25 protein-coding genes are annotated in these 55,253 nt (G+C 69.6%); 5 read left to right on the forward strand and 20 right to left on the reverse strand.

All coding sequences use genetic code 11. The features are described from left to right. Positions 1 to 8: 8 nt before the first annotated feature. Genes rpsQ through rpsJ form a run of 11 tightly spaced genes read right to left on the reverse strand, consistent with a single transcriptional unit; the run spans position 9 to position 5,250 of the window. A complete protein-coding gene (gene rpsQ / locus ACFQ9R_RS25430; protein ID WP_056818470.1) occupies positions 9 to 278 on the reverse strand; it encodes a 30S ribosomal protein S17 in 270 nt (89 codons plus the stop codon). Continuing rightward, positions 275 to 514, reverse strand: coding sequence for a 50S ribosomal protein L29 (rpmC, locus tag ACFQ9R_RS25435; RefSeq protein ID WP_056818473.1), 240 nt, complete (start codon positions 512 to 514; stop codon positions 275 to 277). The genes rpsQ and rpmC overlap by 4 nt, the downstream gene beginning before the upstream one ends. Next, a complete protein-coding gene (gene rplP / locus ACFQ9R_RS25440; protein ID WP_266296839.1) occupies positions 514 to 930 on the reverse strand; it encodes a 50S ribosomal protein L16 in 417 nt (138 codons plus the stop codon). The genes rpmC and rplP overlap by 1 nt, the downstream gene beginning before the upstream one ends. Positions 931 to 933: 3 nt before the next feature. Then, complete coding sequence (gene rpsC / locus ACFQ9R_RS25445; protein WP_266296840.1) at positions 934 to 1,728, reverse strand: 30S ribosomal protein S3; 795 nt, start codon at positions 1,726 to 1,728, stop codon at positions 934 to 936. Then, positions 1,729 to 2,130: a 50S ribosomal protein L22 gene (gene rplV / locus ACFQ9R_RS25450; RefSeq protein ID WP_067448312.1), complete on the reverse strand. Its 402-nt coding sequence runs from the start codon at positions 2,128 to 2,130 to the stop codon at positions 1,729 to 1,731. Next, positions 2,127 to 2,408 carry a 30S ribosomal protein S19 gene (gene rpsS, locus ACFQ9R_RS25455; RefSeq protein WP_056818481.1) on the reverse strand — a complete coding sequence of 94 codons (282 nt, stop codon included), beginning with the start codon at positions 2,406 to 2,408 and terminating at the stop codon, positions 2,127 to 2,129. The genes rplV and rpsS overlap by 4 nt, the downstream gene beginning before the upstream one ends. A gap of 14 nt (positions 2,409 to 2,422) precedes the next feature. After that, positions 2,423 to 3,259: a 50S ribosomal protein L2 gene (gene rplB, locus ACFQ9R_RS25460; protein ID WP_056818484.1), complete on the reverse strand. Its 837-nt coding sequence runs from the start codon at positions 3,257 to 3,259 to the stop codon at positions 2,423 to 2,425. Between the two features lie 32 nt (positions 3,260 to 3,291). Then, positions 3,292 to 3,597 carry a 50S ribosomal protein L23 gene (gene rplW / locus ACFQ9R_RS25465; RefSeq protein ID WP_067448314.1) on the reverse strand — a complete coding sequence of 102 codons (306 nt, stop codon included), beginning with the start codon at positions 3,595 to 3,597 and terminating at the stop codon, positions 3,292 to 3,294. After that, entirely contained in the window at positions 3,594 to 4,268 is a 675-nt protein-coding gene (gene rplD / locus ACFQ9R_RS25470; protein WP_378993692.1) for a 50S ribosomal protein L4, read from the reverse strand. The genes rplW and rplD overlap by 4 nt, the downstream gene beginning before the upstream one ends. Further along, a complete protein-coding gene (gene rplC / locus ACFQ9R_RS25475) occupies positions 4,265 to 4,930 on the reverse strand; it encodes a 50S ribosomal protein L3 (protein WP_071926407.1) in 666 nt (221 codons plus the stop codon). The genes rplD and rplC overlap by 4 nt, the downstream gene beginning before the upstream one ends. 14 nt (positions 4,931 to 4,944) lie before the next feature. Next, positions 4,945 to 5,250: a 30S ribosomal protein S10 gene (gene rpsJ, locus ACFQ9R_RS25480; protein ID WP_040804197.1), complete on the reverse strand. Its 306-nt coding sequence runs from the start codon at positions 5,248 to 5,250 to the stop codon at positions 4,945 to 4,947. Positions 5,251 to 5,809: 559 nt separating this feature from the next. On the opposite strand from rpsJ, the gene ACFQ9R_RS25485 reads away from it, so the two are divergent. The 4 genes from ACFQ9R_RS25485 (at position 5,810) to ACFQ9R_RS25500 (ending at position 9,731) form a co-directional block, all read left to right on the forward strand. Then, on the forward strand, positions 5,810 to 6,286 hold the full coding sequence (locus ACFQ9R_RS25485) for a hotdog fold domain-containing protein (protein WP_378993695.1): 477 nt from the start codon (positions 5,810 to 5,812) through the stop codon (positions 6,284 to 6,286). 65 nt (positions 6,287 to 6,351) lie between these two features. Next, positions 6,352 to 7,230, forward strand: a complete 879-nt coding sequence (locus ACFQ9R_RS25490; protein WP_378993697.1) for an ABC transporter ATP-binding protein — start codon at positions 6,352 to 6,354, stop codon at positions 7,228 to 7,230. 52 nt (positions 7,231 to 7,282) lie between these two features. Then, complete coding sequence (locus tag ACFQ9R_RS25495; RefSeq protein WP_378993699.1) at positions 7,283 to 8,467, forward strand: ABC transporter permease; 1,185 nt, start codon at positions 7,283 to 7,285, stop codon at positions 8,465 to 8,467. A gap of 79 nt (positions 8,468 to 8,546) precedes the next feature. Next, positions 8,547 to 9,731, forward strand: a complete 1,185-nt coding sequence (locus ACFQ9R_RS25500) for a lycopene cyclase family protein (protein ID WP_378993701.1) — start codon at positions 8,547 to 8,549, stop codon at positions 9,729 to 9,731. Between the two features lie 57 nt (positions 9,732 to 9,788). Here ACFQ9R_RS25500 and ACFQ9R_RS25505 read toward each other — a convergent pair whose 3' ends face one another. Genes ACFQ9R_RS25505 through ACFQ9R_RS25515 form a run of 3 tightly spaced genes read right to left on the reverse strand, consistent with a single transcriptional unit; the run spans position 9,789 to position 12,441 of the window. Next, the gene (locus ACFQ9R_RS25505; protein WP_378993703.1) at positions 9,789 to 10,634 is read right to left on the reverse strand and encodes an ABC transporter permease; all 846 of its coding nucleotides are present in this window, start codon (positions 10,632 to 10,634) and stop codon (positions 9,789 to 9,791) included. Further along, positions 10,631 to 11,434, reverse strand: coding sequence for an ABC transporter permease (locus tag ACFQ9R_RS25510; protein ID WP_378993705.1), 804 nt, complete (start codon positions 11,432 to 11,434; stop codon positions 10,631 to 10,633). Before ACFQ9R_RS25510 ends, ACFQ9R_RS25505 begins: the two co-directional genes overlap by 4 nt. Positions 11,435 to 11,439: 5 nt before the next feature. Beyond that, on the reverse strand, positions 11,440 to 12,441 hold the full coding sequence (locus ACFQ9R_RS25515) for an ATP-binding cassette domain-containing protein (RefSeq protein ID WP_378993707.1): 1,002 nt from the start codon (positions 12,439 to 12,441) through the stop codon (positions 11,440 to 11,442). A gap of 311 nt (positions 12,442 to 12,752) precedes the next feature. On the opposite strand from ACFQ9R_RS25515, the gene ACFQ9R_RS25520 reads away from it, so the two are divergent. After that, positions 12,753 to 14,264: an aldehyde dehydrogenase family protein gene (locus tag ACFQ9R_RS25520; protein ID WP_378993723.1), complete on the forward strand. Its 1,512-nt coding sequence runs from the start codon at positions 12,753 to 12,755 to the stop codon at positions 14,262 to 14,264. Between the two features lie 4 nt (positions 14,265 to 14,268). Here the strand turns inward: ACFQ9R_RS25520 and ACFQ9R_RS25525 are convergent, their stop codons facing one another. The 6 genes from ACFQ9R_RS25525 to ACFQ9R_RS25550 all read right to left on the reverse strand — a co-directional run bounded on the left by ACFQ9R_RS25525 (position 14,269) and on the right by ACFQ9R_RS25550 (position 54,923). Beyond that, complete coding sequence (locus ACFQ9R_RS25525; RefSeq protein ID WP_378993709.1) at positions 14,269 to 15,507, reverse strand: TetR/AcrR family transcriptional regulator; 1,239 nt, start codon at positions 15,505 to 15,507, stop codon at positions 14,269 to 14,271. A 146-nt stretch (positions 15,508 to 15,653) separates the two neighbouring features. Continuing rightward, positions 15,654 to 16,676: an alpha/beta hydrolase gene (locus ACFQ9R_RS25530; protein WP_378993725.1), complete on the reverse strand. Its 1,023-nt coding sequence runs from the start codon at positions 16,674 to 16,676 to the stop codon at positions 15,654 to 15,656. A gap of 246 nt (positions 16,677 to 16,922) precedes the next feature. Continuing rightward, entirely contained in the window at positions 16,923 to 33,869 is a 16,947-nt protein-coding gene (locus ACFQ9R_RS25535) for an amino acid adenylation domain-containing protein (protein ID WP_378993711.1), read from the reverse strand. 122 nt (positions 33,870 to 33,991) lie between these two features. After that, a complete protein-coding gene (locus tag ACFQ9R_RS25540) occupies positions 33,992 to 41,515 on the reverse strand; it encodes an amino acid adenylation domain-containing protein (RefSeq protein WP_378993713.1) in 7,524 nt (2,507 codons plus the stop codon). A gap of 141 nt (positions 41,516 to 41,656) precedes the next feature. Then, positions 41,657 to 47,560 (reverse strand): amino acid adenylation domain-containing protein, encoded by a 5,904-nt coding sequence (locus ACFQ9R_RS25545; protein ID WP_378993715.1) that lies wholly within the window; start codon positions 47,558 to 47,560, stop codon positions 41,657 to 41,659. 70 nt (positions 47,561 to 47,630) lie between these two features. Further along, positions 47,631 to 54,923: an amino acid adenylation domain-containing protein gene (locus tag ACFQ9R_RS25550; protein ID WP_378993717.1), complete on the reverse strand. Its 7,293-nt coding sequence runs from the start codon at positions 54,921 to 54,923 to the stop codon at positions 47,631 to 47,633. Positions 54,924 to 55,253: the final 330 nt, after the last annotated feature.

Below are 55,253 nucleotides of genomic sequence, written 5' to 3' on the forward strand. Positions count from 1 at the left end.
GAGGGACCTTACTTGGCCTTCTCCAGGACCTCGACCAGACGCCAGCGCTTGGTGGCCGACAGCGGACGGGTCTCCATCAGCTGAACGTGGTCGCCGACGTGGGCGATCTCGTTCTCGTCATGCGCCTTCACCTTGGAGGTGGTGCGAATGATCTTGCCGTAGAGCTTGTGCCGGTGACGGTCTTCCAGCTCGACGACGATCGTCTTGTTCATCTTGTCGGAGACAACGTAGCCGCTGCGTACCTTGCGGCTGTTGCGCTCTTCGGTGTTCTCGCTCATGCCGCATCTCCCTTGCCAGCGGGCGCCGTGGCCAGGCCGAGCTCGCGCTCACGCATGACCGTGTAAATGCGCGCGATCTCGTGGCGGACGACGCGCAGTCGACGGTTGTTGTCGAGCTGACCCGTCGCCATCTGGAAGCGCAGGTTGAACAGCTCTTCCTTCGACTCGCGCAGGCGTGCCACGAGCTCTTCTTCGTTGAGCTCACGGAGCTCTGCGGCCGGTGTTTCGGTAGCCATCAGAACTGCTCCTCCCTGGTCACGATCCTGCATTTCATCGGGAGCTTGTGCATCGCGCGGCGCAGGGCCTCACGAGCGGTCTCCTCGTTGGGGTAAGACATCTCGAACATGACCCGACCGGGCTTCACGTTCGCGACCCACCACTCCGGCGAACCCTTACCGGAACCCATGCGGGTTTCGGCCGGCTTCTTCGTGAGCGGGCGGTCGGGGTAGATGTTGATCCAGATCTTGCCGCCACGCTTGATGTGGCGGGTCATTGCGATACGCGCCGACTCGATCTGACGGTTGGTGACGTAGGCGGGCTCGAGAGCCTGGATGCCGTACTCACCGAAGGCCACCGCGGTGCCGCCCTTGGACATGCCCGAGCGACCGGGGTGGTGCTGCTTGCGGTGCTTGACGCGACGGGGCATCAGCATGCGTCAGCCCTCCTTGTTCTCTGCCGGAGCCTCCGCCACTGCAGTGGCGGCGCGACCGACCTCGGTGCTGGTCGCGGTGGTGCCAGTGGCGCCGGACCGACGAGGGCGGCTCGGACGCTCGCGACGCGGGCGCTCCGGAGCAGCGGCGGCGGCGGTCAGTTCACGACGACCACCGACGATGTCACCCTTGTAGATCCAGACCTTCACACCGATGCGACCGAAGGTGGTCTTGGCCTCGTAGAGGCCGTAGTCGATGTCCGCACGCAGCGTGTGCAGCGGAACACGACCTTCACGGTAGAACTCCGAGCGCGACATTTCGGCGCCACCGAGGCGGCCCGAGCACTGCACACGGATGCCCTTGACGTTCGGCGAACGCATGGCCGACTGAATGGCCTTACGCATCGCACGACGGAACGCCACACGGTTGGACAGCTGCTCGGCCACACCCTGAGCAACCAGCTGCGCATCCGACTCGGGGTTCTTGACCTCGAGGATGTTCAGCTGAACCTGCTTCTTGGTGAGCTTCTCCAGCTCGGCGCGGATGCGGTCGGCTTCCGCGCCACGACGACCGATCACGATGCCGGGACGCGCGGTGTGGATATCCACACGGACGCGATCACGGGTGCGCTCGATCTCGACCTTCGAGATGCCTGCCCGCTCCATGCCAGTGGCGAGGAGCTTGCGGATCTGAACGTCTTCCTTCACGTATTCCGCGTACTGCTTGTCCGCGTACCAACGCGACTTCCAGTCGGTGGTGATACCGAGGCGGAAGCCATGGGGGTTAATTTTCTGTCCCATTTACTTTGCCCCTCCCTTCCGGCGGCTACGAGTGGCAGCGCCGGTGGTGGGCACGCTCTCGACCTCGATGGTGATGTGGCTGGTGCGCTTACGAATCCGGAACGCACGGCCCTGGGCCCGCGGCTGGAAACGCTTCATGGTGGCGCCCTCGTCGACAAAAGCAGTCGAGATGACCAGGGTGGCCGGGTTGAGGCCGAGGTTGTTCTCGGCGTTCGCCGCGGCCGAAGCCACGACCTTGGCCACGGGCTCGCTGGCAGCCTGCGGTGCGAACCGCAGGATCGCCAGCGCGTCCTCGACGCTCTTGCCGCGGACCAGGTCCACGACTCGACGGGCCTTCATCGGGGTGACCCGAACGTGCTTGGCGGTTGCGCGTGCAGTCGGGTTCTGAATGGTTTCAGTCATCGCCGCTTGCTCTTCCGGTCGTCCTTGACGTGGCTCTTGAACGTCCTGGTCGGCGCGAACTCACCGAGCTTGTGGCCGACCATGTTGTCCGAGATGAACACCGGGACATGCTTGCGACCGTCGTGGACGGCGAAAGTGTGCCCGATGAAATCGGGGATGATGGTCGAGCGACGCGACCAGGTCTTGATGACCTGCTTCGTGCCCTTTTCGTTCTGCACGTCCACCTTCGCGAGGAGGTGGTCGTCGACGAACGGGCCCTTCTTGAGGCTGCGTGGCATTTCTTACCTCCTCCTTAGCGCTTCTTGCCGGTCTTACGACGGCGAACGATGAGCTTGTCGCTCGGGCGGTTGGGCTTGCGGGTACGGCCCTCAGGCTGACCCCACGGGGAGACCGGGTGGCGACCACCGGAGGTCTTACCCTCACCACCACCGTGCGGGTGGTCGACCGGGTTCATCACGACACCACGGACGGTAGGACGACGGCCCTTCCAGCGCATACGGCCGGCCTTGCCCCAGTTGATGTTCGACTGCTCGGCGTTGCCGACCTCGCCGACGGTGGCGCGGCAGCGCACGTCGACACGGCGGATTTCACCCGAAGGCATACGAAGGGTCGCGTACGGCCCTTCCTTGCCCAGCAGCTGAATGCTCATTCCGGCGGAACGAGCCATCTTGGCGCCGCCGCCCGGACGCAGCTCCACGTTGTGAATCGTGGTACCGGTCGGGATGTTGCGCAGCGGCAGGTTGTTACCCGGCTTGATGTCGGCCGTGGGGCCGGACTCGATCGGGCTGCCCTGCTTGATGCCCTTCGGCGCGATGATGTAGCGCTTCTCGCCGTCGGCAAAGTGCAGCAGTGCGATGTTGGCGGTGCGGTTGGGGTCGTACTCGATGTGAGCGACCTTGGCCGGGATGCCGTCCTTGTCCAGTCGACGGAAGTCGATCAGACGGTAGGCACGCTTGTGACCGCCACCGCGGTGACGCGTGGTGATGCGACCGTGCGCGTTACGACCACCGGACTTGGTGAGCGGGCGCAGCAGCGACTTCTCCGGCGTCGACCGGGTGATCTCGGCGAAGTCCGAGACGCTGGAGCCACGACGGCCCGGCGTAGTCGGCTTGTATTTACGGATTGCCATGAGTTCTTCTCGCTTTCTGGAGTCCCAGGCGCTTACGCGACCGGTCCTCCGAAGATCTCGATGGGCTTGCTATCGGCCGAGAGGGTCACGAGTGCGCGCTTGGTGTCCTTGCGCTTTCCGTAACCGAATTTGGTCCGCTTGCGCTTGCCCTGACGGTTGGCGGTATTGACGCTGGTGACCTTGACGCCGAAAACCTTCTCAACGGCGATCTTGATCTGCGTCTTGTTCGAATCCGGGTGCACCAGGAAGGTGTAGGTGCCTTCCTCGATCAGCCCATAGGACTTCTCCGAGATGACCGGTGCGAGCAGGATGTCGCGGGGGTCGGCGATGGTGCTCACTTGCTCTCCTCCTGGGCCGCCTCGGCGGGACCGTGAACGAAAGCGTTCAGGGCCTCGACGCTGAACACCACGTCGTCGCTGTTGAGCACGTCGTAGGTGTTGAGCTGATCCGGGGCGATCGGCAGCACGTTCTGCAGGTTCGCCACGCTCTTCCACGCGGCGACGTCCTCGCGGCCGACGACGACCAGGAACTTCTTGCGGCCCGAGAGCTCGGCCAGGAAGTCCTTGGCGGTCTTGGTCGACGGGTTCTGACCCGCGACCAGTTCGGTGATCACGTGGATGCGCTCGTTGCGGGCCCGGTCGGAGAGGGCACCGCGCAGGGCGGCGGCCTTCATCTTCTTGGGGGTCCGCTGGCTGTAGTCACGCGGCTGCGGGCCGTGGACGGTGCCACCGCCGGCGAACTGCGGCGCACGGGTCGAGCCCTGACGGGCGCGGCCGGTGCCCTTCTGGCGGTACGGCTTCTTGCCACCACCGGAGACCTCGCCACGAGTCTTCGTGGAGTGGGTGCCCTGGCGAGCGGCGGCCAGCTGAGCGATGACGACCTGGTGCATCAGCGCGACGTTGGCGGTCACGTCGAAGATCTCCGAGGGGAGCTCGACGGTGCCTTCGGTCTTGCCGCCTGCGGCCTTAACGGTCAGCGTCAGGTTGGCCTTCTTGTCGAGGCTGGTCATGCGTGCGCACCACCCTTCACGGCGCTCTTGACGATCACGACGTTGCCCTTGCGGCCAGGGATAGCACCCTTGACCAGGAGCAGGCCGTTCTCGGCGTCGACCTTGTGAACCGAGAGGTTCTGCGTGGTGACGCGGTCGTTACCCATACGACCCGACATGCGCATGCCCTTGAACACGCGGCCGGGAGTGGCACAGCCACCGATGGAACCCGGGCGACGGTGCACAGCCTGCGCACCGTGCGAGGCGCCCTGGCCCTTGAAGCCGTGACGCTTCATGGTGCCGGCGAAGCCCTTGCCCTTGCTGATTCCGGTCACGTCGACGTAGGTGCCCTCTTCGAAGACATCAGCCGAGAGTTCCTGGCCGATCTCGAAGGTGGAGGCATCCGCGACGCGGATCTCGGTGACGTGGCGACGCGGGGTGACACCGGCCTTGGCGAACTGGCCGGAAGTCGGCTTGTTCACCTTGCGCGGGTCGATGGCGCCGAAAGCGATCTGCACGGCCGAATAGCCGTCGCGCTCCACGGTACGAATCTGGGTGACCACGTTCGGGCCCGCCTTGATGACGGTGACCGGGACGACGCGGTTCTTCTCGTCGAAGACCTGGGTCATGCCGAGCTTGGTGCCCAGGATGCCGGCTGCGGGCCGGTTCTTGTTGTCAGTCATGTCTCGAGTCCCCGTCACTGAATGTTGACGTCGACGCTGGCCGGGAGGTCGATGCGCATGAGCGCGTCCACCGTCTTCGGCGTCGGGTCGAGGATGTCGATGAGGCGTTTGTGCGTGCGCATCTCGAAGTGTTCGCGCGAGTCCTTGTACTTGTGCGGCGAACGGATGACGCAGTAGATGTTCTTCTCGGTCGGCAACGGCACAGGCCCGACCACACGGGCGCCGGTGCGGGTCACCGTTTCCACGATCTTGCGCGCTGACGCGTCGATCGCCTCGTGGTCATAGGCCTTGAGCCTGATGCGGATCTTTTGTCCCGCCACGCTAAGTGTCCTTTTCTCCGCTTTCCTTCGTGGTCACAGGAGCTGAACTCCCGCACCACCCTCAATTTGCACAGCCCGAACACAAGAAAGACGCCTCAGCGTGGTTTCCCACTGAAAGACCCGCAACCAGGGCGCACCAAAAGGCACTACCTAGTCCTCGCCGCTGTTCATCTGTCATGGTTCTCCGGCCCACGCGGTCGGGCGTGTCGCCCTAACGCTTATTCTCCGACCCCGGTCATCTGCTCACCATCGGTCGGAAGTGCGTGGTACCGAACGTATCCACACCGGTGAACCGGCGAGATACAAACTACTGCTCCCCCTGCCCGGACCATCCGCTCCGAGGAGTCGGTCGATCCTGCGCAAGGCAACCCGAACAGTATGCACCATGCCGACGACGTCCTTCAAATCGGGGGTCATGAGGTATCGATCACGCCCACAGGGGGCTTCCACCTCGACCGCACCGCCGGCTGGGCTGTACCGATGAATGGTAGCTGGCTTGTCGCCCCGCCTGACCACCGGAGGGTTACCACAGAACTTACTTTTGAGTAAGATAGTGCTCATGACACAGGAAACCGCGACCTACCGCGGCTGGAAGAAGCTGCCCGACAATCGCATCGGGCACGCGCTGTTCTCGCTCGGCATGGTCGCCCGGGTCCCCTACTTCGGCACCGTGCTCCCCCAGGTGATCCGCCTCGAGCCCGGCGTCTGCGAGGTGACCTCCCCGAAGTGGTTCGGCATCCACAACCACCTCGGCACCTTCCACGCGATCGCGGCCTGCAATCTCGCCGAGGTGGCGATGGGCATGCTCAGCGAGGCCACCGTCCCCACCACCCACCGCTGGATCCCCAAGTCGATGAACGTCCAGTACCTGGCCAAGGCGGAATCCGGGCTGCGTGCCGTGGCGAAGCTCGACGAGATCCCCGACTTCGCCGCGATCACCAAGGGCCAGGAACTGACGGTCCCCGTCTCGATCTACGACAAGGACGGCATCGAGGTCGTGCACGCCGACATCACCACCTGGGTGTCGCCACGCTGATCACGGCCACGTGAACCGCGGCACCGGTACGGTTGTGGGCCAGGCAACAAAGGACGGGGAGTTCGATGTTGGAAGTCGCCCATGTGACGCGGCGGTTCGGGGAGAACGTGGCGGTCGACGACGTGTCGTTCGCCGTCCTGCCCGGTGCGCTGACCGGGTTCGTCGGGGGTAACGGGGCGGGCAAGACCACCACCATGCGAATGATCATGGGCGTCTTGGCCGTTCAGTCCGGCGAGATGCGGTGGGACGGACGGCCGGTGACCGAGCTGGACCGGCGCTCGTTCGGCTATATGCCCGAGGAGCGGGGGCTCTATCCCAAGCAGCCGGTGCTCGACCAGCTCGTGTACCTGGCGCGCCTGCGTGGGCTGCCCGCCGACAAGGCCAAGGCGCGTACCGAAAGCCTGCTGGAGCGGTTCGATCTGGGCACGCGCGGCAAGGACAAACTCGAATCGTTGTCGCTGGGCAATCAGCAGCGCGTCCAGATCGCGGCGGCGGTGATCGCGCAGCCGTCGGCGCTGATCCTGGACGAACCGTTCTCCGGGCTCGACCCCATGGCCGTGGATTCGATGGTGGAGTTACTGCGCGAGTACGCCGATCAGGGCGTGCCGGTGCTGTTCTCCTCACATCAGCTGGATCTGGTGGAGCGGCTGTGCGATCAGCTGGTCGTGCTCGCCGCGGGCCGGGTGGTCGGGCAGGGCTCGGTCGAGGAGCTGCGGTCCACCGGTGGCTCGCGGTATCGGCTGGTGCTCGAAGACGATGCGGGGTGGTTGCGGGGGTATCCGGGGGTTCGGGTGGTCGAGAGTACCGGGCGGGGCGTGTTGTTCGAGGTCGACGGCGGCGGCACCGACGGGGTGCTGAAGGAGGCGCTGTCGCGGGGTTCGGTGCGCGAGTTCGCCGAGGTGCGGCCGACGGTCGCCGAGATCTACCGGGAGGTGACGGCATGAGAGTTCAGCGCCTGGCGGCGGTAGCTCAGGTGACCACGGAGGGCGCCCGATCATGCCGAGCGGACGCGTGAACGGCGTGTGGCGGATCGTCGCCGCGCGGGAGATCGCGGTGAAACTGCGTGACCGCAACTTCGTCATCTCGACGGTGGTGACGCTCGTGGTAATCGTCGCGTCGCTGATTCTCACCGGGTTCCTCAGCAGCAGACCCGACAAGATCGATGTGGCGATCGCCGGTTCGGACACCTCTGTCGTGCTCGAAACGGCGAACGCCCTGGCCTCCGGCGCGGGTACCGACACCAGCTTCACCGCACGGCCCGTCGCCGACCGGGCCGCGGTCGAGCAGCTGGTGCGCGAGGACGCGGTCGACGTGGGCCTGGTCCCCGCCGAACCCAGCGGGTGGCAGCTGATCGGCAAGACCGCCGAGGACGACGCCGCGACCACCTACATCACCGCCGCCGCCCAGCAGCTCGCGTTGCAGCGCAATGCCGCCGCCGCGGGCGTTTCGCTCGACGAATTGGGGCGCGGTGCCACCGTGACCTACGGCTTGCTCGAGCAGGGCGCGATCGATCCCGGGCTCGCCAAGAGCATCTCGTTCGTCTTCGCGTTCCTCTTCTACATGGCGTCGGTGTTGTTCGGCATGTCCATCGCGCAGAGCGTGGTCGAGGAGAAGCAGAACCGGATCGTGGAGATCCTGGCGAGTGCGATTCCGTTGCGGCAGTTGCTGATCGGCAAGGTCGTGGGCAACGCGGCGCTGGCCTTCGCGCAGTTGGCCGTGTTCGTCGGTGCCGGGCTGATCGGGTTGGCCGTCACCGGCAAGGGTGCTCAGCTGGGCCAGATCGCCGGGGCCGCGGGCTGGTTCATCGTCTTCTTCCTCGTCGGCTTCCTCGCCTTGGCGAGCCTGTGGGCTGTCGCGGGCGCGCTCGCCACTCGCAGCGAAGACCTCCAGTCCACCTCGACTCCGCTCGGGTTGCTCATCATGATCGTGCTGTTCGCGGGCATCTTCCTCACCGGCACCGCCCGTGTCATCGGCTCCTATGTCCCGATCATGTCCATCGTCGCCATGCCCGCCCGCCTGGCCGACGGCACCGCCGCCTGGTGGGAACCCTTCATCGCCCTCGCCCTGATGGCGATCGCCACCTACGGAATCGTCGTCATCGCCGAGAAGATCTACCGCCGCTCGCTGATGCAGACCCAAGCTCGCCTGACCATGCGCCAGGCCCTGGCCTTGGAGGACTAGGAATCGCGGCGTCGAGGCGGTGTGACGACCGGGTCACTGATGCTTGCGTGGCGATGGGTGGGGCCGATTGAATGCGGACGTGAGTGTTGTGCGGGAATTCGATATCTGTGTGGTCGGGCTGGGGCCGGCCGGGCGGGGGTTGGCGCATCGGGCCGCGGTGGCCGGGTTGCGGGTGGCCGCGGTGGATCCGCGGCCGGAGCGGCTGTTTCCGCCGACCTTCTCCTGCTGGATCGACGAACTGCCGCAGTGGCTGCCCGCGAGTGCGATCGCGCAGCGCATCGCGGCGCCGACAGTGTGGACCACAGGCAAGCATCGGATCGAGCGGCCGTATTGCGTGCTCTCCAAGGCTGGGCTGCACGCCGCGTTGGCCCTGGACGACGCGACCGTCTTCGCGGATCGGGCGCGGCGGGTGGACGCGCACGAGGTGGAACTCGCGGACGGCACGGTGATCTCGGCGGGGGCGGTGTTCGATACGCGGGGGCTGCCGACGTTGGGCCGGCGCAGGGCCGCCTCGGCGCACGGGATCTTCGTGGACGCGCAGACCGCGGCACCGATGGTCGCCGAAGGTGAAGGGCTGCTGCTGGACTGGCGGCCGGAGAACGGGGCGGGCCCGGACGAGCCGCCGTCGTTCCTCTACGCGGTACCGCTCGGGGACGGGTCGGTGATCTTCGAGGAGACGAGCCTCGGGCTACGCGGCGGGATGCCGCAGCACGAGTTACGCAAGCGCACGCTGAACAGACTCGCGGCACACGGTATCCAGCTCACCGGCGACGAACCGCACGAAGCCGCCCACTATCCCCTGGATCAGCGGCCCCCGAAGAAGGGCACGGCGATCGCGGTGCCGTTCGGCTCGCGCGGCGGGATGATGCACCCGTGCACCGGCTACAGCGTGGCCGACTCCCTCGCGCTGGCCGACACCGCCGTCGCCGCGGTGCAGCGAGGCGAGGACCCGATCGGAGCCCTCTGGCCGTGGCAGGCCAGGGCCGTCTACTGGATGCGCATGCGTGGTCTGTGGGGTCTCGGCCGGCTCACCACCGATCAGTCGATCGCCATGTTCGACGCCTTCTTCACCGAATCCGAACGAGGTCAGCGGGCCCTGCTCTCGGCCCACGACGACTACACCGCCCTCGGCGCCGTGCTGTTCAACACCGTGGCCCACACCTGGCCGTTCCGCTGGCGCTACGACCTCGTCGGCTGGACCAACCGCGACCGCTGGCTCGACTACCCCTTCGCTCCCGCCGGCGCGGACTACCCCAGCCGATAACGCACTGATCGCCGCCACGACGTTCGCGGCGGCGATCAGGAGCGAGGCGGTCCGGGCTCAGGACGACTCGGCGGCCTTCTTGTAGCCGACGATCGCCGGGTAGGCGAAGACCGCGACCATGCCGACCGTCCAGGCGACGGTCTTCAGCAGCGGTTCAGCGACCGGCCCACCGTAGGACAGACCCTTCATCGCATCGATGGCACAGCTCATCGGCTGATTGGCGACCACATCCTGCAACCAGGTCGGGTAGGCGAAGACGGGAACGAAGCCGGTGTTGAAGAACATCAGCAGCGTGTTGAGGATGCCGATGAGGCTGATCAGCATCACGCCCTCGGTGATCGTGGCCAGCGCGGTCACCATCACCGCGAACCCGATGCCGAACAGCACCGGAACCAGGACCAGCGCGATATTGGCGAACGGGTCCTCCATGAACAGGAACCCGAGCGGCACCGCGACGAGCAGCACGATCAGCGTGGTGAGCAGGATGCGCAGCATCTCGGCCAGCAGTCGGCCGGTCAGCAGCGAGGCCTTGTTGAGCGGCATCGTGTAGAACCGGCTGAGCAGCCCCGAAGCCTTCTCGCGCTTGAACCCGAGGGCACTCACCACCGCGCCGGTCATGGCCGCGACCAGGGTGAGCAGCGCGGCCTGGCCGTAGATGCTGGGGGCACCGGTGGCCGCGGTGATCGAGTCGCCGAGCACGATCCGGAACATCAGCAGGGTCACCGCCGGGTAGGCGATGGTCTGGATGGTCGTCGACGGGTCGCGCAACCACACCATCAGCAGACGCTTGGTCTGGATCAGGCTGTGGGTGAACCACACCGACACCGAACCTTCCGGCTTGGTGTGCACCACCGGAAGGTCGGCCGCGGCCTCCTCGACCGAGGTCTTCTCGATTGTTGTCATGATCGCCTCACACTCGCCCACACAGCCAGTGGGAGGAAGAAAACTGCCAGTCCGCCGAGCCATACCAGCGACACCCACGTGCCCGCCCAGCTCAGATGACCCGCGGCCATGTCGCTGAGGGTCTGGGCGAACTGCGAGATCGGCTGGTTGCGCGCGAACGGCCGCACCCACGACGGGAAGCTGGCCTCGGGCACGAACCCGGTCGACATCATGCCGAAGATCAGAATCGGCAGCGTGAGGGCCTGACTGAGCGCCTCCGGGTTCTTGGTGAGGCTGCCGAGCGCGTCGGCGCCGAGCGTGAGCACCACGCCGACGGTCAGCGCGAATCCGCAGAACGCGAGCGCCTGCAACCAGCCGCCGGTGAACCGGAACCCGATCACGTAGCCGTACCCGACCGTCGCGATCAGGGAGACGACCGACCGCACCAGACCCGCGCAGATGCGCGACATCAGCGGCACCAGCGAACCGATCGGCATGGTCTGTAACCGAGTGCTCAACCCGGTGAGCGCTTCGAACGCCGCGAGCTGCGCGTTCGACATCATCGTCATGGCCATCGTCTGCAGCACGACGATCGGCATCACGTACTGCGCGTAGTCGATGCCCTGGACCTTCATCACGTACCGCAACGGCAGATAGAAGGCCACGGTCACCACGAGCGGAGTGAGCACCGCGACGATCAGCTCGCCCTTGGTGGCCATGGTGTGCACGATGCGCCCGGTCAGCGCGCGCCACTGCGCGAAACTGCTCGGGCGCACAGCGGGAAGCTCGGCGAACAAGCTGTTCGCCGCGGGGGTGGACACGCTCACTAGTGGCCGCCCGAATGGCCGGTGATCGACAGGAACACGTCGTCGAGCGAGGGCCTGCGCAGCGCGATGTCGGCCAGGTCGATGCCCGCGGCGTCGAGCCTGCGCAGGGCCTCGGCGAGGGTGGCGGCGCCGTCGGGGGCCGGGATGGACACCTTGTCGGCACCGTCGGTCTCGGCGGCGACGGCGGCCGGGACCAGGTCGCCGAGGGCCTTGACGGTCTGCGGGACGCGGCTCGGGTCGAGCGGCACGATCTCGCAGAAGCTGCCGCCGGTCTTGGCTTTGAGCTCGTCGGCGGTGCCCTCGGCGATGACGGTGCCCTTGTCGATGACGATGATGTTGTCGCTGAGCACGTCGGCCTCTTCGAGGTACTGCGTGGTCAGCAGCACCGTGATGCCCTGGTTCTTGAGCGCGGTCACCAGATCCCACACGCCCTGGCGGCTGCGCGGGTCGAGGCCGGTGGTCGGCTCGTCGAGGAACACCACCTCGGGCCGCACCACCAGCCCGCAGGCGATGTCGACGCGACGGCGCATGCCGCCGGAGTAGTTGCGCACGGCCCGCTTACCCGCGCTCACCAAGTCGAATTCCTCGAGCAGCACTTCGGCGCGCTTGCGAGCGGCCGACTTGGTCAGGCCCATCAGGCGACCGAACAGCTCGAGGTTCTCCCGGCCGGTCAGATTCTCGTCGAGCGCGGCGTACTGGCCGGTCATCATGATCGAGCGGCGCACGCCCGCGGCATCGGTGAGCACGTCGTGCCCCGCGACGACGGCGGTGCCGGAGTCGGGACGGAGCAGGGTCGACAGGACCTTGACCATGGTGGTCTTGCCCGCGCCGTTGGGGCCGAGAATACCCAGCACACTGGCCTTGTCGGCCTGGAAACTGATGCCCTGCAAAGCGTGCACATCGCCGAACGACTTGCGCACGTCGGACACCAGCACCGCGGGTTCACTGTCGCTCGACGCGACGCCACCTGCGGGCGAATCCACTGAGATCGAACTCGGCATCAACTCTCCACCATCGGCCGGTGCGCACGGCCCTGGAAGAGACGAGCGCACGCGGAATAAATTCTTCCCGGTAAGTGATCCATACCGTTCGGCGCGATGTTACCGGTCCGGCGGTTTTCCGGGCCCGGTCTGCGTTGATGCGCCCGGTTTGCCGGGCGCTGCCTGCGACGCGCTGTGGTGTTGCTCACCTGGGCAGTGCAAGGGCAGTGCGCGAACCTTGTCGGCCGGGCCGCGCGCCCATACGCTGACAGCGGGGAAACACTCGTCTCACCGGCCCGCGCGCGGGCGTGTTCGATCTTGGGGAGGTGACCATGGTCGAGTCGGCTCCTACCGCCGCCGCGCCCGCCGGTCGATCCGATGTGCTCACGGCTTTCGATCCGCGCACCGGTGAACAGCTCGCGCAGTATCCCGTGCAGGGCACGGCCGAGGTCACCCGCGCTGTGCGCACCGCGCGCGCCACCCAGAACTGGTGGGGGGAACTCGCGTTCAGCGAGCGTAAGCACCTGCTCCTCGACTGGCGTCGCGAGATCGCCAGGAACGCAGGCGAGTTGGTGGAGCTGCTGCGCAGCGAGACCGGCAAACCGGAGGCCGACGCCACTCTCGAAGTGATGCTGGCGGTGGAGAATCTGGACTGGGCCGCCCGCAACGCCGAGCGCACGCTGGGCCGAAAGCGCCTGTCCACCGGCTGGTTCACCCGCAATCAGCACGCCTCCGTCGGCTACCTCCCGCTGGGCGTGATCGGCGTACTCGGCGCGTGGAACAACCCGGTCTTCACGCCGATGGGTTCGATCGCCTATGCCATGGCCGCGGGCAACACCGTGGTGTTCAATCCGCACGAACTCAGTACCGGTGTCGGCACCTGGCTGGCCGACAGCTGGGCCGCGGTATCGCCCGAACAACCCGTGCTGCAAGCGGTTACCGGAAATTCGCGGACCGCTACCGCCCTGTGCAAGGCCGAGGTGGACAAGATCGCCTACGCCGGGCCCGAAGCGCGCGGACGCGAGGTGATCGCGCTGTGCGCCCAGACGCTGACGCCGGTGGTGGTGGAGAACAGCGGCAAGGGCAGCATGATCGTGCACGTCGACGCGGTGCTCGACGCGGCCGCGGAGGCGGCGGTGTTCGGGGCGATGGCCAATGCCGGACAGAACTCCTCGGGCATCCAGCGCTGTTATGTCGCCGATTCGGTGTTCGACGACTTCCTGGCCAGGGTGGCCGAGCGGGCGGCGAAACTGCGTCCCGGTGCCGACAACCGCGCCTCCTACGGGCCGATGATCAATGCCACCCAGGTCGACGTGGTGCGCAGACAGGTCCGTGATGCGCTCGCCCACGGCGGGCACGCGGTGCTCGGCGGGCTCGATTCGTTCCGCGACCCGTACGTGGAGCCGATCGTGCTGGCCGAGGTGCCGGAGGAGAGCATCGCGATCACCGGCGAAGGGCTCGGCCCGGTGCTCGTGGTGAACCGGGTCGCCGACCTGGCCGATGCGGTCACCCGGGTGAACGCGGCGGGCAACGGCATCGCCGTCACCATCTTCACCCTCGACATCCCCAGTGCGGAGCTCATCGCCGAACAGCTGAAAGTGGGTGTGGTGACGGTGAATTCGTCGACCGCGTTCACCGGCATCCCGGCCCTGCCGTTCGGCGGTGTCGGCGAATACGGCCAGGGACACAGCCACGGTCAGCACGGGCTGTACGAATACAGCCGCACGATGTCGATCGCGCGCAGGCGCTACCGGGCCCCGATCCGGCTGTCGACCTTCGACCGCCGACCAGGGCACTTGCAGACGGCGAAGGCCCTGTTCCGTTTACGCCACGGCCGCGGCTGAGCGGCTAGTTCCCGTCCGCCGAGCCGCTGCCGAGCAGCACCGCGCCGGTCAGCGCGGCGAGGCGGGCGAGCTGTTCGGGGCGCGAGTCGAAGCGCAACAGCCGGCCGACATCGATGATCTGGCCGACCGCGGCGTGCACCCGGAAGCGGGCTTCGATCGGGTCGCCGTCGAGCAGGTTGGCCCATTCCAGGATGTTCTGCCGCTGGATGGCGCGCAGGCGGTGCTGTTCGGCCTGCGGGAGGTTGCTGAACTCCGCGTAGTAGACGGGCGCGATCTCGGGCGTCGCGAAGGTGAGGCGCGCGTGCTGGTCGGCGATGCGGCGGGCGGCGTCGGCCCGGTTCTCGCTCTCGGCCAGCGCCTCGCCGATCGCGACCGCGAGCCGGTCGGCGGTGCGATGAAAGGCGGCCGCGAGCAGGTCGGCCTTGCTGTCGAAGTGGCGGTACACGCTGGAGGCGTTGATGCCGACGGCGGCGCCGATCTCCTCGATGCCGGATTCGTGATACCCGTTGCGGCCGAAGATCCGGATCGCCTCGGTGAGCAGCTGTTCACGTTTCGAAGTGACCGGAAGGCCACGGGGCTGCTTGTCGGGCTCGGCCGCGGCGGGGGTCGGCGGCAGCTCGGCGCGCACGATCGCCCAGGCCATCTCGCGCTGCACCGCGAGCATGCGGCCGTGCGAGAGGGTGGTGCGGTGGGCGGCGATGCTGGCCAGCGAACTCAGCGCGCCGACGGCGAGCAGGATGCGGTCGTCGGCGCTCGCCTCCGGCCGGACGTCGGCGATCCGCGCGGCGACGTTCGCCTCGAGTTCGCGATAGAACGCGCGAATGCGCACCCGGTCGTCGGGCTCGAGGTAGCGGCGTTCCCAGCGGTAGAGCCCGGCCTCGCGCCGGATGTCGATATTGCGTTCGGCGACGGCGGTGAGCACCGCGTCGAGCCTGGCTTCCGGGCTCAGCGACGGGTCGTCGGCCGCCGCGGCGACATCGCGCAAACCCCGAGCGCCCTCCTCGGCGGCGGCGACGAGCAGCGCGTACTTGTTGGCGAAGTGGCGGTACAGCGCGGGTCCGGAGATGCCGACCTCGGCGGCGATCTCGTCCACGCCGACCGGGTAGTAGCCGCGCGCGCTGAACGCACGGGCGGCGGCCCGCATGATCTGCATCTTGCGGTCCTTCGGCCTGCGGCGCACGACACGGGCAGGTGCGGCCGTCGGCTCGCGGGCCTGTTCGGCCTCACTGCGATCGGCGACCATGCACTCACTTTCCGTTGCGCGAACCGGGTTGGTCCAAGTCAACCTAAGTTAACCACAATTCGCAAACGTCGAGGGCAGGTCGAGGAAATGGGACCGCCCCGGCAGCGACGTGCTCGCTATCGGGGCGGTTCGGGATAAACCAGCGCTTACAGGCCGAGCCCGCGGGCCAGGGTCGGCCACGACAGCTTCAGCTCGTCCTTCCAGTAGCCCCACGAGTGGGTGCCGCTGGGGCGGAAGTTGAAGGTCGCCGGGATACCCAGCTCGTTGAGCCGGTTGGCCAGGTTGTGCGTGCAGTAGTTGGTACCCGCCTCGATGACGCCACCGATGACGATCTGGTTGGCCAGGCCGTAGGCGCCGGGCAGCGCGTACGGACCGTCGAGGGTGTCGTACGGGCCGGGCAGGCCGTTGCCGGTGGAGATGTAGAGATCGAGGCCGCGCAAACCTTCGGCATTCACGTACGGGTCGTTCGCGACCCAATCCTGCGAGCCCTGCGGACCCCACATGTTCATGGTGTCGCCGCCACCCCAGGTCTCGACCGTGACCTTCACGAACTCCGAACCGACCGGGTCGGAGGTCTGCGCGCAACCGCTGTACGCCGCGGCCGCCTTGTACAGGCCGGGCTTGGCGATCGGCAGCGCGAGCACGGTGGTGCCGGAGGTGGACAGACCCGCGATGGCGTTCACACCGTTGGTACCGAGCGCGCCGTCGACCAGCGGGGGCAGTTCCTCGGTGAAGAAGGTCTTCCACTTGTTGCGGCCGAGGACCGGGTCGTCGTGGATCCAGTCGGTGTAGTAGCTCCAGGCGCCACCGATCGGCTGGATGACGTTGACGTTCTTGTCGCCGAGGAATTCGAGCGCGTCGGTCTTGGCCACCCACGACGCCGAATCCTCGCCGCCGCCCGCACCGTTGAGCAGGTACAGGGTGGGGCGCGGGACCGAGGCGTCGGCGGGGCGCTGCACGTCGACGATGATGTTCTGGTCCATGGCCGCGGAGTACACGTGCAGTCGCAGACTGCGCGAGTCCTTCACTTCGGCCTTGACGATCTTGGAGCCGTCCTCGGAGACCGGGTTGGCGAGCAGGCTCTTGGAATCGATGATCGGGTCAGCTGACGCCGGGCTCGTACCGATGCCGGACATCAGTCCCGCCGCCACTGCCGTTGCCGCGATCATCGCCGCGGCCCGGGAGCCACGACGCCGGGTGTGCCGACGCATCAATTTCGCACCTTCGCTTCGTCTCGAATTCCGATTCGGTCCGTGCTCCGACAGGGCACGAAGTTGCAACCAGCCAGACCCTACGGGTTATCCGGTGGTTACAACAGGGGTAATCGTTACAACAGCGCGGTCACATCATGCCTCACCGGCACCGCTGATGTCATTGCGCCCCAGCGTTCATGTCGCCGCGCACCAGCGTTGGTGTCACCGTGCCCCCGCCGCGCGGTCACCGGCGTCGAGCAGCTCCGCCAATCGCGGACCGATCTCCGCCAGCGCCTGCGGCGAGGTCATCTGATCATGCACCACCGCGACCGGCCGATCACGCACCGCGCCGTCGACATACGGGGCCCAATTGGCCGCCGCCGCCTCATGTCCGAGCGCGCTGAAGTATTCCAGCCTGCCGCGGAACACCGCGGGCCGGTGTTCGGCGATCAGCTCCGCCGAGCGCACCGCGCTGCGATAGATCCGGCGCACCCGTTCGGGGGTGAGTACGGCCATGTTGGCCGGGATGATCGCGTGCAGCGCGGCCAGTGCGTCCTCGCTGAGCTCGCGTACCCCCGCGGCGGGCAGCGCCGCGCTGATATCGACGCCGAGTTCGGCGAGCGCGTCGCGGACCGCCGTGTGGAAATCGGGGACATCGATATCGGGATGCGAATCCAGCATCGCCAGCAACGACACCTGCTCCCCAGCCGCCTGGAGTTCGGTGGCTACGGCGTGGGCGAGCACACCGCCCAGCGACCAGCCCATCAGCCGGTACGGGCCGTGCGGCTGCTGGGTCCTGATCTCGGCGGCGTAGCGGCGCGCCATCTCGGCGAGCGTGCCCGGCAGGTAGCCCGCCTCGCTCAGCGCGGGCGACTGGAGCCCGAAGATCGGCCGCCGCGCCGGAATGTACTGTGCCAGCCCGGCGTAGCACCAGGACAGCCCGTACATCGGGTGGATGCAGAACAGCGCTCCGCCGGCTTCCGTGCCGTGCGGCACCCGGTTGCGGATGGCCAGCAGGACGCCGAGGGCGTCGTCGGATTCGAGGTCGGAGGTGAGGTCGCGATCGCCGCCGGCGGACTGGGTGGCGTCGATCCGCTCGGCCAGCGCGGCGACAGTGGCGTCGGTGAAGAACCATTGCACCCGCACCTCGGCGCCGACCCTGGTACGCAGGCGGCTGATCGCCTTGGTGGCGATCAGGGAGTTGCCGCCGAGTTCGAAGAAGTCGTCGTCGAGGCCGACCTTGCCCGCGCCGAGCACCTCCGCGTAGACCTCGGCGACGGCACGCTGCAACGGCGTGGTCGGCGGGCGGTAGGCGCGGGTGGTGAAGGCGGGGACGGGCAGGGCCTTGCGGTCGAGCTTGCCGCTGGCGTTGAGCGGCAGCGAGCTCAGGATCACCACGGTCGCCGGAACCATGTACGACGGGAGCGCTGCCCTGGCGTGGGTGAGCAAGGCGACTTGATCGAAACCAGTGGTAGTGGCGCCGCTTTCGATCGAATAGCCCTCCGGTCGGGCCGACGCGGGGGCTTCCTCGACCGGCGGTTCGACCGGCACCACGTAGCCGACCAGCCGGTCTCCCGTCGGGCCGTGGACGAGCGCGACGGCAGCATGCCGGACACTGTGATGATCGCGCAGGACCGCCTCGACCTCACCGAGCTCGATGCGCTGACCGCGCAGCTTCACCTGGAAGTCACTGCGGCCCAGGTACTCCAGGCTCTCGTCGGTAGTCCAGCGCACGACGTCGCCGGTGCGGTAGAGCCTGCCGCCGCCGGGATGGGCGACGAAGCGTTCGGCCGTGAGGGTGGGCGCGCCGAGGTAGCCGCGGGCCAGCTGCACCCCTTCCAGGTACAGCTCCCCCGCGGTACCGGGCGGGACGGGTCGCAGTTGCCGGTCGAGCACGTGGACGCGCGTGTTGGCGACCGGTATGCCGATCGAGATACCCACGGCGGGACCGGCTTCTACCTGCGCCGCGGTCACCACGGTGGCTTCGGCGGGGCCGTACCAGTTGACCAGCGCCGCCGCGGGCAGCACCTGGCCGAACCGGCGCGCGGTCGAGGACGTCAGCGCCTCGCCCGCCGCGAACACCCGCCGCAGCGAGGGGAATTCGCCCGTGTCACGGTCGGCGAGGAAGGCGTCCAGCATCGACGGCACGAAATGCACGGTGGTGACGGCGCGTTCGGTGATCACCTCGGCCAGGTAGGCCGGGTCACGGTGACCGTCGGGGGCGGCGATCACCACCGTGGCGCCGGTCTGCAACGGCCACAGCAACTCCCAGGTGGAGATGTCGAAGGTGACCGGGGTCTTGTGCAGGACCACGTCGCCGGGGCCGTGCGGGTAGGTGCGCTGCGCCCAGCGGAACTGGTTGACCAGCTGCCGGTGCGTCAGCATGACGCCCTTGGGCGTGCCGGTGGACCCGGAGGTGTGGATGACGTAGGCGAGATTGTCGGCCTTCGGCAGCTCCAGCTCCGCCGCTTCGCCACTGACGGCGGCTAGCTCGAGGACGGGAATGCCGGAGTCGGTGGTGAAACCGGCGGTGGCGAGCACACAGATCGGCGCGGCCGAAGCCAGCACCCGGTCGGTCCGTTCGGCGGGGTGGTCCGGGTCGACCGGTACGTACGCCGCACCGGTCCGCAGCACCGCGTAGATCGCGGTCACCAGGTCGATGCCGCGCCGCATCGCGACCGCGACGAGCGTCTCCGGCCGGGCGCCCCGTGTACGGAGGGAACCGGCGAGCTCGCGCACGCGTTCGTCGAATTCCGCGTAGGTGTAGGTGGTTTCACCGTCGACCAGTGCGGTGGCCTGGGGCGTGCGCCGGACCTGCGCGTCGAACAGCGACAGCAGCGTCGCCTCGTCGAGCAGTTCGGGCGCGTCGGTGGCGTTGACCGCCGCCAGGGTCGCGCGTTCCTCCGCGAGCAGCACATCGATCTCGGCGATCCTGGCCTGCGGACTCGCGACGAACCTCGCCAGCAGCATCGAAAAGCGTTGCGCCAGCGCGGTGGCGGTGTCCTCGCCGAACACATCGCGCAGGTACTTCACCGAGACCCGGAGCTGCCCGTCGGCGACCACCTGCACGGTGAGCGGGTAGTGGGTGCCGTTGGCCGCGTCCATCCCGGTGACGGCGGCCGATCCGGACGCGGCCTGTGCCAGTCCTTCGCGGTCGACCGGGAACGACTCGAAGACGACGAGCGAGTCGAACAGCGCGTCGATGCCCGCGATCTCCTGGATCTCACCGAGCCCCAGATAGTGGTGATCGAGCAGCGCGGCTTGATCGTCCTGCAGCGTGCGCAGCAGCTCGGCGACGGTATCGCCGGGACGCAACCGCACGCGAACGGGAATCGCGTTGAGGAACAGCCCGACCATTCGTTCCACGCCGTCGAGCTCGGCCGGCCTGCCCGAGACGGTGGCGCCGAACACCACGTCGTCGCGATCCACCAGCCGTGCGATGAGCAGGCCCCAGGCCGCCTGGACCACGGTGTTCACCGTGACGCCGAGGCTCGCGGCGAGTTCGCTCAGCGCGGCGGTGTCCGCCGGGGCGAGCACGAACCCGGTTTCGCCGGTGCCCGTGGCGATCTCGCGGCCCTGATCGACGGGCGCGAGCGGAGTGGGTTCGGCCAGGCCGGTGAGCGCGGTGCGCCATGCGGTCCTGGCGGCTTCGAGATCCTGGCCGACGAGCCAGGCCAGGTAATCGCGGTAGGGCGCGACCTTGGGCAGGCGCCTGCTCCGACCGCCGACCACGTACGCGGTGAGCAGTTCCTGTAGCAGCAGCGGGGTCGACCAGCCGTCGATCAGGATGTGGTGGCTGGTGACGAGCAGGTGCGCGGTCTCGGCGGTGCGCACCAGCGTGAACCGCAGCAGCGGCGCGGCGGCCATGTCGAAGTGCGCGGCCAGATCGGCGGCGCGAATGCGCTGGTAGGCGGCGTCGTCCGCGCCCCGACCGGCGGGCCCGGAGGCGGCAGCGGAGCGTGACCACGCAGGGCCCTCGGGAGGGGCGCCATCGAGCACTGTGTCGATGACCCGCCACGGCACGTCGATGTCGTCGAGCACCACTTGCAGGGGGGTGCCCGCGGCGTCGGTGGCGAACGCGACGCGCAGGTTGTCGTGCCGGTCGAGCACGGCCTGTGCCGCCTCGTGCAGTTTCTCGTCGTCCACGGACAGATCGAGGTCGAGCACGAACTGGGTGATGTAGGGGTCGACCGAGTTCTCCGCGAGCAGCGCGTGGAACAGCATGCCCGATTGCAGCGGCGTCACCGGCCACACGTCGCTGAGCAGCGGGTAGCGGCGGACCAGACGCGTCAGCTCGGTTTGGCCGAGTCGCACCAGCGGGAAGTCCGACGGCGTGAATCCGCCCGCGCCGGGCTGCAATCCGTGTTCGGCGAGTCCGCCGAGCGCGCGGATCCAGTGTTCGGCGAAGGTCTTGACCGCGTCCGCGGTGAGTACGGCGGTGGCGTAGTCGAATCGGGCGACCAAGCCGTCATCGGTCGCGTCGACTGTGAGCACCAGGGCGAGGTCGTCGGCGGCCACATCGGTGTGCACGCGCGCGGGGCGCAGGTCGCGCAGACGGACGGCGAATCGGCCGCGATCCAATGTGCGGACGCTGTCGGCGGTCTCGGTGTCGAGGTAGCGGAGCAGACCGAAGCCGGCGCCGTGGGCGGGAACCGCGCGGCGCAGTTCCTTGATCTGGGCCAGGGCCGTTCCCGCGGCGGGACCGCCGACGAGCGCGTCGGCGACGTCGATGCCGTCCAGGCGCAGCGCGAGCGGGTAGTCGGTGGTGAACCCGCCGACGACGTTCTCCGCATCGGGTCGGCCGAGCAGGCGCTGGTCGGCGCGCAGCCGCACCACCGTGCCGATCGCCCGTGCCGCGGCGGTGTCGGCGGCCGTGTGCAGGGCCAGCGCGGCGGCGGTGAGCAGTACCTCGTCGACAGTGGCGCGGTAGGCATCGGCGACGGTGCGCACCGCGGTGGTGCCCTCGCCGGTGATGCTCAGCGAGACCCGGTTGCGCAGGTGCAGATCGCCGGATTCGCCTGCCCTGGATCGGATCGCGCGATGCCAGTAGGCGCGTTCGGCCCGTGCGGCGGCGGTGGACGGGTACGCAGCGAGGTGGCGTACCAGGTCGCCGAGTCCGGCATCGGGTGCGGCGGGTGCGGCGTGGCGGCCGCGGCTCCAGGCCGTGGTCAGCTGGTCGACCACCGCGCGCCACGAATTCTCGTCCAGGACGAGGGCATTGGCGACGACGACCAGGGTGGCCGAGCTACCGGCGTCGCCGGTGAGGACGAAGTGGATGTTGCGGCCCTCGTCCGGGTCTAGCGCCGCCGAGGCCGCGGCCACGATGTCGTCGACGGGCAGCGAGGACTCACCGTCTTCGTTGTCGAGCCTGCGGAAGGCGTCGCCGATGCGTTCGTCGGGCGGCGGGATGCGCAGCACCGGCGTGTCGCCGGTGCGGTCGAGCAACGCCCACAGCATCGGATGCTGGTTCATCACCGCGGCTGCGGCGGCCGCGACGGCCTCGTCCGGGCAGTCTGCCGGTACTTCGAGCAGTACCGCGCGGGGTTCGACCGCGGCCTCGCCCGCTTCGGCGAGCTGGGCGGCGGTGGCGGTGAGCGGGAGCGTGGCCGACGGCGCACTCGGTGCGACGGCGACTTCGGCGCGTCCGGCGAGCGCGGCGACGGTGCGCGCGTCGAACAGGTCGCGCGGTCGCAGGACCACTCCGGCGGCCGAGGCCCGCGACACGACCTGGATGGCGGTGATGCTGTCGCCGCCGAGAGCGAAGAAGTCGTCGTCGAGACCGACCCGGTCGTGGCCGAGGACATCGGCGACGACCCGGGCGATGGTCTTCTCGGCGGCGGTACGGGGCGGGCGGTATTCGCCGCGAGCGGCGAGCGGGTCCGGCAGCGCGCGCCGATCCAGCTTGCCCACGGGGGTCAGCGGAATCTCGTCGAGGACGATGATCGCGGCGGGCACCATGTAGTCGGGCAGCACCTGCGCGGCGAGCGCGGTGAGTTCGGCGGTATCGAGCGCTCGGCCCTCGTCGGCCAGGACGTAGGACACCAGCATCGTCGAGCCGGCGCCGTTGTCGCGGCCGAGCGTGGCGACCCAGGAGACTCCGGGTGCGGCGGCCAGCACGGCGTCGATCTCACCGAGCTCGATGCGCAGCCCACGGATCTTGACCTGGAAGTCGTTGCGGCCCTGGAACTCCAGGACATCGCCACGTCGGCGAACGAGGTCGCCGGTGCGGTAGAGGCGGGCGCCCTCGGGACCGAACGGGTCGGCGATGAAGCGCGCTGCGGTGAGAGCGGGGCGCTGGTGGTAGCCGCGGGCGAGTTGGATGCCGCCGAGGTAGAGCTCGCCGGTGACACCGCCGGGGACCGGACGAAGGCGTTCGTCGAGGATCAGGGCACGGATGCCGCGGATCGGGCCGCCCATGTGCACGGCATCGCCCGGCCGCAGCGGGTCGCTGATGGCGGTCATGACGGTGGTCTCGGTGGGACCGTACCCGTTGTGGAAGTGCCGCTGGGGCAGCGTGTTCCAGCGCGCGGCGAGGTCGGCGGGTACGTGTTCGCCACCGACGATCAGGACGCGCAGACCGGGAACGCCGTCGGGGTCGAGGGTGGCCAGCACCGAGGGGGTCAGGAAGGTGTGGGTGACGCCCTCCGTACGGATCAGCTCGGCGAGCTCGGTGCCGCCGACGGATCCGGCCGGAGCGACCACCAGGGTGCCCGCGCCACCGATGGCGAGCAGCAGTTCCAGCACCGACGCGTCGAACGACGGGGAGGCGAAAGCCAGTGCGCGCGTCGCGGAGTCGAGGCGGTAGCGCTGTTTCTGCTCGGCGCAGAAGTTGGCAAGCCCGGCATGGGTGACAACGACGCCCTTGGGCAGTCCGGTCGAACCGGAGGTGTAGATCATGTACGCGGCATTGGCGGTGCTCGGCGGGGTGAGCAGTTCGATCTCGCGCAGGCCCACGGTGGCACAGCCGGCGATCTCGGCGGTGAACGCCCGATCGTCGAGCGCCACCCAGCCGCCGGCGCCGGACAGCGTGGGCAATCCGGCGAGTTCGGCGGCGAGGGTGATACCGAAGACGGCGCCCGAGTCGGTGACCATGTGGCTGATCCGCTCGGCCGGATAGCCGGGGTCGATCGGCACGATCACCGCGCCGGTGCGCGCGATCGCCCAGACCGCGAGCACCGATTCGACCGAGCGCCGAATCGCCACGGCGACAGCGACTTCCGGGCCTGCACCACGGGCAATCAGGCCACGGGCCAGCTGGTTGGCGGCGGCATCGAGCTCGGTGTAGGTGAAGCCGCGCCCGTCACCGCGCAGGGCGATGCCGGTCGGATCGGCGCGCACCGCCTCGTCCATCAGCTGGGCGAGGGTGCGCTCCGGCTCGGCCGCCGGGCCCGCGAAGGTGATGTTCGCGAGGAATTCGGCGGGGTCGAGCAGGTCGATATCGCCCACGGCGAGATCGGGGTCGGCGGCTACGGCGGCGAGCAGCCGGACGAAGCGCGCACCGAAACTCCGCACCGTCTCGGCATCGAACAGGTCTGTCGCGTAGCCGAATTCGGCGTGCATGCCGCCGTTGTCCTGCTGCTCACGCATGGTGAGCAACAGGTCGAACTTGGCCTCGGCAGTGCGGGCGTCGAGCGCGCCCACCGTGATTCCCGGCAGTTCGAAGGCGACCGGGGCGAGGTTCTCGAACGACAGCGCCACCTGGAACAGCGGGTGTCGGCCCGCCGATCGCGCGGGTTGGAGCGCATCGACCACCCGCTCGAACGGGACGTCGGCGTGGGCGAAGGCGCGCAGATCGGTGTCGCGAGTCTGGGTGAGCAGCGCGGTGAACGGATCGCTCTCGGCGATCCGGCTGCGCAGCACCAGGGTGTTGACGAACATGCCGACCAGATCGTCGAGCTCACGGGCGCCACGGCCGGCGATCGGAGTCCCGATGGCGACGTCGTCGGTGCCGCTGAGCCGGGCGAGCAGCACCGCGAGCGCGGCCTGGACGACCATGAACACCGTAACGCCCTGCGCGCGGGCCAGGCCGGCGAGCTCGGCGTGCAGTGCGGCGTCGATCTCGAAGGTGCTGGTGGCGCCCGCGAAGGACTGCACCGCAGGGCGCGGACGGTCGGCGGGGAGGGCGATCTCCTCGGGCAGGCCGGCGAGCTCGTCGTGCCAGTAGGCCAGCTGGGCGGCGGCCGTGGAGGCGGGGTCGGCTTCGTCGCCGAGTGAGTCGCGTTGCCACACCGCGTAATCGGCGTATTGCAGCGGCAGCGGCGACCACGCGGGCGGCGAGCCGGCCGTGCGCGCGGTGTAGGCGAGGACGAGGTCGCGGGTGAGCGGCCCCATGGAGAATCCGTCGGCGCTGATGTGGTGGGCGACGAACACCAGGACGTGATCGTCGGCGCCCAGGCGCAGCAGCCGCACGCGGACCGGCGGCTCGACGGTGACGTCGAACCCGGTGGCGACGATCCGGCGCACCTCGTCGGTGAGGTGGTCGGGGGCGACCTCGACCGGGGTCAGGTCGACGCGCACCGCGTCGGGCGCGAGCACATCCTGGATCGCCGCATCCCCGCGCGCCGGGTAGCGGGTGCGCAGCACCTCGTGCCGGGCGAACAGGTCGGCGACACCGAGCCCGAGGGCTGTCAGGTCGAGGGCGCCGGTGAGGCGGATCGCGGCCGGGATGTTGTAGACGGTCGCGTCGGGGTCGAGCCGGTTGAGCAGCCACATCCGCTGCTGTGCCAGTGACAACGGCACCCGCTGCGGGCGCGGTCCGGCGAGCAGCCGTGGTGCGGTGGCCTCGTCCGATCGGTGCACGCGCAGAGCGAGATCGACCACCGTCGGCGCTTCGAACAGCAATCGGACGCCGACCGCGCGATCGAGCGCTGTCCCGATCCGGGCCGCCGCCCTGGTGGCGAGCAGCGAGTTGCCGCCGAGGGCGAAGAAGTCGTCGTCGGCGCCGACGGAGGCGACACCGAGGATCTCGCCGTACACCTCCGCGACCACCTGTTCGGTAGGGGTCGCCGGGGCGCGGAAGGTGGCGGCCTCGAAGACCGGCGCGGGCAACGCCTTTCGATCCAGCTTGCCGTTGACGGTGTAGGGCAGTTCCCCGAGGACAACGAACGCGTCGGGCACCAGATAGGTCGGCAGCTTGTCCCCCAGCGCGGACTTCAGCTGTGCGACATCGAGATCCGCGCCGACCACATAGGCGACCAGTCGATCACCGAAATGGGCGTCGGTCCGGGCGAGCACCGCGGCCTGGGTCACCGCGGGCAGCCCGAGCAGCACGGCTTCCACCTCACCGGGCTCCACCCGGAACCCGCGGATCTTCACCTGGAAGTCGCTGCGGCCCAGGTAGATCAGCTCGCCGCCCGCTGTGGCGCGACCGGCTGGGAGCAGGCTGTCCGGTACCTCGGTCAGCGGTGTGCGCGCGACCAGGTCACCGGTGCGGTACATGCGAGCGCCGGGCTCGAAGGGATCGGCGACGAAACGATCAGCGGTCTGGGCCGCTTTGCGCAGGTAACCGCGAGCCAACTGGACGCCGCCGAGATACAGCTCGCCTCTGATGCCGGGGGCCACGGGCCGCAACCGCTCGTCGAGAACGTAGACGCGACTGTTCCATGCGGGCGCGCCGATCGGCACGGTCAGCACGTCGGCGGTGCCGACACGGTGATCGGTGATCGACACAGCGGCCTCGGTGGGTCCGTACAGGTTGTCGATCCTGGTGCCGGGCAACGTCTTCAGCAGACGCTGGGCCAGCGCGGCGGGCAGGGATTCGCCGATCGCGAGGATGCGGGTCAACGGCACGACCCGGCTCGGGACGCCGCTCTCGTCGTGCGCGGACGACTCCCAGTACCCGGACAGCGCGTCGAGCAGCGACGGCACCGCTGTCAGGGTGGTGACGCCCGCGTCGGTGATCAGGGCGTCCAGGTAGGCGGGGTCGCGGTGCCCGTCGGGGGCGGCGATCACCAGGCGGCCACCGCAGACGGCGGCGGACCAGAATTCCCAGACGGACAGGTCGAACGTGGCGGGGGTCTTCAGCAGGAACACATCGGCGGCGTCCGTGCCGAATTCACCGCGTAGCCACTGCAACTGGTTGATCACCGCAGCGTGCGGCACCGCCACGCCTTTGGGGCGACCGGTGGAGCCGGAGGTGAAGATGACGTAGGCGGTGTTGTCCGGGCGCAGCGGCGCGCGGCGGTCGGCGTCGGTGATCGGGCTGGGATCAGCGGAGGCGATCACCGGGTGGTCGACGCGCACCACCGGCGCGGCGTCGGTACGGAAACCGTTGGTGAGCACGCAGATCGGGGCGGCGGTGTGCAGGATGTAGTCGGTGCGATCGGCGGGCTGATCGGGGTCGATCGGCACGTAGGCGCCGCCCGACCTGGTCACCGCGTACATGGCGACGACGAGATCGATCGACCGTGGCAGGGCGAGCGCGACCAGCGACTCGGGACCGACGCCGATCGAGATCAGATGCCGCGCGAGCCTGTTGACCCGTGATTCGAACTCGGCGTAGGTGAGCTCGAGGCGACCCTCGGGCAGGTCGGCCACGAGTGCGACAGCTTCGGGCCTGGCGACCGACGGCAGGTCGGCGAGCGTGCCACCGGGCACAGCGAGATCAGCGGCACCACTGACGATTTCGGTCGCGCGCTCCTCGGCGGACCGCAGGTCGACATCACCGACCACCACGGCGGGCTCGCGAATCACCGCGTCGAGCAGCAACGTCAGCCGGTCGGCGAAGGCCGCCACCGTCGCGGCGTCGAAGAGATCGGTGGCGTAGGTGAAGAAGCCCTCGATGCCGGTGGGCGCCCCGTCGGCGTCGTAACCGTCGCCGACGATCAGATGCAGATCGAATTGCGACACAGCGAGTTCCGCCGATACCGGCGCGATCCGCAGGCCGGGCAGTTCCAGTGCGGCGCGGTCGATGTTCTGGAAGGACAGACCGACTTGGAACAGCGGGTGACGTGCCGTGGAGCGCGGCGGATCGAGCACCTCGACCAGTCGCTCGAACGGAACATCGGCCGCGGCGAAGGCGGCCAGGTCGCTCGTGCGCTGGGCGGCGAGCAGCTCGGCGAACGTGGCGCCACCGTCGTAGCGGGTGCGCAGAACGACCGTGTTGACGAACATGCCGATCAGATCGTCGAGTTCGCGCTCTCCGCGTCCGGCGACGGGAGTGCCCACCGCCACGTCCGCGGCACCGGACAGCCGGGCCAGCAGGACGGCGAAAGCGGTGTGCAACACCATGAACACCGTGGCGCCGCGGTCGCGCGCGAGCGCCGCGAGCGCGGCGTGCGTCTCGGCGTCGATGCGCACCGGCACCCGTCCACCCGCGAGGGAGGCGACGGCGGGACGCGGGTAGTCGGCGGGCAGTTCGAGCAGATCCGGCAGGTCGGCGAGTTCGGAGCGCCAGAACGAGAGCTGTCGGGCAGCCGCCGAATCCGTCTCGTCCTCGGCACCGAGCCGATCCAGTTGCCACAGCGCGTAGTCGGCGTACTGCACCGGCAGCGCGGCCCACTCCGGGGCATGTCCGGCGGTCCGTGCGAGGTAGGCGGTGGTCACATCGCGCACCAGCGGCGCCATCGAGGAGGCGTCGGCGGCGATGTGGTGCACCACCACGGCGAGCACGTACTCCGTGGGCGCGTCGGGTCCGCTGTCCGTGACATCGAACAGCCGGACCCGCAACGGAACCTCGACGGTCACGTCGAACGCGGTCGACGCGAGCGCGGTCACCGCGGCGATCAGCGAGGTCGCGGCATCCTGGGATCCGGCCTCACCGGCCGTCGGCTGGCCGGCGCTGATCCGGTGCACAGTGAAGTCGAGGTGGACCTGGTCGATGGGGAGAACCTGCTGAATCGGGCCGTCGGCGGTGTCGGGGTAGACCGTGCGCAGGACCTCGTGGCGGGCCAGTACGTCGCGCAGCGCGGTGGTGAGCGCCGCGACGTCGAGGGCGCCGGTCAGCCGTAGCGCGAAGGGCAGGTTGTAAGCGGCGGCTCCGTCGTCGGCGCCCTGGTCGAAGCGGTTGAGGAACCACATCCGGCGCTGGGCGGGCGACAGCGGCAGCTCGTCGGGGCGGGGCAGGGTGCCGAGGCCACTGGTCGGCTGCGCCGCCGCGCCGGGGTCGAGCACCGCCGCGAGCCCGGCGACGGTCGGGGTTTCGAAGAGGGTGCGCACGGCGATGCGGCCACCGGTGGCGGCGCCGAGGCGGGCGACCAGGCGGGTGGCGATCAGCGAGTTGCCACCGAGTGCGAAGAAGTCGTCGTCGGCGCCGATGTCGGTGCGGCCGAGCACTTCCCCGAACAGATCGGCGACGAGCCGCTCCTGGGTGGTGCTCGGCGCGCGGAACGCCCGGGCGGTAAAGCTCGGCGCGGGCAGCGCCTTGCGGTCGAGCTTGCCGCTGGGATTGAGCGGCAGCTCGCCGAGCACGGTGATCGACGCCGGAACCATGTAGACCGGCAAGGTCTTCGAGACAGCGGCTTGGAGCCGGTCGGGCTCGGCGGCGTGGCCGGGCGCGGGCACCACGTAGGCGACCAACTGGTCACCGAGCTCGGTCGCCGCGACCAATGCCACTGCCTGGCTGACGGATTCGTGCGCCAGCAGCGCGGTCTCGATCTCGCCGAGCTCGATCCGCTGTCCGCGGAACTTCACCTGGAAGTCGATGCGCCCCAGGTAGTCCAGCCGGTGCGGGGCATTCGCGGTGGGCCGACGCCACACCACCAGGTCACCGGTGCGGTACATGCGAGCGCCCGCCGCGGCGAGGCCGGAGGCCGGGGCGAAGGGGTCGGCGACGAATCGATCGGCGGTGAGACCGGGTCGCGCGACATAACCGCGCGCGAGCTGATCGCCCGCGAGATAGAGCTCGCCCGCGATACCGGGTGGCACCGGTCGCAGCCGATCGTCGAGGACGTACACGCGGGAGTTCCACTGCGGCAAACCGATCGGCACCGAGCGCTCACCAGGGCGGGCCGGCCAGTACGTCACCGAAACAGCGGCTTCGGTCGGCCCGTACAGATTGTGCAACCTGGCCGAACTGACCGCGGCCATGGCGTCGACGGTCTCGGCGGGCAGCGCCTCACCGATGACGAAGATCTCGCGCAGCGACTCCAGGTCGGCATTGCCTTCGGACGCGGAGTCCGTGCCGACAGCTGCCGCCTGGGTGGCGAACATCGTGAGCATCGACGGGACGAAGTCGGTGACGGTGACCTTGTGCTTGCCGATCAAGTCGATCAGATAGGCAGGATCGCGGTGGCCGTCCGGGGTGGCCAGCACCAGTTTCGCGCCGACCCGCAGCGGCATGAAGTAGCCCCACAGCGACACGTCGAAGGTGGTCGCGGTTTTCTGCAGGTACACATCGCCCAGCGCGAGTGGGTATTTCGCCAGCATCCAGACGAGCTGGTTGTGGATGGCGGCGTGCGAGATCGCGACGCCCTTGGGCTTGCCCGTGGACCCCGAGGTGAAGATGACGTAGGCCGGGTGGTCGGGGTGCAGCGGTGCGCGCAACTCCGGTGCGAGGACGGGATCACCCGGTACGCCGGCGACATCGAGCTCGTCGAGCAACAGCAGCGAGGTCCCGGGCGGAACTTCGATGACGTCGGCACTGGTGCTCAGCACGCAGGCCGGGCGGGCGGTGTCGAGGATGTAGGCGATGCGATCGGCCGGATGGTCGGGATCCAGCGGCACGTAGGCGCCACCCGCGGTGAGCACCGCGTACATCCCGATCACCAGGTCGGGCGATCGCCGGACAGCAAGGCCGACAAGGCTTTCGGGACCGACGCCCTGGTCGATCAGCAGCCGGGCGAGGGCATTCACGCGCTCGTCGAACTGCCGGTAGGTCAGCTCGGTGTCCTCGTAGACCAGCGCGGTGGCATCCGGATGCGTCTGCACCGCACGGCGATACGCGTCGAGCATCGGCTCCGGCGGCACGGGGTGGCGGGTTTCGTTCCAGCTCACCAGGCTCTGCTCGCGCTCGACCTCGGTGATCAGGTCGATCTCGGCGATCGCGAGATCGGCGTCGGTGGCGACCGCGTCGAGCAGGCGGGTGAACCGGGCCGCCAGGATCTCGATGGTGGCCGCATCGAACAGATCGGTGGCGTAGTTGAACGACGCGGCCATCGGCTCGGCCGGGTCCGCACCCGGCACGATCGTGAGCTGTAGGTCGAAACGCGCTACCGCACCGCCGAATTCGACAGGAGTGGCGTCGAGACCGGGCAGGCGCAGGTTCGGCAGGTCCAGATTCTGGAAGAACAGGGCAACCTGGAACAGCGGGTGATGGGCCTGCGAGCGAACCGGATCGAGCAGTTCTACCAGGCGCTCGAACGGCAGGTCGGCGTGGGCGAAAGCGGCGAGGTCGGCCCGCTTGGTCGCGCGCAGCAGCTCGGCGAAGCTGGCGCGCGGGTCGAGATGCGTGCGCAGGACGAGCGTGTTGACGAACATGCCGATCAGGTCGTCGAGTTCCCTGGCGCCGCGACCGGCCACCGGGGTACCGATGGCGATGTCGTCGGTGTGCGCGACCCGGCCCAGCAGCACCGCGAAAGCCGCGTGGACGACCATGAATTCGGAGGTACCGCTGCGCTGGGCGAGCGCGGCGAGTGCCGTGTGCACCGCCGCCGGAATCTGGAACCCGAATTCGGCGCCGCGACCGGTGAAGACGGGCGGGCGTGGGCGATCGGTCGGCAGGTCGAGTCGGTCGGGCAGTCCCGCGAGCGCCGTGCGCCAGTGCGCGATCTGGGCGGCGGCCACCGAATCCGGGTCGTCTTCGGCGCCGAGGAGCTCGCGATGCCACAGCGTGTAGTCGACGTACTGCACCGGCAGCGGCTGCCATCGGGGTCGCGATCGGTTGCGGCGGGCGAGGTAGGCGCCGAGCAGGTCACGCAGCAGCGGTGCGACCGAGGCGCCGTCGGCGGTGATGTGGTGCAAGGCCACGGCGAGCACGTGATCGTGCGGCCCGAGCTCGGCCAGCGCCACCCGGAACGGCACACCGGCGGCGACATCGAACCCGGTGGCGGCGAATTCGCCCAGCCACAGCGGCAATTCGTCCTCGGTGAGCGAGTCGACCAGCACATCGGGGACGGCTTGCGCCATCGGCAACACCACCTGGTGGCCGACGCCGTCCACCACCGCACCGTCGGCACCTCGCTCGTACCCCTCGGCGGTGTGGACCGGGTACAGAGTGCGCAGGGATTCGTGCCGGGCGACCAGGTCCGACAGCGCCGCGTGCAGGGCGCGCGCGTCGAACGGTCCGGACAGGCGCAGCGCGAACGGGATCGTCTCCGCGGTCGAACCCGGATCGAACTGGTTGAGGAACCACATCCGCTGTTGGGCGGGCGAGAGCGGAATCAGCTCGGGGCGTTCGCGAGGTGCCAGCGGCGCGTGGCCGCCCGCGCCCTTCAGCGGTTCGAGCAGTGCGGCGAGACCGGCGACAGTGGGACTTTCGAAGACATGACCGGCGGGCACCCGAGCCGACAGCTCCGCTCCGAGGCGCGCGGCCGCCCGCGTGGCGAGCAGCGAATTGCCGCCGAGGGCGAAGAAGTCGTCATCGGCGCCCACCGGGTTCTCCGGTGCCAGCAACTCGGTGAAGACATGCGCCACCAGCTCTTCCATCGCACCCGAGGGCGCCCGGAACTCCTCGGCACGCAGGGTGGGCGCGGGCAGGGCGGCCCGATCGAGCTTGCCGACCGGAGTCAGGGGAATGGCGTCGAGCACGGTCAGCGCGGTCGGGACCATGTGCGCGGGCAGCCCGGCCTTGGCGTGCTCGAACAGCTGGTCGGTCTCGATGCGCGCGCCGGGCGCGGCGTGGACGTACGCGGCGAGAATCGTGGTGCCGTTGTCGAGTTCATGACCCACGGTCACCGCGAAGTCGACGGTGTCGTGCCCGGTGAGCACGGTGTCGATCTCACCCAGTTCGATCCGGAACCCACGCACCTTCACCTGGAAGTCGTTGCGTCCCACGAACTCGATCGCACCGTCCACCCGGCGGCGCACCAGGTCGCCGGTGCGGTACATCCGCCCCTCGGCCCCGGCGAAGGGATCGGCGACGAAGCGCGACGCCGTGAGACCCGGCTGACGGTGATAGCCACGCGCCAGCCCGTGACCGGCGATGTACAGCTCGCCGATCATCCCGTCGGGCACCCGGACCAGGCGCTCGTCGAGCACGTACTCGGTCACCCCACGCAGCGGCGCCCCGATGTTCATCGTGTCGCCGACCACCAGCGGCGCGCTGATATTGGTCACGATGGTGGTCTCGGTCGGCCCGTAACAGTCGTGGAACCGGCGGGTATCCGTGGCCCAGCGCCGGATCAGGTCCGGCGGGCACGCCTCGCCACCGGTGGTGACCACGGCCAGCGCGTCGAGCCCGGCCGGATCCAGCGATGCCAGCGCGGCGGTGGTGATGAACATGTGCGTGACGGCTTCGCGACGCAGCACGTCGGCCAGCTCGGCGCCGCCGAGTATGCCCGCGGGCGCGAGCACCATGGCGGCTCCGGCGCCCACCGCCATCAACAGTTCGAGCACGGCCGCGTCGAACGAGGGCGAGGCGAAGTGCAGCGTGCGCGAGGTCGGCTCGATCGCGTAGTGCGCGCGCTGTTCGGCGCAGTACCCGGCCAGCCCGGCGTGCGTCACCACCACGCCCTTGGGCAGCCCCGTGGAACCGGAGGTGTACACGATGTAGGCGGGGTGCTGTAGCCGCAGCGGACGGACCCGGTCGGCGAAGGTCACCGGATCACCGGGCTGGTCGTCGGTGGCGCGCCGGACGGCCTCGTCATCGAGGCACAACCACCTCAGCGCACCGGGCAGACGGTCCATCGCCGTGCCGACCGCGACCCCGAGCACCGCACCGGAATCGCCCAGCATGTGACTCACCCGAGCAGGTGGATAGTTCGGGTCGACGGGCAGGAACGCCGCGCCCGTCTTGGTCACCGCCCACATCGCCAGCACCGATTCCGGCGAACGCGGAATGCCGACGGCCACCACATCCTCGGGGCCGACGCCGTAGGCGATCAGCAGCCGGGCCAGCCGGTTGGACCGTTCGTCGAGCTCGGCGTAGGTCCAGCGCACCGGCGCGGACACGCCGTCGTCCCACGACAGCGCGAGCCCACCGGGGTTGGATTCCACCGCCACGGACAGCAGTTGCGGCAGCGACTTCCCGCGCTGCCGGGCGCGGGCGCCGGACGCCCGGTTCGCCCGGGTCACGACAGTTCCGTCCGATCGACGGAGTCGACTAGCCGTTGCCCGGTCATGCACACCTCGTACCGATACAGACGCGCACTGCCACTCATCCGCACCGCGCGCGGACCAGCCAGTGTTCGTTCCACCTATCCATCCATCCCGACCACCGCGCGCCGCTCGTGCGGCTGCCCGGTGTTGCCGATCATCTCACTGAGCGCGACAATCCTCGCACCTGTCCCGTCGCCGGGTTCGGCAACGGCCACCGCGGCCTCGGTGAACACATGGCTCACCTCGTCCGCACCCCCCTGGTCTGCCCCCATCACCAGCGTCGCGCCCGCGATCGCGGCCGCGACGATCTCGAGCACGCCCGCCACCGAATCAGGTCGGCCCGCCGCTCGCGTGCGTGATTCGAAGTTGAGCCCGGCGCGCTCGGCCACCTGCTCGGCCGCGGTCGCCAGCTCGTCGTAGCTCAGCGTGCGACCGCCGCCGGCGAAGGCCACGTCGTCGCCGCGCAGGGCACGGGTGCGGTGCGCGTAGCCGATCGGACGAGGTGATTCCGCGGCCAGTTCGGCGCGCAGCGCGGGGTCGGCCAGGTCGTACCAGTCCAGCCCGTCGGGGGCGTCGAGGATGTCGATGGTCAGGCCGAGTTTCACCTCGAGGTTGCTGCCCGGCGGGCGGGCGTCCATCGTCATCAGCGGCACCACCGCCGCGCCTGCCTTGAGCACCGCCCAGGTCGCGATCGCCGCGTCCACCCCTCGGTCGAGCCGCACCGCGACTCCCGTACCCGGACCGGCGCCGCGGGCGATCAACGAACGCGCCAATTGTGATGAGCGGGCATCGAACTCGGCGTAGGCGATCGCCGTTTCACCGAGCTCGAGCGCAGGTGCGTCCGGGTCTTCCTCCACGGCCGAGGCCAGTTCCTGTGCCAGCGCGGCACCGTTGGCCGACGGCACGGGGGCATAGGCCGCGGCCGTCAGCTCACGTTCGCGCTCGCTGGCGTCACGCAGGTCGATGTCGCCGACACGCACTGCGGGATCGGCGGCGACCGCGGTGACGATCTCGGTGAGCCCGCGTGCGAAGGCGGCGACGGTGTGTTCGTCGAAAAGGTCGGTGGCGTAGGTGAAGACGATGCCGATCTCATCGGGTTCGCCGGTCGCCGACAGGCGCGGTTCGATGTTGACCTGCAGGTCGAACTTGGCGGGCCGGGCCGCGAGGTCCATCGCCTCGATGGTGAGGCCCGGCAGGCGGAGCACGGGGGTCTCGTTGTTGTGGAAGGAGAGCACCACCTGGAACAGCGGGTTGTGCGACACGGTGCCGGTCGGGGCCACCTCCTCGACCACGCGCTCGAACGGCAGGTCGGCGTTGGCGAAGGCGGCCAGGCCGACTTCGCGTGCGGTGCTGACCAATTCGTCGAAACCGCGGCTGGGGTCGACCTCGGTGCGCAGGGTGAGGGTGTTGACGAACATGCCGACCAGGTCGTCGAGCTCGGGTTCACCCCGGCCGGCGATCGGGGTGCCGATCGCGATATCGGTGCTGCCGGAGATCCTGGCGAGCAGCACGGCCAGTGCCGCGTGCACGACCATGAACAGCGACGCGTTGTGCCTGCGGGCGATCTCGGCGAGGCGGACATGAACGTCGGCGGTCAGGGTGGTGCTCACATCGGCGCCGCGCAGCGAGGCGTGCGAGGGGCGCGGATGGTCGTGCGGCAGCTCGACCGTGCCCGCCTGCCCCGACAGCGTGTGCCGCCAGAACTCCAACTGCCTCGCGGCGGTGGAATTCTCGTCGGATTCCGAGCCGAGCACCTCGCGCTGCCACAGCGCGTAGTCGGCGTACTGCACGGGCAGTGGCGACCAGGCGGGTGAGCGTCCTTCGACGCGGGCCCGATAGGCGATCACGAGGTCACGGGCCAGCGGCGCGAGCGAAGCACCGTCGGCGATGATGTGCTGCACCACTACGGCGAGCACGTACTCTTCCTCCGCGAGCGGGTCCTCGGCGGGCGAGGTGAACAACCCGGCGCGCAGGGGAACTCGCTCGGCGACATCGAAACCGCCCGCGAGCAAACGCATCACCCGGTCACGTGGATCGTCGCATTCCTCCAGCGCGAGGCCGGTCGGCAGCACCGCGCTGACGGGCAGGATCTCCTGATACGGAACAGCGTCGGCGTCATCGGCCGGGAAACGGGTGCGCAGCGCCTCGTGCCGTTCGAGCACATCGGCGACGGCGTAGCGCAGCGCAGAGGTGTCGAGCGCGCCGCGCAACCGCAGGACCAGCGGGATGTTGTACGCCGGTGAGTCGGGGTCGATGCGGTTGAGCAACCACATCCGCTGTTGCGCGGGCGAGAGCGGAACGACGCCACGGTCCTGCGCCGGAATCAGCGGTGGCCGTGGCGCGGCCACCGAACCTGGGCGCACGCGGGCCGCGAGCGAGCCGACGGTGGGCGCCTCGAACAGGTCACGTACCACCAGGTCGGTACTCAGTGCCTGGTCGATGCGGGCGATGGCCCTGGTGGCCAGCAGCGAGTTGCCGCCGCGGTCGAAGAAGTTGTCGTCCAGACCGATCTCGGGCACGCCGAGCAGGGTCGCGAATACCTCGGCGACGCTGAGTTCGATGGGAGTGGTCGGCGCGCGGAAGGTGGTGGCGGCGGTGAACTCCGGTGCCGGCAGTGCCGCCCGGTCGAGTTTGCCGTTGGTGGTCATCGGTAGTTCCGCGACCACCACGACAGCGTCGGGAACCATGTATCCGGTGAGGAATTCGGCTACGGCCGCCCGCACCTCCACCGGGTCCAGACCCGCGACCACGCGAAGATCGGCGGGCGTGGAGTCGTCGTCGAACCCCGCGCCGCTGTCGCCACGTCCGAAGCGCGCGCCTACCGGCGGCTTCGGAAGTACGGTCGTGGGCGCGTCGTTCGGATCGACTACATCTGTCGCCGGGACGACATAGGCGATCAGCCGGTCTCCGGCGTGCTCGTCGGCGCGCACGATGACCGCGGACTGCCCGACGCCGGGCACCCGCAGCAGGGCTGCCTCGATCTCGCCCGGTTCGATCCGGAAACCACGCAGCTGCACCTGCTGGTCGCCGCGGCCGCCGTATTCGAGGGTGGGGGTGCCACGGAACCCGATCCAGCGACCGAGGTCGCCGGAGCGGTAGCGCCGGGCGCCCGGTTCACCGAACGGGTCGGCGACGAAGCGGGTGGCGGTGAGACCCGGCTTGCCGAGGTAGCCGCGCGAGAGCTGGTTGCCCGCGATGTAGAGCTCACCCGCCACACCGAACGGCACCGGACGCAGACGGTCGTCGAGGACGACCACCGACAGTCCGGGCAGCGCACGGCCGATGAGGCTGCCGGGCAGGTCGACGGCAGATCCGCCGATGTGGTCGGCGTCCACCGGCGCCCGGTCGGCGACGATGTCCGCCGTCCGCGCGGTCAGGACCTGGTGCGAGACATGGACGGTGGTCTCGGTGATGCCGTACATGTTGACGAGTTCCGGTGCGCCCGGCCCGTTTCCGTAGCGGTCGTACCAGCGGCTGAGCTTGCGGGGGTCGAGAGCCTCACCACCGAAGACCACGTACCGCACCGGCAGCGCGATGGCGCCCGCGGCCTGCGCGGCCCGGTCGGCTTCGTCGAGCTGGGCGAAGGCGGTAGGCGTCTGGCTCAGCACCGTCACGTGTTCACGGGCCAGCAGTTCGCGGAATTCGATCGGCGACCGGGAGGTCAGGTGGTCGACGACGACCACCGACGAACCGCCTGCCAGCGCGCACCACAGTTCCCAGACGGAGAAGTCGAAGGCGAAGGAGTGGAACACCGTCCACACGTCGTCCTCGTCGAAGGCGAACAGCAGCTGGGTGTTGGCGAACAGCTCGAGCACATTGCGGTGGGTGACGCCGACGCCCTTGGGCAGGCCGGTGGAACCCGAGGTGTAGATGACGTACGCGAGATGATCCGGGCGCAGCGGGGCACGGCGTTCATCGGGATGCAGCGGAGCGTCGCTGTAGACGGGCGGCTCGTCGAGCAACACCACGGGCAGATCCGCGAGCGGCGTCAGCAGTCCGTGCTCGGCCGAGGTGGTCAGCACCACAGCGGGTTTCGCGTCGTCGACGATGTAGGCCAGCCGCTGCGCCGGGTATCCGGAGTCGATCGGCAGGTAGCCCGCACCCGACAGCAGCACCGCGAGCAGCGCGACCGGCAGCTCCTCGGTGCGCGCAACGGCCACAGCCACCAGGGTTTCCGGGCCCGCGCCCTGCACGACGAGCGCGCGGGCCAGCGCCGATGCCCGACCGAGGAGGCCGGCGAAGGTGAGGGACCGCTCCCCCGCCCTGATCGCGATCGCCTCGGGACGCTGTTGCGCCTGGGCGGTGATCAGGTCGGTGAGCGTGACCTCGGGAACCGCGATGCCGGGCGAATAGCCCTCGCGCAGGACGAGTTCACGCTCGCCGGGGGCGAGCACGTCGATATCGCCGACCGGCTTGGCCGGGTCGGCCACCACCGCGGCGAGCACCCGCGTCCAGCGGTCGGCGAAGTCGGCGACCGTGGCGCGGTCGAAGAGGTCGGTGGCATAGACGAAGGTGGCCGCCAGGCCCTGCGGCGCGCCGTCGACGCCGATGTGTTCGGCGAGCTCCACCTGCAGATCGAACTTCGCCAGTGGCACCGTGAAGTCGGCGGCGGAGACGGCGAGGCCGGGCAACGCCAGGTCGGTGCGGGCCAGGTTCTGGAAGGTCAGCATCACCTGGAACAGCGGGTGCCGCGCGGTCGAACGCACCGGCTCCAGCAGGTCGACGAGCCGCTCGAACGGCACATCGGCATGTCCGAAGGCGGCCAGATCGCGTGCTCTGACCTCGGCGAGTAGCCCGCCGAAGTTCGTCGCCGGATTCACCTCGGTGCGCAGGACCAGGGTGTTGACGAACATGCCGATCAGCTCGTCGAGCGCCTGCTCGCCACGGCCGGCCACCGGGGTGCCGATCGCGATGTCGCGGGTGCCGGAGAGCCGGGCCAGCAGCATGGCCAGCGCGGTGTGCACCACCATGAACAGCGTGGCGTTGTGCTCGCGGGCCAGCGCGGACAGACCGGCGTGCACCGAGGCGGGGACCTGGACGCTCAACGACCCGCCCGCCCGGCTCGACACGGCGGGACGCGGCCGGTCGGTGGGCAGTTCGAGCTGTTCGGGCAAGCCGGACAGCGTCTTTCGCCAGAAGGCCACTTGCGCGGCGAGCAGCGAATCCGGGTCGTGCTCGGCGCCGAGCAGTTCGCGCTGCCACAGCGTGTAGTCGACGTACTGCACCGGCAGCGGCGGCCATTGCGGCGCGCCGCCACCGCGCCGTTCGGCGTAGGCGGTGAGCAGATCCCTGGTCAGCGGCGCGAACGAGAAGCCGTCGGCGGCGATGTGGTGCACCACGCAGACGACGACGTGCTCGTTGTCCGAGATCGCGAGCACCCGCACCCGCACCGGCGGCCCGGCGGTGACGTCGAAGCCGGTCAGCGCGGCAGCGCCGATCGCCTCGGTCAGGTCTTCCTCCGCCACCTCGACGATCTCGAACTCGGGCACCGCGGCAGGGTCGCCCGCCGCCAGCACCAGCTGGTGACCTTCGCCGTCGAGGACCGCGCCGTGGCCCTCCGCGCCGATACCGTCGGATACCGGGTAGACCGTGCGCAGAACTTCGTGGCGCGCGATCAGGTCGGCGATCGCGGCGCGCAGGGCGGGCAGGTCGAGGCGGCCGGAAAGGCGGACCGCGACCGGGATGTTGTCCACGGCCGACGTGGGGTCGAAGCGGTTGAGGAACCACATCCGCTGCTGGGCGTAGGACAGCGGGACCAGCTCGGGGCGCGGACGCGGCGTCAGCGGGAGCGCGTGGGCCGAAACACGGTGCTGCTCGGCTCGATTGGCGAGGGCGGCGACGGTCGGCGCCTCGAACACCGCCTGCACCGGCACCCGCACGTCCAGCGCGGCGCCGATGCGAGCCACCGCCTGCGCGGCGAGCAGCGAGTCGCCGCCCAGTTCGAAGAAGTCGTCGTCGGCGCCGACCCGGCCCGCGCCGTCACGCAGCAACAGGGCGGCGAACACGTCGGCCACCACCTGTTCGGCCGGGGTGGCGGGCGCGCGGAAACCGCGGGCGGAGAACACCGGCGTCGGCAGCGCGGCGCGGTCGAGCTTGCCGACCGAGGTCAGCGGCAGCTCGTCGAGGACCATGATGACCGACGGGATCATGTACGCGGGCAACGATTCCGCGAGGAATTCCGCCAGCGCGCCGGTGTCGATCGTGCGGCCGGCGCGCGGCAGCACGTAGGCGACCAGCGCGGTCGCGCCCGAGGGCATCGTTTTACCCAGCGTCACGGCGTAGTCGAGGTCGGGGTGCGCGGTGAGCGCGTTGTCGATCTCGCCGAGCTCGATCCGGAAGCCGCGCACCTTCACCTGGAAGTCGGTGCGGCCCAGGTATTCCAGCGTGCCGTCGTGTTCGAACCGGCGCACCAGATCACCGGTGCGGTACAGCCTGCCCGGCCCGAACGGCGAGGCGACGAAACGTTGCGCGGTGAGCCCCGGCCTGCCCAGATACCCCTGCGCGAGCGCGGGGCCGGAGAGATACAGCTCGCCGACCACTCCGGCGGGCACCGGCCGCAGGCGCGCGTCGAGCACGTACAAGCCCATGCCGGGCACCGCGTGGCCGATGGTGATCGGCGCGTGGGCCCGCAGCGCCGAGGTGCTGGTGGCGAGGATGGTCGCCTCGGTGGGGCCGTACCCGTTGTAGAACGCGCGCTCACCGGTTGCCCAGCGACCGACCAGTTCCGGGCCGAACCGGTCGCCCGCGACGATCACGGTCGACAGGTCCGGCAGCCCGGCCGGGTCGACGGACTCGAGCGCACCAGGGGTGATCAGCAAGTGGGTGATGCGTTCGCGGCGCAGCAGGTCCGACAGTTCGAAACCGCCGAACACGCGCGGCGGCGAAACCACCAGGGTCGCACCGGTAGCGAAGGCGAGCAGCAACTCGAGCACCGACACGTCGAAGTTCGGCGAGCAAACATGCAGCACCCGCGAATCGGGTTGCACGTCATAGTGTTCGCGCTCGGCGGCGACCAATGTGGCAAGCCCGGTGTGCGTCACCACGACGCCCTTCGGCTTACCGGTGGAGCCGGAGGTGTAGATGACGTAGGCCGGGTGCGCTTCGTCGATCGGGCGGACCCGATCGGCGTAGCTCACCGCGTGCCCCGGCCGCACGGCGATGCGCTCGGCGACCACCGGGTCATCGAGTTCGATCCAGTACGCGGTGGTACCGAGGCAGGCGCGATGGGCCGCGGTGGTCAGGCCGATGGTCGCGCCGGAGTCGGCGACGATATGGGCGATCCGGTCGGCCGGGTAGGCCGGGTCGATCGGCACGTACGCGGCACCGGTCTTGGCGATGGCCCACACCGCGAGCACGGATTCGATCGAGCGGGCGATGGCGATCGCGACGACATCGCCCGCGCCCATCCCCCGGTCGATGAGTTCACGTGCCAGGCGCGAGGATCGCTCGTCGAGCTCCCGATATGTGAGGTGTTGTTCCGCGCCGGGCATCCCGGTGGGGTTGTAGCGCAGCGCGATCGAATCGGCCGCGGATTCGACGGCGGCCGTGAGCAGCTGACCGAACAACGGTGCGCCGGTAGTACGTCGGCGACCGGCACGGCCCGTGCGGCGGGGGGTTTCCACAGACCTATACACCTCTCGCGTCCGGCGGCCGAGTCGGACACAGCATAGCCACACCTACATAGCCGCTGCCGACCGTCGCCGAGGTGTGCGCCACGACACACCAACTCTATCGCAACAGAATCGTAATGCCCATGTAGTCCGTTACGGACGTGTATCGCCGGATCCATCCGCACCCGCGACGACCTGCGCAATTGCCGGTCCGGACGTGGCTACCGCCACAGCGGAGAGCATCTCCTGGTGGGTGGCCTCGACCGGGTGGTCAGCAATGATCCCGCTGACGAACGGGCGCCATCGCGAGGCCCCGTCCCCCAGCTTTTGGGGGGTCCGCAGGGCGGTGAAATAGGTCAGATCACCGTCGAATCGTGCGGGTTCGAGCTCGGTGAGAAGCGCCACCGAGCGCAGTGCGCCGCGGTACATGCCCACGAACTGCACGCGCGAGATCGGCGTGTCCGCAGCGAGTGTTGTGTGCAGTGATTCCAGTGCCTCGTCGCCGAGCTCGGTGAGTTGGCTGGGCAGTTGCCGCTCGGGTATGCCGAGTTCGGTGAGCACGTGCCGCAATTCGGTGGCGAAATCGGCGAGTGCGGCGCCGGGGAGGCTGTCGAGCATCGTCAACGACGCCACCGTCTCGCCCTCGGCTTGCAGGCGGGTCGCCACGGCCTGCGCCAGCACGCCGCCGAGGGACCAGCCGAGCAGCTGATAGGGGCCATGGGGCTGGACGCCGCGGATCTCGGCCAGGTAGCGGTCGACCAGCTCCTCGGCCGAGGCGGGCCGGAATTCCGGATCGCTCAGCGCCGGCGACTGGATGCCGACCACGGGCTGATCCTCGGGCAGGTGCGGCACCAGGCTCGCGTAGGCCCACGCCAGACCCGAGACCGGGTGCACACAGATCAGCGGCGGACGGGTGCCGCGGCGGGCGATCGGCAGCACGACCGCGAGTGCGGCTTCGAGGTCGGCCGCGCCTGCGGGGCCGTCGCTGATTCTGGTAGCGAGACCGGCGACGGTCGGGTCGGCGAAGAACGCGGCGACGGTGAGCTCCACGCCGGTGTGTTCGCGCAGGTGGTGCACGACACGGGTGGCCAGCAGCGAGTTGCCGCCGAGCGCGAAGAAATCGTCGTCGAGGCCGGGGTTGCGCGCGCCGAGGACCTCGGTGAAGACGGCGGCTACGGCGATCTCGTGCTCGGTCCCGGGCGCGCGGTAGCGGCGGGGTTCGAGCACCGGCGCCGGAAGGGCGGCCCGGTCGAGCTTGCCGTTCGCGTTCAGCGGGAGGCGGTCGAGCACGACGAAGGCCGAGGGGACCATGTAGGACGGGAGCACCTGCGCCACCGCGGCTTTGGCCTGCGCGGTGGTGAGCGCCCCGCCGGGCGCGGGGACGACATAGGCAACCAGCCGGTCACCGAGTTGCGGGTCGGTCGTGGCGACGACCGCCGCCTGGGCGATCTGCGGTGCGGCGAGCAGGGCCGCTTCGATCTCGCCGAGTTCGATGCGGAATCCGCGGATCTTGACCTGGAAGTCGGTGCGACCGCGATAGTCGAGTTCGCCGTCAGCGGTCCAGGCGACGAGATCACCGGTGCGGTACATGCGGGCGCCGAGCTCGGAGAACGGGTCGGCGACGAAGCGGTCCGCGGTGAGGTCGGGTCGGCCGAAATACCCGCGGGCGAGCTGCGCGCCCGCCAGATACAACTCTCCCGCGACACCTACCGGGACCGGACGCAGACGGGCGTCGAGGACGTAGACCCGGCTGTTCCATTCGGGCCGGCCGATCGGGACCGTGGTGCGATCGGCGGTGGTGACGCGGTGGTCGGTGATGGAGACCGCGGCCTCGGTCGGGCCGTACAGGTTGTGTAGCGCCGCTGGGTTCGTCGCCAGGAAACGCTGGGCGGTGGCGGCGGGGAGCGCCTCGCCGATGGCGAGTACGCGCCGCAGCGAATTCGGCAGGACACCGGCGGATTCGGTGAGCAGCGCATCGAGCATCGACGGCACCACGTGCAGGGTGGTCACCGAGTGCGCGGCGAGCACGCGGAGCAGGTAGGCGGGGTCGCGATGGCCTTCTGGAGCGGTGATCACCAGGCGGCCACCGCAGATCGCGGCCGACCAGAATTCCCAGACCGACAGGTCGAAGGTGGCGGCGGTCTTCAACAGGACCGAGTCATCGGGGCCCAGGCCGAATGCTGCTGTCTTCCACTGCAACTGGTTGACGATGGCGGCGTGCGAGACGGCGACGCCCTTCGGCTTGCCGGTCGAGCCGGAGGTGAAGATGACGTAGGCGGTGTTCCCTGAGCGCAACACACCGATGCGCTCGCTCGCCGCGATCGGGGCGGCTGACACCGCCGACAGCTCCAGGGTGTCGACGGCGATCACCGGTGCGCTCCGTGTCGCGTCGACGCCGGCGGTGAAACCGTCACGCGTGGTGGTCAATACGCAGGTCGGGGCAGCGGTCGCGAGCACATGCGATACCCGATCGGCGGGCTGGCCGGGATCGACGGGAACGTAGGCGGCGCCCGCCTGCGTCACCGCGTACATGGCGACGACCAGCTCGGTCGAGCGTCGCATCGCCAAGGCGACCCGGTCCTCGACACCGACGCCCTGCGCGATGAGGTGTCGCGCCAGCTGATTCACGCGGGCCGCGAAGTCACGATAGGTGAGCGCGGCGCCCTCGACGTCGACGAGCGCCACACCGTCCGGGTTCGCGGCGGCGGTGTCGGCGAACAGGGCAGGCAGCGTCGTGGCCGGGGTGGCATGGCCGGTCGCGTTCCAGTCGTGCAGGATTCGCGCACGCTCGGCATCGGAGAGCAGGTCGATCTCGCCGACGGGACGGCCCGGCGATGCGGCGATCGCGGTGAGTACTCGCGCGAAGCGCTCCGCGTAGGACTGTGCGGTCGACTCGTCGAAAAGGTCCGTGGCATAGGTGAACACGCCGCTGATCCCCAGCGCCACGCCGTCACTGTCGTAGCCGTCGGCGACGATGGCGTGCAGATCGAACTGGGACACTGCGAGATCCACGTCGACGCCCTCGACCGCGGTCTCGCCGAGTTCGAGGCCGGAGCGGCTGAGGTTCTGGAAGGACAGGCCGACCTGGAACAGCGGGTGGCGGGCAGTGGAGCGGGCGGGGTTGATCGCCTCGACCAGTCGCTCGAACGGCAGGTCCGCGTTCGCGAAGACCTGGAGGTCGGTATCGCGCTGGCGGGCGAGCAGTTCGGTGAACGACTCACCGGTTCGCAGCGTGGTGCGAAAGACCAAGGTGTTGACGAACATGCCGATCAGGTCGTCGAGCGCGGCCTCGCCACGACCCGCGACGGGCGTACCGACCGCCAGATCGTCGGTGCCCGCGAGCCTGGCCAGCGTCACCGCGAGGGCGGTGTGCACGACCATGAACAGCGTCGCGCCCTGATTGCGCGCCACCGCCAGGAGGGCGCGGTGGGTGTCGGCGTCGACCTCGATCGGGACGCGACCGCCGGCGAAGGACTGCACGGCGGGACGCGGCCGGTCGGCGGGCAGGTCGAGCTGGTCGGGCAGCCCGGCCAGCGCGCCACGCCAGTAGGCGAGCTGGGCCGAGGCCAGCGATCGCGGGTCGTCCTCGCTGCCGAGCAAGGCCCGCTGCCACAGCGCGTAGTCGGCGTACTGCACGGCCAACGGCGCCCACTCCGGCGCGTCACCCGCCGAGCGGGCCGCGTAGGCGAGCATGAGATCCCTGGTGAGCGGGGCGAGTGAGGACCCGTCACCGGCGATGTGGTGCACGACCACCGCGAGCACCGCTTCGTCGCCACCGAGCTCGAACAACGCGACCCGCAACGGCACCTGGCCGCGCACGTCGAACCCCGACGAACCGAACTCGCGCATGGCGGCGTCGAGCTGCTCGGGCGCGATCGAGCACACCTCTAGCCGCGGCGTCGCCTCGGTGCCGGCCAGGATCTGCTGGATCGGCCCGTCGTCGGTCTCGGGGTAGATCGTGCGCAGGGTTTCGTGCCGGGCGACGAGGTCGGCCACGGCGGCGCGCAGAGCTTCGACATCGATGGCACCGTGCAGCCGCACCGCCATCGGGATGTTGTAGGCGACCGATCCCGGGTCGAACTGGTTGAGGAACCACATCCGCTGCTGGGCCAGCGACAGCGGAATCCGTGCGGGCCGCTCCCCGGCGGTCAGCGCGGGACGTGCACCCGCACCGGCAGATTCGGCGAGTCGCCGGGCCAGCGTTTCCACCGTCGACGCCTCGAACAGCAGCCGGACCGGAAACTCGGTGTCCAGCGCGGCGCCGAGGCGGGCGGCGACCTGGGTGGCCATCAGCGAGTTGCCGCCGAGGGCGAAGAAGTCGTCGTCGAGGCCGAGCTGCGTGTCGCCGAGGTCGAGCACCTGAACGAAGGTGCCTGCCACGATCTCCTCGACCGCCGTTGTGGGAGCCCGGAATTCGGCGTGTTCGAGGATCGGTGCGGGCAGCGCCCTTCGGTCGAGCTTGCCGACCGGGGTGAGCGGAATGGTGTCGAGTGCCATCAGCACGGTCGGCACCATGTGCGCGGGCAGGCTGCGCTCGGCGAAGGCGGTGAGCGCGGCGTGGTCGACGGTCGCGCCCGGGGCCGCGTGCACGTAGGACACCAGAATGGTGGCGCCGCTGTCGAGTTCGTGGCCGATGGTGGCGGCGAAGTCGAGGCTCTCGTGGGCCGAGAGCACCGCGTCGATCTCGCCGAGTTCGATGCGGAAACCACGGATCTTGACCTGGAAGTCGTTGCGGCCCACATAATCCAACACGCCATCGGCGGTCCAGCGGACCAGATCACCGGTGCGGTAGAGGCGAGAACCGGCCGGGTCGAACGGATTCGCGACATAGCGAGAGGCGGTGAGGGCGGGGCGGGCGTGGTAGCCGCGGGTCAGCTGGGCGCCGGTGATGTAGAGCTCGCCGGTGACGCCGGGCGGAACGGGGCCGAGCCGGTCGTCGAGGACGTATTCGGCGACCCCGTTGATCGGGCCGCCGATGGTCATCGGGTCGCCCGGTTTCAGCGGCACACTGATGTTGGTGACGATGGTCGTCTCGGTGGGCCCGTACACGTTGTGGAATTCGCGCAGGGTGCCATCGGCGAGGAGAATCGCCCAGCGCCGCAGCAGATCCGGCGCAACCGCCTCGCCGCCGACCGCCACCACCCGGAAGTCGTCGAGCCCGTCCGGGTCGATCGAGGCCAGCGCGGCCGGAGTGATGAACGCGTGGCTCACCCGTTCCCGCCGCAGCAGCGCGGCCAGATCGTCGCCGCCGTACACACTCGGGTCCACGATCACCATCGTGGCGCCCGCGCCGATCGCCAGCAGCAGCTCCAGCAGCGACGCGTCGAAGGATGGCGACGCGAAATGCAGCGTGCGCGACGTGGATTCGACACCGTAATGCCGACGCTGCTCCTCGCTGAACCCCGCGAGCCCGGCCTGCGTCACCGCGACGCCCTTGGGCAGGCCGGTGGAGCCGGAGGTGTAGATGAGGTAGGCGAGATCCTCGGCCCGCACCGGACGAAGCCGGTCGGCGGAGGTGATCGCCTCGCCGGAGAGGCTGTCGAAAGGGTCCGCCTGGTCGGTGCCGTAGCGCCGGCCACCCGCAGGCCGAGCGCCGTTGTCGTGCGTGTCGCCGGTCGGCTCGGCGTCGAGTCGGAGCCATTGCACCTGGACCGGAAGTCCGTCGGCGACGGCCGCGACGGTCAGTCCGAAGACCGCGCCGGAGTCGGTGACCATGTGCGCCACCCGATCCGGGGGGTAGTTCGGGTCGACGGGGACGAAGCCCGCACCGGTCTTGGTGACGGCCCAGACGGCGAGGACCGATTCGATGGAGCGCGGGATTCCGATGGCTACCAGGTCGCCCGCGCCGATGCCACGACCGATCAGGAAGCGGGCGATGCGGTTCGACCGCTCGTCGAGTTCGGCGTAGGTGAGGCTGCCGAGGGTGCGGGCGGCGTCGGCGAGGACGACCGCGAGACCGTCGGGGTTGGTCTCGACCGCGGTGGCCAGCAGCTGTGCCAACGCGGTGACGCGCGGGCGACGCGTACGAACCGGTCGGGTTCTTGCCGGTCGTGTCATAGCTGTTCCACCTCACCCATCACCGAAACTTGTTGTCCCGCAGCGGGGCCCCCCGCACCGCGGGCGCCGCTCACGCCACCGGGGCGCGCAGATCTCCGAGTACCAGCACTGCCTCGGCCGCCCCCGGATTGCCCGGTGCGGCATCATCGGCGATCAGCGCCTGCAGATCACCGAGCTCGGCGGTATCGAGCGCCTCGATCCCCACCCGGTCACCGAACAAATGGGTTACCCACTCCTCGGCCAGTGACGCCGACAATCCGTTGGCTACCCCGATGTCCGCGACACCGGGCACCAGCACCATCGACGCGCCCGCAACGCCCGCGGCCACCGGCTCGACCAGCGCCGTGAAGCTGTCGACGGAGCCGTGGCCGAAGGTGCGGGCTTCGAAGGTCAGGTCGGTGTCGGCGCGCACCTGCGCACCCGCCGTGGCGAGTTCGTCGTAACTGCGGGTGCCGTCGGCGCCGACAAAGGCCGGGTCACCGCCGCGCAGAGCTCGGGTGCGGTCGGCGTAGGTGACCGGGCGAGCGGACTGTGTGGACAGTTCGGTCTTGATCGCCGGGTCGTCGAGCGAGATCCAGTCGACGCCGCGAGGTTCGCCGACGGTGATACTCAGTTTCGCGGCGGGTTCGGCGGGCGACTCGGTGCCGGTCACCGGGACCACGGCCGCGCCTGCCTTGAGGATCGCCCAGACCGCGACGGCCCAGTCGACGCCACGCGGAAGATCGACGGCCACACCGTCTCCCGGCCCGAAGCCGCGCCCGATCAGCAGCCGGGCCAGGCGGGCGGAGCGGGCGTCGAGCTGCTCGTAGGTCAGCGCGTCGTCGCCCCAGACGAGCGCGGGGCCCTCGGGGTCGTCCTCGGCGGCGGCGGTGAAAGCCTGCGCCAGAGTGGTGCCGCCCGACGGGGTGCTCGGCGCGGGCGCCTTGGCCGCGCCGGCGAGCAGCCGGGTGCGTTCGGACTCGTCGAGGATGTCGATGTCGCCGATCCGGATCTGCGGGTCGGCGGCGACGGCGGTCAGGATGCGGGCGAAGCGGGCGCCGATGCTGCGCACGGTGGCCTCGTCGAACAGGTCGGTGGCGTAGTTGAACAGCGTCACCAGCTCGTCGGGATCACCGGCGGCGGTGAAGCGCGGTTCGACGTCCACCTGCAGGTCGAACTTGGCGGCGATCGCGGTGTCCAGCGCGTTCACGGTGAGGCCGGGCAGTTCGAGCGCGGCCGCCTCGTTGTTGCTGAAGGTGAGCGCCACCTGGAACAGCGGGCTCTGCGCACTGCCTCGTCCGGGCGCGACGACCTCGGCGACCCGCTCGAACGGCAGGTCGGCATTGGCGAACGCGCCGAGGTCGGTCTCCCGCGCCACGTCCACGGCCTCGTCGAAGGAACCGGCCGGATCGAGGGTGGTGCGCAGGGTCAGGGTGTTGACGAACATGCCGACCAGCTCGTCGAGCGCCCGCTCACCGCGCCCGGCGACAGCGGTGCCGATGGCGATGTCGGATGTGCCCGACAAGCGTCCGAGCAGCACGGCCAGCGCCGCGTGCACGACCATGAACAGCGACGACTTGTGCTCGCGTGCCAAGTGATTGAGGGCGGCGTGCACCTCGGCAGGCAACCGCAGCTCGGACGTGGCGCCGCGCAGGGTCGGCACCGAGGGCCGCGGGCGGTCCTGCGGCAGTTCCAGCAGCGGTGGCACGTCGGCCAGCTGGTTGCGCCAGTAGTCGAGCTGGGCGGCGGCCAGGGATTCGGGCTGCTCGTCGTCGCCGACGACCGCCCGCTGCCACAGCGCGAAGTCCGCGTACTGCACTTCCAGCGGCGTCCACGCCGGGCTCTGGTGCGCGGCACGAGCCACGTAAGCGGTCATCAGATCGCGGGCGAGCGGGGCCAAGGACGCGCCGTCGGCCGAAATATGGTGCACCACGACAACGAGCAGCCACTCGGCCGAAGTCCCGTCGGTGAGCAATCGCGCACGCAGCGCAACCTCACGCGTCACATCGAAACCGGCACCGGCCAATTCGCCCGCACGAGTGAGGACATCGGTGGTCGTCTCGACCTGGAGCCCCTCGGGCAGCACATCGGCCACGGAGAGAATCTCCTGGAAAGCCCTGCCGTCGGACACCGGGAAGTAGGTGCGCAGCGACTCGTGTCTGCCGAGCACGTCGGTGACCGCGGCGCCGAGGGCGGCGATGTCGAGCTCACCGGTGAGGCGGATCGCGAAGGGGATGTTGTAGGAGCCCGAGGCGGGGTCGACCTGGTTGACCACCCACATGCGCTGCTGAGCCAGCGACAGCGGAATGCGCTGTGGCCGTTCGGCGGCGACCAGCGGCGGTCGGGCAGCGGCACCGCTCGCCGCACCGACGCGCGCGGCCAGGGCCGACACGGTGGGCGTCTCGAACAGGTCGCGGATGGCGAGGTGGGCGTCGAGCGCCTCGTTGATGCGGGCGATCGCCCGGGTGGCGAGCAGCGAGTTGCCGCCGAGCGCGAAGTAGTCGTCGTCGGCGCCGACGCGGGCCATGCCGAGCAGTTCCGCGAAGACCCCGGCGACGATCTCCTCGGCGGGGCTGACAGGAGCGCGGAATTCGCCCGCGGTGAACGCGGGGGCGGGCAGCGCCTTGCGGTCGAGCTTGCCGCTCGGATTCAGCGGGAAGCCGTCCAGCACCGTGACGACGGTCGGAACCATGTAGGTGGGCAGCGAGTCCGCCACGGCCGTACGCAGCGCCGCGGGGTCGGGCTCCTCGCCGGGCCGCGCCACCACATACGCCACCAGGTGCTGGCCGGACGCGGTGTCGAGTACCAGGGCCACGGCCTGGCTGATCGCCTCCTGGGCGAGCAGGGCGGTCTCGATCTCACCGAGCTCGATGCGCTGACCGCGGAACTTCACCTGGAAGTCGGTGCGGCCCAGGTATTCCAGCGCGGGCTCGGCCGAGGATCCACCCCAGCGGACGAGGTCGCCGGAGCGGTACATCCGCGCGCCGGGCTCGAAGGGGTTGGCCACGAACCGATCCGCGGTCAGACCTGGACGGGCGACATAGCCGCGCGCGAGCTGGTCACCGGCGAGGTACAGCTCGCCGACCACTCCGGCAGGCACCGCGCGCAGGCGTGAATCCAGCACGTAGACACGGGTATTCCATTCCGGCACGCCCATCGGCACCGACCCGCGATCGGAATCGCTTGCGGGCCATCGCGTCACGGTGACAGCAGCCTCGGTGGGCCCGTACAGGTTGTGCACCCCGGCCGTGGACACGCGGGCCACGTCGGCCACGGTCTCGGTGGGCAGCGCCTCACCGGCGGCGAACACCGCCCGCAGGCTCGGAATCGAACCGGCGGTGGTGTGCGCGGCGAAGACCGACAGCATCGACGGCACGAAGTCGGTGAGCGTCACGCCCTGTGCCGCGATCGTTTCGGCGAGGTACAGCGGGTCGCGATGTCCGTCGTGGGTCGACACGACCAGCTTCGCGCCGGTCCGCAGCGGCAGGAAGTAACCCCACAGCGACACGTCGAACGTGGCGGGCGTCTTCTGCAGATACACATCCGACGGGCCGATCCCGTACTCGGCGCCCATGTAGACCATCTGGTTGACGATCGCCGCATGCGACACCGCCACACCCTTGGGACGCCCGGTGGAACCGGAGGTGAAGATGACATAGGCCGGGTTCTCGGGCCGGACCGGCCGAGCCGGCTCGACAGGCGCGCCCGAGAACTCTTCGAGCACAACGGAATCCACCAGGATCACCGGCACACCCGCGGGCACCTCGATCGCGTCCGCGGTGGTGCTCAGCACAGCGGCGGGCGCGGCGGTCTCGAGAATGTGGGCGATGCGATCGGCCGGATGGTCCGGGTCGATCGGCACATACGCACCACCTGCGGTCACGATCGCGTACATCCCGACCACCAGATCGAGCGAGCGCCGAACCGCGAGGCCGACCAGGGATTCGGGACCGACGCCGTGGGTCACCAGCAGCCGGGCGAGCCGGTTGACCCGCTCGTCGAACTCCCGATAGGTCAGCTCGGCGCCCTCGTACGCGACAGCGACAGCATCGGGGTGCTCGGCCACCGCACGTCGATAGCCGTCGAGCAACAGTTCCGGCGCGAGGTCGCGGCGAGTGTCGTTCCACTGCACCAGGATCCGGTCCAGCTCGGCGGGCTCCAGAAGCTCGATCGCACCGAGCGGCGCGGCGGGCGCGGCGACGATCGCGGCCAGCAACCGCTGGAATCGATCGGCGAACCCGGCGACGGTCTCGGCGTCGAACAGATCGGTGGCGTAGGTGAGCCCGACCGCGATGCCGTGCGGCGCACCGTGGCGATCGGTGTCCTCCACCATCTCGAACTGCAGGTCGAACTTGGCGAACGGAATGGTCATCTCGACGCCCGCGACGGTCAGACCGGGCAGTTCCAGTGCCGTGCGCGCCATGTTCTGGAAGGCGAGCATCACCTGGAACAGCGGGTGCCGCGCGGTCGAACGGGCCGGGTCGAGCAGCTCGACCAATCGCTCGAACGGCACATCGGCGTGACCGAAGGCCGCGACGTCGACCGCGCGAGTCGAGGCGAGCAGCTCTTCGAAGCTGCCCGCCGGGTCGACCTCGGTGCGCAGTACCAGGGTGTTGACGAACATGCCGATCAGGTCGTCGAGGGCGGCGTCACCACGACCCGCGACGGGGGTGCCGATGGCGATGTCGGTGCTGCCCGACAGCCGGGCCAGCAGCGCCGACAGCGCGGCGTGCACCACCATGAACAACGTCGAATTATGGGCGCGCGCGATCTGATCCAACCCGGCGTGCACCTCGGCCGGGATGCGGAAGTCCAGGCTCGCACCACGGTAGGAGGCGGTGGCGGGCCGCGGCCGGTCGGTGGGCAGCTCGAGCTGGTCGGGCACACCGGCGAGCTGGGTGCGCCAGAAGTCGATCTGCTGGGTCAGGATCGACTCCGGGTCGTCCTCGGTCCCGAGCACGGCCCGCTGCCATAGCGTGAAATCGGCGTACTGGACGGCCAATTCGGGCCAGCCCGGCGCGTTACCCGCGCTGCGCTGGACGTAGGCGGTCATCAGGTCGCGGGTGAGCGGGCCCATCGACACACCGTCACCGGCGATGTGGTGCATCACGCAGACCAGCACGTGCTCGGTCGCGCTCAGTCGCAGCAGCCGCAGGCGCAGCGGCGGCGCGACGGTGACATCGAAGCCCGCGCTGACGGTCTCGGTGACCAGGGCGGCGATCGCGTCCTCGCCTGCCTCGTCGGCCGCCAGAGCGGGCACGGCGCGCGGGTCCGACAGCGGCAGCACCAGCTGCGTGCCGACCCCGTCGACCGGCGGATACATCGTGCGCAGCACCTCGTGGCGGGCCACCAGGTCGGTAACCGCGACACGCAATGCGTCGACATCGAGCGCGCCCGACAGGCGCACCGCGATCGGCATGTTGTTCACCGCGCTGGCCGGATCGAACTGGTTGAGGAACCACATCCGCTGCTGGGCGAACGACAGCGGAATCGAGTCGGGGCGCTGCTGCGCGACCAGCTCGTGGCCGGAACCGGTGCCGATATGACGTTCGACGCGTTCGGCCAGCCCCGAGACCGTGCTGACCTCGAACAGCACCTGCACCGGAATCCGGGTGTCGAGCGCGGCGCCGAGGCGCGTGGCGGCCTGCGCGGCCAGCAGCGAGTTGCCGCCGAGCTCGAAGAAGTCGTCGTCGGCACCGACCCGGATCTCGTCCGGCGCACCGGCGGTCAGCAGATCGGCGAAGATGTCGGCCACCACCTGCTGCACCGGAGTCACCGGCGCGCGGAACTCGCGCACCGCGAAAACAGGCTCGGGCAACGCCTTTCGGTCCAGCTTGCCCACCGGCGTCAGCGGGATCCGATCCAGCACCATGATCGCGGCCGGAATCATGTAGCCGGGCAACGATTCCGCGAGGAACGCGTCGAGCGTGGTCACCTCGAGCGTCGCGCCGGAGCGGGGCATCACATACGACACCAGCGCTGTCACACCGGAGGGCAGAGTCTTGCCGAGAGTGGCCGCGAAGTCGATGTCGGGGTGTGCGGTGAGCGCGTTGTCGATCTCACCGAGCTCGATCCGGAAGCCGCGGATCTTCACCTGGAAGTCCGAGCGCCCCATGTACTCGATGACGCCGTCGCCGGATTCGCTGCGCCGCACCAGGTCTCCGGTGCGGTACAGGCGCGCGTTCGCGTCACCGGACTCGGCGCCGAACGGGCTGGCGACGAAACGTTCCGCGGTCAGCGCGGGGCGGTTCAGGTAACCCTGTGCCAGCGCGGGACCCGACAGATACAGCTCGCCGATCACGCCCGCGGGCACCGGCCGCAGCCGCGAATCCAGCACGAACGCACCGACACCGGCGATCGCGGCACCGATCGTCACCGGCGCGGCCGGATCCATCGGCGCGGTGCTGCTGGCCAGGATGGTGGCCTCGGTGGGGCCGTAGCCGTTGTAGAACTCACGCTCGCCCACGGCCCAGCGACCGACCAGTTCCGGACCGAACTTGTCACCGGCGACGACCACCACGCGCAGGTCGTCCAGGTCCGCCGGATCCACCGATTCCAGCGCGCCCGGGGTGATGAGCATGTGCGAAACCTGTTCGCGGCGCAGCAGATCCGCGAGCTCGAAACCACCGAACACACCGGGCGGCGCGATCACCAGGGTGGCGCCCGCGGAGAAGGTGAGCAGCAGTTCGAGCACCGACACGTCGAAGTTCGGCGAACACACGTGCAGCACGCGCGAGTCGGCGGCGACGCGGTAGTGCGCGCGCTCGGCGGCGACCAGACCGGCCAGACCGGTGTGGGTCACCACGACGCCCTTGGGCTTGCCGGTGGAACCCGAGGTGTAGATCACGTAGGCCGGGTGCCGCTCGTCGAGGGTGCGGATCCGGTCGGTGTAGGAGATCGGGTGCGCGGGCTGGGCCGCGATCGTGGTGGCCGTCTCGGCGTCGTCGAGCTCGAGCCAGGGCAGCGCCGTACCGAGCACGTCGCGATGCGCGGCGGTGGTGAGCCCGAGCACCGCGCCGGAGTCGGACACGATGTGCGCGATGCGGTCGGCCGGGTAGTTCGGGTCGACCGGGACGTAGGCGGCGCCGGTCTTGGCGATCGCCCACACCGCGAGCACGGAGTCGATCGACCGGGCGATGCCGATGGCGACGACGTCGCCGGGGCCGATCCCGCGAGCGATGAGCGCGCGGGCCAGCTGCGAGGACTGCTGATCGAACTCGGAATAGCTGAGCTGACGCTGGTCGGCCGGGTCACCGGACGGGTTGAACCGGACCGCGACCCGATCGGCGGCCGATTCGACCGCTCCCGTCAGCAACTGCCCGAATGTCGGACTGCTCGACCGGCGACGGCGATTACCGCGGGCAGAACGACGGGCAGTTTCCATTCGAGTTCATTCACCTCTCATCGCGTCTGCACGTGCGGCTGCCCCGCATCGCGCAGATCGAGTCATCATATAGACCGGCCGCATAATGTCCGAGTCAGCGTGCCCCCGGTGCTCGGGGCCCAGAGGACTATCGGCACGGCCCCGGAACGTGTTGCCCCCACCAACGGCAAAGTGACGGGGTTCATAAGAACCACCGTCACTCGCTAACGCTGTCAGAGCACACCGCGTACCCCGACCCCTAGGGAGGGGCGCCGCGTAGCGGCGGTTCGCGGCCGTCCCGTCGATCAGGTGCCGTTGCGTAGGCGACGAAGGAGCAAGCAACGGTGCCTG

Source organism: Nocardia sp. NPDC056541 (assembly GCF_042794235.1).
In the GTDB taxonomy this organism is placed as follows: Bacteria; Actinomycetota; Actinomycetes; order Mycobacteriales; family Mycobacteriaceae; genus Nocardia.

Bases quoted from the DNA above. Each gene is read 5' to 3' on its own strand.
- ACFQ9R_RS25515 (WP_378993707.1), bottom strand. From the start codon at position 12,441: ATGCCGAGTTCGATCTCAGTGGATTCGCCCGCAGGTGGCGTCGCGTCG.
- rplD (WP_378993692.1), bottom strand. From the start codon at position 4,268: ATGACCAGCCTCGACAAGAAGGCCAACCTGACGCTGACCGTTAAGGCC.
- ACFQ9R_RS25550 (WP_378993717.1), bottom strand. From the start codon at position 54,923: ATGGAAACTGCCCGTCGTTCTGCCCGCGGTAATCGCCGTCGCCGGTCG.
- ACFQ9R_RS25495 (WP_378993699.1), top strand. From the start codon at position 7,283: ATGCCGAGCGGACGCGTGAACGGCGTGTGGCGGATCGTCGCCGCGCGG.
- rplP (WP_266296839.1), bottom strand. From the start codon at position 930: ATGCTGATGCCCCGTCGCGTCAAGCACCGCAAGCAGCACCACCCCGGT.
- rpsQ (WP_056818470.1), bottom strand. From the start codon at position 278: ATGAGCGAGAACACCGAAGAGCGCAACAGCCGCAAGGTACGCAGCGGC.
- ACFQ9R_RS25485 (WP_378993695.1), top strand. From the start codon at position 5,810: ATGACACAGGAAACCGCGACCTACCGCGGCTGGAAGAAGCTGCCCGAC.
- rplB (WP_056818484.1), bottom strand. From the start codon at position 3,259: ATGGCAATCCGTAAATACAAGCCGACTACGCCGGGCCGTCGTGGCTCC.
- ACFQ9R_RS25490 (WP_378993697.1), top strand. From the start codon at position 6,352: ATGTTGGAAGTCGCCCATGTGACGCGGCGGTTCGGGGAGAACGTGGCG.
- rpsC (WP_266296840.1), bottom strand. From the start codon at position 1,728: ATGGGACAGAAAATTAACCCCCATGGCTTCCGCCTCGGTATCACCACC.
- rplV (WP_067448312.1), bottom strand. From the start codon at position 2,130: ATGACTGAAACCATTCAGAACCCGACTGCACGCGCAACCGCCAAGCAC.
- rpsS (WP_056818481.1), bottom strand. From the start codon at position 2,408: ATGCCACGCAGCCTCAAGAAGGGCCCGTTCGTCGACGACCACCTCCTC.
- rpmC (WP_056818473.1), bottom strand. From the start codon at position 514: ATGGCTACCGAAACACCGGCCGCAGAGCTCCGTGAGCTCAACGAAGAA.
- ACFQ9R_RS25545 (WP_378993715.1), bottom strand. From the start codon at position 47,560: ATGACACGACCGGCAAGAACCCGACCGGTTCGTACGCGTCGCCCGCGC.
- ACFQ9R_RS25505 (WP_378993703.1), bottom strand. From the start codon at position 10,634: ATGACAACAATCGAGAAGACCTCGGTCGAGGAGGCCGCGGCCGACCTT.
- rplC (WP_071926407.1), bottom strand. From the start codon at position 4,930: ATGACTGACAACAAGAACCGGCCCGCAGCCGGCATCCTGGGCACCAAG.
- ACFQ9R_RS25530 (WP_378993725.1), bottom strand. From the start codon at position 16,676: ATGATCGCGGCAACGGCAGTGGCGGCGGGACTGATGTCCGGCATCGGT.
- ACFQ9R_RS25525 (WP_378993709.1), bottom strand. From the start codon at position 15,507: ATGGTCGCCGATCGCAGTGAGGCCGAACAGGCCCGCGAGCCGACGGCC.
- ACFQ9R_RS25520 (WP_378993723.1), top strand. From the start codon at position 12,753: ATGGTCGAGTCGGCTCCTACCGCCGCCGCGCCCGCCGGTCGATCCGAT.